Origin of the sequence: Kribbella italica (assembly GCF_014205135.1) — a bacterium.
Lineage (GTDB): Bacteria > Actinomycetota > Actinomycetes > Propionibacteriales > Kribbellaceae > Kribbella > Kribbella italica.
This window is the reverse complement of record NZ_JACHMY010000001.1, coordinates 7,381,436-7,437,408: the sequence shown is the minus strand read 5'-3', so window position 1 is coordinate 7,437,408 and position 55,973 is coordinate 7,381,436. Positions and strand designations below refer to the sequence as shown.

General features: G+C 69.1%; 54 protein-coding genes, 1 tRNA gene and 1 riboswitch (2 of these 56 running past the window's edge). Of the genes, 22 read left to right on the top strand and 33 right to left on the bottom strand.

The genetic code is table 11. The annotated features are described in order from the left end of the window. From HDA39_RS34650 to HDA39_RS34640, 3 genes are all read right to left on the bottom strand, one after another. Window positions 1-158 carry the 5' end (the start) of a pilus assembly protein CpaE gene (locus HDA39_RS34650; protein WP_184802455.1) on the bottom strand. 226 nt of this gene lie to the left of the window's left edge, so the window shows 158 of its 384 coding nt (coding positions 1-158); it begins with the start codon at window positions 156-158; its stop codon lies beyond the left edge, outside the window. A gap of 72 nt (window positions 159-230) precedes the next feature. Then, a complete protein-coding gene (locus HDA39_RS34645; protein WP_184802453.1) occupies window positions 231-620 on the bottom strand; it encodes a hypothetical protein in 390 nt (129 codons plus the stop codon). A gap of 15 nt (window positions 621-635) precedes the next feature. Next, window positions 636-1,343, bottom strand: a complete 708-nt coding sequence (locus HDA39_RS34640; RefSeq protein ID WP_184802451.1) for a M15 family metallopeptidase — start codon at window positions 1,341-1,343, stop codon at window positions 636-638. Between the two features lie 175 nt (window positions 1,344-1,518). Between HDA39_RS34640 and HDA39_RS34635 the strand changes: the two genes are divergently transcribed. Both HDA39_RS34635 and HDA39_RS34630 read left to right on the top strand, forming a co-directional pair. Beyond that, complete coding sequence (locus tag HDA39_RS34635; RefSeq protein WP_337926023.1) at window positions 1,519-2,853, top strand: sensor histidine kinase; 1,335 nt, start codon at window positions 1,519-1,521, stop codon at window positions 2,851-2,853. Next, the gene (locus HDA39_RS34630; RefSeq protein ID WP_337926140.1) at window positions 2,850-3,590 is read left to right on the top strand and encodes a response regulator transcription factor; all 741 of its coding nucleotides are present in this window, start codon (window positions 2,850-2,852) and stop codon (window positions 3,588-3,590) included. Before HDA39_RS34635 ends, HDA39_RS34630 begins: the two co-directional genes overlap by 4 nt. Window positions 3,591-3,825: 235 nt before the next feature. Here the strand turns inward: HDA39_RS34630 and HDA39_RS34625 are convergent, their stop codons facing one another. Next, on the bottom strand, window positions 3,826-4,164 hold the full coding sequence (locus tag HDA39_RS34625) for an MmcQ/YjbR family DNA-binding protein (protein WP_184802447.1): 339 nt from the start codon (window positions 4,162-4,164) through the stop codon (window positions 3,826-3,828). Between the two features lie 88 nt (window positions 4,165-4,252). Between HDA39_RS34625 and HDA39_RS34620 the strand changes: the two genes are divergently transcribed. Genes HDA39_RS34620 through HDA39_RS34605 form a run of 4 tightly spaced genes read left to right on the top strand, consistent with a single transcriptional unit; the run spans window position 4,253 to window position 8,472 of the window. Next, window positions 4,253-5,293: an alpha/beta hydrolase gene (locus HDA39_RS34620; protein WP_184802444.1), complete on the top strand. Its 1,041-nt coding sequence runs from the start codon at window positions 4,253-4,255 to the stop codon at window positions 5,291-5,293. A 10-nt stretch (window positions 5,294-5,303) separates the two neighbouring features. Then, entirely contained in the window at window positions 5,304-6,434 is a 1,131-nt protein-coding gene (locus HDA39_RS34615) for an MFS transporter (RefSeq protein ID WP_184802442.1), read from the top strand. A 45-nt stretch (window positions 6,435-6,479) separates the two neighbouring features. After that, a complete protein-coding gene (locus HDA39_RS34610) occupies window positions 6,480-7,226 on the top strand; it encodes an alpha/beta hydrolase-fold protein (protein ID WP_184802440.1) in 747 nt (248 codons plus the stop codon). A 10-nt stretch (window positions 7,227-7,236) separates the two neighbouring features. Next, entirely contained in the window at window positions 7,237-8,472 is a 1,236-nt protein-coding gene (locus tag HDA39_RS34605; protein WP_184802438.1) for an ATP-grasp domain-containing protein, read from the top strand. On the opposite strand, the gene HDA39_RS34600 is transcribed toward HDA39_RS34605, so the two are convergent. The 4 genes from HDA39_RS34600 to HDA39_RS34585 are packed head-to-tail and all read right to left on the bottom strand — an operon-like array spanning window position 8,453 to window position 11,128. Next, complete coding sequence (locus HDA39_RS34600; protein ID WP_337926022.1) at window positions 8,453-9,241, bottom strand: class I SAM-dependent methyltransferase; 789 nt, start codon at window positions 9,239-9,241, stop codon at window positions 8,453-8,455. The two genes, HDA39_RS34605 and HDA39_RS34600, sit on opposite strands and share 20 nt — an antisense overlap. Then, window positions 9,238-9,570: a hypothetical protein gene (locus HDA39_RS34595; protein WP_184802436.1), complete on the bottom strand. Its 333-nt coding sequence runs from the start codon at window positions 9,568-9,570 to the stop codon at window positions 9,238-9,240. The genes HDA39_RS34600 and HDA39_RS34595 overlap by 4 nt, the downstream gene beginning before the upstream one ends. After that, window positions 9,567-10,598, bottom strand: coding sequence for a serine hydrolase domain-containing protein (locus HDA39_RS34590; protein ID WP_184802434.1), 1,032 nt, complete (start codon window positions 10,596-10,598; stop codon window positions 9,567-9,569). Before HDA39_RS34590 ends, HDA39_RS34595 begins: the two co-directional genes overlap by 4 nt. 5 nt (window positions 10,599-10,603) lie before the next feature. Then, window positions 10,604-11,128 (bottom strand): ArsR family transcriptional regulator, encoded by a 525-nt coding sequence (locus HDA39_RS34585; protein ID WP_337926021.1) that lies wholly within the window; start codon window positions 11,126-11,128, stop codon window positions 10,604-10,606. A 61-nt stretch (window positions 11,129-11,189) separates the two neighbouring features. Here HDA39_RS34585 and HDA39_RS34580 point away from each other — a divergent pair, with 61 nt between their 5' ends. Next, entirely contained in the window at window positions 11,190-12,059 is an 870-nt protein-coding gene (locus tag HDA39_RS34580) for an amidohydrolase family protein (protein WP_184802432.1), read from the top strand. Here the strand turns inward: HDA39_RS34580 and HDA39_RS34575 are convergent. Next, the gene (locus HDA39_RS34575) at window positions 12,039-12,830 is read right to left on the bottom strand and encodes an epoxide hydrolase N-terminal domain-containing protein (protein ID WP_184802430.1); all 792 of its coding nucleotides are present in this window, start codon (window positions 12,828-12,830) and stop codon (window positions 12,039-12,041) included. The genes HDA39_RS34580 and HDA39_RS34575 overlap by 21 nt on opposite strands. Before the next feature lie 302 nt (window positions 12,831-13,132). Here HDA39_RS34575 and HDA39_RS34570 point away from each other — a divergent pair, with 302 nt between their 5' ends. Then, window positions 13,133-14,941 (top strand): glycoside hydrolase family 2 protein, encoded by a 1,809-nt coding sequence (locus HDA39_RS34570; protein ID WP_184802428.1) that lies wholly within the window; start codon window positions 13,133-13,135, stop codon window positions 14,939-14,941. On the opposite strand, the gene HDA39_RS34565 is transcribed toward HDA39_RS34570, so the two are convergent. Next, entirely contained in the window at window positions 14,938-16,119 is a 1,182-nt protein-coding gene (locus tag HDA39_RS34565) for a YeiH family protein (protein ID WP_337926020.1), read from the bottom strand. The two genes, HDA39_RS34570 and HDA39_RS34565, sit on opposite strands and share 4 nt — an antisense overlap. 100 nt (window positions 16,120-16,219) lie before the next feature. Between HDA39_RS34565 and HDA39_RS34560 the strand changes: the two genes are divergently transcribed. After that, entirely contained in the window at window positions 16,220-16,993 is a 774-nt protein-coding gene (locus tag HDA39_RS34560) for a GntR family transcriptional regulator (RefSeq protein ID WP_184802424.1), read from the top strand. 52 nt (window positions 16,994-17,045) lie between these two features. On the opposite strand, the gene HDA39_RS34555 is transcribed toward HDA39_RS34560, so the two are convergent. Then, window positions 17,046-17,975, bottom strand: a complete 930-nt coding sequence (locus tag HDA39_RS34555) for an MBL fold metallo-hydrolase (protein ID WP_184802422.1) — start codon at window positions 17,973-17,975, stop codon at window positions 17,046-17,048. Window positions 17,976-18,093: 118 nt separating this feature from the next. Between HDA39_RS34555 and HDA39_RS34550 the strand changes: the two genes are divergently transcribed. After that, entirely contained in the window at window positions 18,094-18,957 is an 864-nt protein-coding gene (locus tag HDA39_RS34550) for a LysR family transcriptional regulator (protein WP_184802419.1), read from the top strand. Further along, window positions 18,954-19,862, top strand: coding sequence for a serine hydrolase (locus HDA39_RS34545; protein WP_184802417.1), 909 nt, complete (start codon window positions 18,954-18,956; stop codon window positions 19,860-19,862). The genes HDA39_RS34550 and HDA39_RS34545 overlap by 4 nt, the downstream gene beginning before the upstream one ends. Here HDA39_RS34545 and HDA39_RS34540 read toward each other — a convergent pair. Beyond that, complete coding sequence (locus HDA39_RS34540) at window positions 19,859-20,254, bottom strand: Rid family hydrolase (RefSeq protein WP_184802415.1); 396 nt, start codon at window positions 20,252-20,254, stop codon at window positions 19,859-19,861. The genes HDA39_RS34545 and HDA39_RS34540 overlap by 4 nt on opposite strands. Window positions 20,255-20,361: 107 nt before the next feature. Between HDA39_RS34540 and HDA39_RS34535 the strand changes: the two genes are divergently transcribed. Beyond that, complete coding sequence (locus HDA39_RS34535; protein ID WP_184802413.1) at window positions 20,362-21,237, top strand: LysR family transcriptional regulator; 876 nt, start codon at window positions 20,362-20,364, stop codon at window positions 21,235-21,237. A gap of 34 nt (window positions 21,238-21,271) precedes the next feature. After that, complete coding sequence (locus HDA39_RS34530; protein ID WP_184802411.1) at window positions 21,272-22,078, top strand: arylamine N-acetyltransferase family protein; 807 nt, start codon at window positions 21,272-21,274, stop codon at window positions 22,076-22,078. Here the strand turns inward: HDA39_RS34530 and HDA39_RS34525 are convergent. Next, a complete protein-coding gene (locus tag HDA39_RS34525; protein ID WP_184802409.1) occupies window positions 22,029-22,658 on the bottom strand; it encodes a flavin reductase family protein in 630 nt (209 codons plus the stop codon). The two genes, HDA39_RS34530 and HDA39_RS34525, sit on opposite strands and share 50 nt — an antisense overlap. Window positions 22,659-22,723: 65 nt before the next feature. On the opposite strand from HDA39_RS34525, the gene HDA39_RS34520 reads away from it, so the two are divergent. Together HDA39_RS34520 and HDA39_RS34515 are read left to right on the top strand one after the other, a co-directional pair. Further along, window positions 22,724-23,428, top strand: a complete 705-nt coding sequence (locus HDA39_RS34520; RefSeq protein WP_184802407.1) for an ArsR/SmtB family transcription factor — start codon at window positions 22,724-22,726, stop codon at window positions 23,426-23,428. Between the two features lie 63 nt (window positions 23,429-23,491). Further along, window positions 23,492-23,731 (top strand): hypothetical protein, encoded by a 240-nt coding sequence (locus tag HDA39_RS34515; RefSeq protein WP_184802405.1) that lies wholly within the window; start codon window positions 23,492-23,494, stop codon window positions 23,729-23,731. A 196-nt stretch (window positions 23,732-23,927) separates the two neighbouring features. Here the strand turns inward: HDA39_RS34515 and HDA39_RS34510 are convergent, their stop codons facing one another. The 4 genes from HDA39_RS34510 to HDA39_RS34495 form a co-directional block, all read right to left on the bottom strand. Beyond that, entirely contained in the window at window positions 23,928-24,602 is a 675-nt protein-coding gene (locus HDA39_RS34510) for a GAF and ANTAR domain-containing protein (RefSeq protein ID WP_337926019.1), read from the bottom strand. 350 nt (window positions 24,603-24,952) lie between these two features. Then, window positions 24,953-25,615, bottom strand: coding sequence for an anti-sigma factor family protein (locus HDA39_RS34505; RefSeq protein ID WP_184802403.1), 663 nt, complete (start codon window positions 25,613-25,615; stop codon window positions 24,953-24,955). Further along, window positions 25,612-26,154, bottom strand: a complete 543-nt coding sequence (locus tag HDA39_RS34500; protein WP_273482674.1) for a sigma-70 family RNA polymerase sigma factor — start codon at window positions 26,152-26,154, stop codon at window positions 25,612-25,614. Before HDA39_RS34500 ends, HDA39_RS34505 begins: the two co-directional genes overlap by 4 nt. A gap of 14 nt (window positions 26,155-26,168) precedes the next feature. Beyond that, entirely contained in the window at window positions 26,169-26,579 is a 411-nt protein-coding gene (locus tag HDA39_RS34495; protein WP_184802401.1) for a DoxX family protein, read from the bottom strand. Between the two features lie 212 nt (window positions 26,580-26,791). Between HDA39_RS34495 and HDA39_RS34490 the strand changes: the two genes are divergently transcribed. The 4 genes from HDA39_RS34490 (at window position 26,792) to HDA39_RS34475 (ending at window position 31,957) form a co-directional block, all read left to right on the top strand. Further along, window positions 26,792-26,867, top strand: a tRNA-Lys gene (locus tag HDA39_RS34490). Window positions 26,868-26,980: 113 nt separating this feature from the next. Continuing rightward, the gene (locus tag HDA39_RS34485) at window positions 26,981-28,462 is read left to right on the top strand and encodes a tyrosine-type recombinase/integrase (RefSeq protein ID WP_184802400.1); all 1,482 of its coding nucleotides are present in this window, start codon (window positions 26,981-26,983) and stop codon (window positions 28,460-28,462) included. Between the two features lie 355 nt (window positions 28,463-28,817). Continuing rightward, window positions 28,818-30,185, top strand: coding sequence for a pentapeptide repeat-containing protein (locus HDA39_RS34480; RefSeq protein WP_184802398.1), 1,368 nt, complete (start codon window positions 28,818-28,820; stop codon window positions 30,183-30,185). Window positions 30,186-30,730: 545 nt separating this feature from the next. Beyond that, window positions 30,731-31,957, top strand: a complete 1,227-nt coding sequence (locus tag HDA39_RS34475) for a 2'-deoxycytidine 5'-triphosphate deaminase (protein WP_184802396.1) — start codon at window positions 30,731-30,733, stop codon at window positions 31,955-31,957. A 530-nt stretch (window positions 31,958-32,487) separates the two neighbouring features. Here the strand turns inward: HDA39_RS34475 and HDA39_RS34470 are convergent. Further along, a complete protein-coding gene (locus HDA39_RS34470; protein WP_184802394.1) occupies window positions 32,488-33,507 on the bottom strand; it encodes a hypothetical protein in 1,020 nt (339 codons plus the stop codon). Next, window positions 33,507-33,699, bottom strand: a riboswitch (cyclic di-AMP (ydaO/yuaA leader). It overlaps the preceding gene by 1 nt. 387 nt (window positions 33,700-34,086) lie before the next feature. Continuing rightward, window positions 34,087-35,070: an ATP-dependent DNA ligase gene (locus tag HDA39_RS34465; RefSeq protein ID WP_238356218.1), complete on the bottom strand. Its 984-nt coding sequence runs from the start codon at window positions 35,068-35,070 to the stop codon at window positions 34,087-34,089. A gap of 441 nt (window positions 35,071-35,511) precedes the next feature. Here HDA39_RS34465 and HDA39_RS34460 point away from each other — a divergent pair, with 441 nt between their 5' ends. Next, window positions 35,512-36,030 carry a hypothetical protein gene (locus HDA39_RS34460; RefSeq protein ID WP_184802392.1) on the top strand — a complete coding sequence of 173 codons (519 nt, stop codon included), beginning with the start codon at window positions 35,512-35,514 and terminating at the stop codon, window positions 36,028-36,030. Window positions 36,031-36,342: 312 nt separating this feature from the next. Here the strand turns inward: HDA39_RS34460 and HDA39_RS34455 are convergent, their stop codons facing one another. After that, on the bottom strand, window positions 36,343-36,717 hold the full coding sequence (locus tag HDA39_RS34455; RefSeq protein ID WP_238356217.1) for a hypothetical protein: 375 nt from the start codon (window positions 36,715-36,717) through the stop codon (window positions 36,343-36,345). Window positions 36,718-36,985: 268 nt separating this feature from the next. Between HDA39_RS34455 and HDA39_RS34450 the strand changes: the two genes are divergently transcribed. Together HDA39_RS34450 and HDA39_RS34445 are read left to right on the top strand one after the other, a co-directional pair. Next, window positions 36,986-38,179 carry an integrase core domain-containing protein gene (locus tag HDA39_RS34450; RefSeq protein ID WP_420488705.1) on the top strand — a complete coding sequence of 398 codons (1,194 nt, stop codon included), beginning with the start codon at window positions 36,986-36,988 and terminating at the stop codon, window positions 38,177-38,179. A 121-nt stretch (window positions 38,180-38,300) separates the two neighbouring features. Continuing rightward, window positions 38,301-38,786, top strand: a complete 486-nt coding sequence (locus HDA39_RS34445) for a hypothetical protein (RefSeq protein WP_184802388.1) — start codon at window positions 38,301-38,303, stop codon at window positions 38,784-38,786. Window positions 38,787-38,916: 130 nt separating this feature from the next. Here the strand turns inward: HDA39_RS34445 and HDA39_RS34440 are convergent, their stop codons facing one another. The 13 genes from HDA39_RS34440 to HDA39_RS34385 all read right to left on the bottom strand — a co-directional run. Beyond that, window positions 38,917-39,822 carry a bifunctional DNA primase/polymerase gene (locus HDA39_RS34440; protein ID WP_202893208.1) on the bottom strand — a complete coding sequence of 302 codons (906 nt, stop codon included), beginning with the start codon at window positions 39,820-39,822 and terminating at the stop codon, window positions 38,917-38,919. After that, on the bottom strand, window positions 39,819-40,244 hold the full coding sequence (locus HDA39_RS41970; protein WP_202893207.1) for a hypothetical protein: 426 nt from the start codon (window positions 40,242-40,244) through the stop codon (window positions 39,819-39,821). Before HDA39_RS41970 ends, HDA39_RS34440 begins: the two co-directional genes overlap by 4 nt. 3 nt (window positions 40,245-40,247) lie before the next feature. Beyond that, window positions 40,248-40,601 carry a hypothetical protein gene (locus tag HDA39_RS34435; protein WP_184802385.1) on the bottom strand — a complete coding sequence of 118 codons (354 nt, stop codon included), beginning with the start codon at window positions 40,599-40,601 and terminating at the stop codon, window positions 40,248-40,250. A gap of 34 nt (window positions 40,602-40,635) precedes the next feature. Then, window positions 40,636-42,141 (bottom strand): DNA cytosine methyltransferase, encoded by a 1,506-nt coding sequence (locus tag HDA39_RS34430; RefSeq protein ID WP_337926018.1) that lies wholly within the window; start codon window positions 42,139-42,141, stop codon window positions 40,636-40,638. Continuing rightward, window positions 42,138-42,461, bottom strand: a complete 324-nt coding sequence (locus tag HDA39_RS34425) for a hypothetical protein (protein WP_184802383.1) — start codon at window positions 42,459-42,461, stop codon at window positions 42,138-42,140. The genes HDA39_RS34430 and HDA39_RS34425 overlap by 4 nt, the downstream gene beginning before the upstream one ends. Before the next feature lie 504 nt (window positions 42,462-42,965). Beyond that, window positions 42,966-44,990 (bottom strand): hypothetical protein, encoded by a 2,025-nt coding sequence (locus HDA39_RS34420; RefSeq protein ID WP_184802381.1) that lies wholly within the window; start codon window positions 44,988-44,990, stop codon window positions 42,966-42,968. A gap of 34 nt (window positions 44,991-45,024) precedes the next feature. Beyond that, entirely contained in the window at window positions 45,025-49,752 is a 4,728-nt protein-coding gene (gene mobF / locus HDA39_RS34415; protein ID WP_184802379.1) for a MobF family relaxase, read from the bottom strand. A 5-nt stretch (window positions 49,753-49,757) separates the two neighbouring features. Beyond that, window positions 49,758-50,021, bottom strand: a complete 264-nt coding sequence (locus HDA39_RS34410; protein ID WP_184802371.1) for a hypothetical protein — start codon at window positions 50,019-50,021, stop codon at window positions 49,758-49,760. Beyond that, entirely contained in the window at window positions 50,018-51,538 is a 1,521-nt protein-coding gene (locus HDA39_RS34405; protein ID WP_184802369.1) for a DUF2637 domain-containing protein, read from the bottom strand. Before HDA39_RS34405 ends, HDA39_RS34410 begins: the two co-directional genes overlap by 4 nt. Beyond that, entirely contained in the window at window positions 51,535-52,287 is a 753-nt protein-coding gene (locus HDA39_RS34400) for a hypothetical protein (protein ID WP_184802367.1), read from the bottom strand. Before HDA39_RS34400 ends, HDA39_RS34405 begins: the two co-directional genes overlap by 4 nt. Continuing rightward, complete coding sequence (locus HDA39_RS34395; RefSeq protein WP_184802365.1) at window positions 52,287-53,135, bottom strand: DNA adenine methylase; 849 nt, start codon at window positions 53,133-53,135, stop codon at window positions 52,287-52,289. Before HDA39_RS34395 ends, HDA39_RS34400 begins: the two co-directional genes overlap by 1 nt. After that, entirely contained in the window at window positions 53,132-53,851 is a 720-nt protein-coding gene (locus HDA39_RS34390; RefSeq protein ID WP_184802363.1) for an RRQRL motif-containing zinc-binding protein, read from the bottom strand. Before HDA39_RS34390 ends, HDA39_RS34395 begins: the two co-directional genes overlap by 4 nt. Then, window positions 53,848-55,973, bottom strand: the 3' portion of a protein-coding gene (locus tag HDA39_RS34385; RefSeq protein WP_184802361.1) for a type IV secretory system conjugative DNA transfer family protein. It continues 157 nt past the right edge of the window; the window shows 2,126 of its 2,283 coding nt (coding positions 158-2,283); its start codon lies beyond the right edge, outside the window; its stop codon occupies window positions 53,848-53,850. Before HDA39_RS34385 ends, HDA39_RS34390 begins: the two co-directional genes overlap by 4 nt.

The following is a 55,973-nucleotide window of genomic DNA, read 5'->3' as shown; positions in this document are numbered from 1 at the left end:
TTGCCGCCGGGGTAGTCGTGCACCTCGACGGTCATGTCGCTGACCACGAACACGTCGTCGTCCATCTCCCGGTCCGGGACGACGAAGCGGTCGCCCGCGCCCGGCACCCAGAGCGCGCCGGCCTTCTTCAACCGCTTCGCCTGCTCGAGAGTGATCACGTCACCATCTTCCTCGCCCGATCAAATCCGCACACCTTCGCGCGCGCCCGGACAAGAAGAGCAAGGGAACGCTCAGCGGATCAGCGCCTTGCGCAGCTCGGTCGCGCGCAGCCGCATCCGGTCGCGGGTGCCGGTCGTGAAGCGGTGCAGCGGCAGGTCCACGACCGCGGCCGCCTGTCCCTGACTCACGGCGAGCAGCGCGCGCACCCGCCGTACGGCGGTGTGGCGGTCCGGAGCCGCGGCGATCACGTCGAGCACCTCGTCGCGGCGGTCGAAGGCGGCCAGCACCGCGTCGTAGATCTCCAGCTGCGTGTACGCCGACCGGTCGGGCTCGAGCTGCACGGCACGATCCTCCTCCCGGGCGCCACCACGGACGACCTGGCGCCACAGCGCGGGAACGACCGGACGGGTACGGCGGCGGGTGGACAGCCGGGTGCTGGTCACGGGCAGGGTCATCGTCATATCGGGCGCTCCTGACTATTCGGCGAGTGCGTAGGGTTCGCGCGGCGGGCACTTGCGGCCCGGCGTGGTGAGGGCTTCGAAGTGCCACGGCTCGTTGTCGTAGCGGCGGCAGATCCCGTACCGGTAGCCGTTCAGCTCGAGCCACTTCGCGCCGGCCGCGGGCGTGATGTCGACCGCGCGGCCCTTCACGTGCTCGGAGAACTCCGGCGGCAGCACCCAGCGGACGGCCGCCTTGTACGAGCCGTACTTGACGATCGCCTCGTCCAGCAGGCGCCGCTGCTTCGCGGCGCTGCGGCGGCCGGAGTTGATCCGGAGGGTGGCCCCGTCGGCCTTCGCGGCTGCCATGGCTTTCAGCAACCGGGACCGCAGCTTGGGCGACATCCCCTCGGTCGACTCCTCGTCGTACGCGCCGTTGTCGCTCGTGCTCGGGCTCTTGGTCGGCTTCGGCTTCTTCTTCGGCGGCTTGGTCGGCTTCGGCTTGGGGGTGACGGCCGGCGTGCTGACCGGCGTACTCGGTACGTCGCCGTCGGCCCGCGGCAGTCTCGTGTCGGGCGCTCCGGCGCCCCCGATCACCGGCGCTTTGTCCCCCGGCGAGTCGAAGCCGAGGAAGTCCGCCACCTGCCCGTGCCAGACCAGCAGTGACGCGACGACCGCGAGCCCGGTCACGGACAGCAACCGGGCCCGGACCGACAGGCTCCGGCGCGGTGGCTCCTCGTTGTTCATGGGGTACAGCCTCTCGGTTCACAGCGCTGGTGACATCCCTCCCAGGGACCGTCCTGCGCGGCCGGAAGTCGGACCTGGGTAGCAGGTCCGACGCGTGGCCTCGTCCTAAAGTTGGAGCTTTTGCCCGTTCGGGCGAAGGAACCGGTAAATAACTCTCACGACTACGCTGAGCAAGGTGTGGAGCCTTTGGCGGGGGATGTCGCAGCTGCAGCGGGACGTGCTGCTCGCCGCGCTGATCGGCGTCGGCTGGTTCCTCGCGCTCGCGGTGGTCAGCGACAGCTCGTTGCGCCCGGCCAACCCGAGCGTCTCGGTGGTGACCGGGCTCTTCCTGGTGATCACCGTCGCCGTCGGGCGCAGCCTGCCCCGGACGACGCTGGTCTTCGTCGCGCTGCTCTACCCCTTCGTGTACGCCGCGGCCGGCACCGGCCTGGCCTCGCAGGCGGGCATCGACGTCTTCGGGCAGCCGGTGATCGCCAACGCCGCGCTGCAGTCCGAGATCCACCTGGTCCCGCTGCTCGTCGTCGGGTACGTCGCGGCCGCCAGCGGCGTCCGGCGGTTCACCTGTCTGTTCTTCACGATGGGCAGCCTGGCCGGGCTGATGATCGGGCTGCCGACCGTGGTCGCCCTGGTCCTGGCCAACTCCGACGTCGTGATCAGCCGGCGCTACCGCAACCTGCCGACCGATCTCTACAGCCTGTACGGCTACATCGACGTGTCGCTGTTCGTGTTCGCCGAGGCGCTGATCGGCGGCATGGTGCTGCTCGGCGCGAACGCCCTGCGCCGGCGCAAGTCGATGCTGGTGCTGGAGAACCGGAACGCCGAGCTGGTCCGGCTGCGCAAGATCGAGGCCGAGCGGGTCGCGGCCGCCGAGCGGACCCGGATCGCCCGGGACCTGCACGACGTGGTCTCGCACCACATGAGCGCGGTGGTGATCCGGGCCCAGGCCGCCGACCGGGTGGCCGACCAGAACCCGGCCGCCCTGCGCGAGGCGGTGCGCTGGATCATCACCAGCGGCAAGGAAGCGCTGACCGCGATGCGGGAGACCGTCCGGGTGCTCAACACCGCCTCGCCGGGCGGTGGCGCCGAGACCGCTCCGGTGCCGGACCTGTCCGACGTGGCCCGGATGGGCGACCGGCTCAAGGCCGTCGGGGTGGACGTCACGATGAACCTGCCGACCCGGAGCCGGGAGCTGACGAGTGCCACCGACCTGACCGCCGTACGGATCATTCAGGAGGCGCTGACCAACGTGATGGTGCACGCGAAGGCCTCGGCGGCTCAGGTGAGCTGGCAGAGTGGGCCGCAGGGCGAGCTGCTGACCATCGACGACAACGGCAGCGGTGGGCCGCCACCGGTGAACGTGCTGGAAACCGCCCGGCGCAGCGAGAGCGGCCGCGGCAACGGACTGATCGGAATGCGCGAACGCGCGCTGGCTGTCGGCGGCACACTGGCCGTGGCCGCTGGACCCCTGGGTGGATGGAGAGTGCAGGCATGGTTGCCCCCGCAGAGGTGACGGACCAGATCCGGGTACTGGTCGCCGACGACCAGGGCGTGATCCGGACCGGGCTCGCGATGATCCTCGACCACGAGCACGACCTGACCACGGTCGCGCAGGCCGGGGACGGCGAGGAGGCGCTGCGGCTGATCGACCAGTTCGACCCGGACGTCGTGCTGATGGACATCCGGATGCCGGTGATGGACGGGCTGGTCGCGACCGAGCGGATCACGCGCGCCAACCAGGCCGCCGGGAAGAGCAAGCCCGCCGTCCTGGTGCTGACCACGTTCGACGACGAGGCGTACGTGCTGAGCGCCGTACGGGCCGGTGCTTCGGGGTTCCTGCTGAAGGACACGGATCCGGATCTGCTGGTGTCCGCCGTACGGGCTGTGCATCGCGGGGACTCGCTGGTGGACCCGGCGTCGACGCGGGTGCTGCTCGAGCGGTGTGTCGAGCTGGAGCGCAAGGTCGGGAACGGCGGGGAGCCCGCGCCGGCGCCTCAGGACGCGGGCCGGTGGACCGGGGCGCTGTCGCAGCTGAGCGAGCGTGAGCGTGACGTCCTGGTCTGGATGGCGCGCGGGCTGTCGAACCGTGATCTCGCGGCGAAGCTGTTCGTCAGCGAGACGACGGTGAAGACCCATGTCAGCAGCGTGCTGTCGAAGCTGGGGCTGTCGAGCCGGGTGCAGGCGGTGGTCGTCGCGTACGAGGCGGGCGTCGTACGGCCGGGTGAGGCTGAAGTCCGGTGGGAGTCCTAGAGGACCCACCAGACGCCGGCGGCGACGGCGAGCACGAGCAGGACGGTCAGGATCTGGCTGAGCACCGACGCCTGGCGGCGGCGGGGTAGGAAGTCTCCGGTCATACCCCCAAGCCTGCAAGGAATCCGACGGTCTTCCATCGGCCGCCAGGACGATCCCGCTGTGACGGAGGTCGCCCCCAGGTCGCACCGGCCTCATCCTCCAGGAGGAGATAGTTGCCCAGGGCCACTGACGGTTACCGGAGGACTTCGGCCCGTACCTTCTTCGGGACGACCATCCCCCAGGCGTCCAGCACCAGCTCGCGCAGCTCGTCGGCGTCGAGCGCGTCCAGGTGGACCTGGATCCAGCGGAACCGCTCGTCCGACGGCTTCGGCGCGAAGAACTTGTCCGGCTCGGCCGCGATCGCCGCGTCGCGCTCCTCCTTGGGGAACGCGATGCCCATCGTCTGCTCGTCCGGTGAGACCGCGAGGTAGACGATCTGCCCGACCCGCCACTTGATGCTGTCGCGGACCAGCACCTCGTAGCTGCGTGGCAGATCGGCGGTCGCGGCGCGGATGTCCTCGAGATCGACCATGGTTTCGACGGTACGCCGAATCACTGACAGGGTGTGTCAGTGATCACGCGATGAGGGGGTTCCACGGGGTGGGACGTACCGTGGTCGGATGCCGGACGAGGTGAAGAGCGCGGTCGAGGGGGCCGAGGTGGTGTTCCGCCTCGCCGACCCCGAGCATGCCCTGCCCGGCGTCCGGCTCTGGGAGGAGCTCGGGCTCGCGGCCGAGCAGCTGGAGTTCAAACCGGTCGGGTACGGCTGGGAACTGCGGCTCCCGCGGCCGAGCGTGCACCGGATGGAGTACCTGTTCGACGTCGCCGACGCCGGGATGCGGACCGACCCGACCAACCCGCGGGTGGTCGGCGGCGCGTTCGGCGAGCACTCGTGGCTGCCACTGCCCGGGTACGTCGAGCCCGCCTGGATCTCGGTCGAGCCGATCGCGGCCGGGCTGACCCCGCTGCCGGTCGAGACCTCGCCGGTCGGGCCGGTCGACGTCCAGGTCTGGGCGCCGGACGGGATCGCGCCGTCGTTCGAGCTGCCGCTGCTGCTGTCGCACGACGGCCCCGAGTTCGCCATGTACGCCGGACTCACGCACTTCGCCGGCGCGATGGTGGCCGAGGGCACCCTTCCGCCGTTCCGGCTGGCGCTCGTCCGCCCGGGGTCGCGCAATCTCTGGTACGCCGCCAACCCGTCGTACGCGGAAACGCTGGTCGGCCACGTGCTGCCCGTGATCACCACGCAGTACAAGAGCAAGCAGCCCGTGCTGATGGGCGCGAGCCTCGGCGCACTCGCCGCCCTGTACGCCGAGTGGAACCACCCCGGGACCTTCGCCGGGCTGTTCCTCCAGTCGGGCTCGTTCTTCACGCTCACCACGGACCCGCAGGAGTCCGGCTTCGAGTACTACGCCGAGGTCACCGGCTTCGTGAACCAGGTGCTCGCGGCAACGTCCGCGCCGAGCAGGCCGGAGCTCGCGATGACCGCCGGGACGCCGGAGGAGAACGTGCACAACAACCGCGTGATGGCCGCCCACCTGGCCACGCTCGGTCTCGAGGTCGACTTCAACGAGACGCCGGACATGCACAACTTCACCGCCTGGCGCGACACCTTCGACCCCTGTCTAATCGAGCTGCTTCAGCGCATCTGGGCCGCCTAGGGTAGAGCGGGTGCTCAGAACACTCGCTGGCTTCGGTGCGTTCGGACTCTTCTGGGGAGCGTGGGGGGCGATCCTGCCCGCGGTCCGCTCGGAGGCCGGCGTCAGCGACGCCCAGCTCGGCGGCGCGCTGCTCATGGTCGGCCTCGGCGCCCTGGTCTCGATGCGCTTCACCGGCTACCTGATCGACCGGTACGGCGGCGTGGTGCTCCCGGTGGTCGTCGTACTGTTCGGCGCCTGTGGGGTCCTCCCGGCCTTCGCCGGCTCGGCCGTCACACTCGGTGCGGCCCTGTTCCTGCTCGGCGTGACCTCCGGCGCTACCGACGTGGCAATCAACGCGACCGGTACGGCGGCCGAGGCCGAGACCAGCAAGCCGTTGATGAACCTGGCGCACGGGCTGTTCTCGATCGCCGTGGTGGTGTCCAGCCTGAGCACCGCCGGTCTGCGCTCAGCCGGCGCCGGGGCTCTACCTGTGCTGGGCGGTGTCTGCGTGGTGATCGCACTGGTCGCAGCGGCGCTGCTCTTCCCCGGCTCAACCAGGTTGGTCCCAGTGCTGGCAGACAAGCCCAAGCGGAGGCGGCTTGAGCCGGCCCTGCTGGTCTTCGGCGGGCTCTGCGCCCTCGCGTACGTCGTCGAGAACGCCTGGCAGAGCTGGAGCGCCGTACACCTCGACACGTCGCTGGGTGCAGCACCTGGTCTCGCGTCGACTGCACCTGCCGTCTTCGCCGCAGCTGCAGCGACCGGACGCATCAGCGGCAACGCCCTGCTCGCCCGACTCCGCCCAGCCCAGCTACTCGTTGCCGGAGGCGCCGTTGCCGCCGTCGGCTCACTGCTGGCCGCTACAGCGGGCAACGCCTGGGTGGCACTCGTGGGCATCGGCATCGCGGGGCTCGGTACGTCGGTCTGCGCGCCGACCATCATCAGCATGGCCGGTGCCTGGGCCGGACCCGACCGGCGGGCCGGAGCGATCTCCACCGTCACCACGATCGCGTACCTGGGCTTCCTGCTCGGCCCGGCCGCGGTCGGCGCCGCGTCGAGCGTCTGGTCGTTGCCTGCCGCCCTGGCCGGGGTCGCGGTACTCGCTGTGGTCGTCGCCCTGCTCGGACCGGTCGCGGGACGCGCGGGGACCAGACAGCCGGCCTGAAGTCGTGCGAGGGTTACCGGCAGGACAGCGAAGGGGTGAGGCCGCGTGGAACGTGAGCAGGTCGAACTGGACGCGCCGGGACTGGACCGTCCGGGCACGGTGATCCGCTACGGCCACTACGGCCGGCCGGTCCTGGTCTTCCCCAGTGAGCAGGGCCGGGCCTGGGACTACGAGAACAACGGCATGGTCGGTGCCGTGGCGGACCTGATCGAGGCCGGCCGGGTGAAGCTGTACTGCGTCGACTCCTACGACCACGTGAGCTGGTCCGACCGCGGCATCCCGCTGGAGGAGCGCGCTCGCCGGCACGGGCTGTACGAGTCGTGGATCCTCGACCAGGTGGTGCCGACGATCGGCCGGGACACTCCGGGCGCCGCCGACATCATCACCACCGGCTGCAGCCTGGGCGCCTTCCACGCGCTGAACTTCGCGCTGAAACGGGCCGACCTGTTCCCGATCGCGATCTGCCAGTCGGGCAACTACGACGCGTCCAGCTGGCACGCCTGGGGCGAGCGCGGCGACGCGACGTACTTCAACAACCCGGTGGACTACCTGCCCAACCTGGACGGCGACCACCTGGAGTGGCTGCGCAACAGGATCTTCCTGGTCCTCACGGTCGGGCAGGGCGACTGGGAGACGCATCCGACCGGTTCGCTGCCGTCGGCCCGCGCCACCTCCGCCCTCCTTGCGGCGAAGGGCATCCCCCACGAGCTGGACCTGTGGGGACACGACGTAGCTCACGACTGGCCGTGGTGGCGCAAGCAGCTGGCCCATCACCTGCCCCGATTCTGTTAGGAGACCTACTGTGCCTGACCGCTCTCAGCACCTGATCGGGTTGTTGCTCGGCGCCGAGGAGGACTGGCCGCAGGCCTTCGAGGCCCTGCTGCGCCGCGTCGGTCCGGTCGAGTCCGCCGGCACCACGCACGAGTTCGGCACCGAGCGGCTCACCATCGAGCCGTTCGACCTGAACGACCCGGTCCGGGTCGGGCTGGTGATCGACCGGCTGGCGTACTGGTACTACCACCCGCGCGAGTGGCTGAAGAAGGCCGCGCTGATGAACGGCACGTACCTGCTGAACTCGCCGTTCACGTTCCAGGCGATGGAGAAGCACTCGGCGTACTGCGCGATGCTGCGGCTCGGGCTGAAGATCCCGCGGACCGTGCTGGTGCCGTACAAGAACCCGGTCGACAACGTCCGCTGGGCCTACACGTCGGCCAAGTACAACAAGACCTTCGACCTGGACGCGATCGCCGACGACCTCGGCTACCCGATGTACATGAAGCCGTTCGACGGCGGCGGCTGGCGCGGCGTCTCGCGGATCGACAACCGCGAGGACCTGCACACGGCGTACGACGAGTCGGGCGAGATGCTGATGCACCTGCAGGCGACGGTCGAGTACGAGAAGTTCGCCCGGGCGCTGTCGATCGGCGCCGAGACGATGGTGATGGACTTCCGCCCCGACGAGCCGATGCACAACCGGTACGCCGTCTCGCACGACTTCCTCAGCCCCTCGGCCGGCCACCAGGCGGTCGCGATCAGCCGGATCGTGAACGCCTTCTTCGGCTGGGAGTTCAACTCCTGCGAGATGCTGGTCGCGGGCGACTCGGTGCACCCGATCGACTACGCCAACGCCTGCCCCGACGTCGCGATCACCTCGCTGCACTACTACTTCCCGTGGGCGATCGGCGCGCTGGTCAAGTGGTCGGTCTTCTCGCTGGCCACCGGTCGCCGCACCAAGGTCGACCTGCACACCGAGCGCTACTTCGCGATCGCCGACGACGAGTCACTCGACTACGACGCCAAGATCGAGGCGTACCTGAAGCTGGCCGACGAGCACTTCGAGACCGCCAGGTACCACGAGTGGGTCGCGCAGAACCTGCCGAACTTCGACGAGCAGCTGGTCGAGTGGGTCAAGAGCGCCGACTTCGACCGCATCCTCACCGAGACGGTGAAGGCGACCTACCCCGCCCACGAGCAGGACAAGTTCCAGGCCCACTTCCGCGGCCTCACCGGCCTGTGGGTCATCGACCAGTCGCGGTGATCAGGCGGGCTGCCGGGTGGTGGGTCCACTCGCCCTCCGGCGCCCGCTCCAGGAATCTCTTGCGGAGCTCCTCGACGAAGGCCTCGCCGCGGGCGATCGCGGTCGCCCGCATCGGGCCGGAGTGGGCGTAGGCCTCGAAGAACTCGGCGGCGCCGGTGTAGGTGATCGGGAATCTCAGCAGCTCGTCGCGATCGACCGCTCCCCCGAGGGCAGCAGCCGGGTCCCCGGCCGCTGCAGCGGCGTCGGCGTCGACGTCTGCGTCTGCGTCTGCGGGAGCTTCGGGGTGCAGCAGGTCCTTGATCAGGCTGAACGGGCCGGTCTCCTCGGTGACGGACGGCCAGTAGACGACCGAGAGCCGGCCTTCGGAGTGCAGTGCGTCGTACCAGGAACCGATCGCGTGTTCCGGCTCGGGCAGCTGCTGCAGGCCGAAGACGGAGACGACCGCGCCGCACGTCCTGAGCCAGCGGGGATCGAGCGTCGAGGCGTCGCCCTCGACCACGCTGACGAGGTCGCGGCCTCCGGCGCGCTCGCGCGCGAGGCGGACCATGCCGGCCGACAGGTCGATGCCGACGATCTCCCGGTGGGGGAACTGGTCGAGCAGCAGGTCGAGCTCCGGGAACGTGCCGCAGCACGGCACCAGGATCGGACCGGGCGGCAGGTCGCCGAGCTGGGCGACGGCCGCCTCGACCCACGGCCGGAAGCGCGGGACGAAGTACTGCTCGTAGCCGGCGGCCGCCTCGTCCCAGCCGCGGGCGAGGTGCTCGTTCACAGAAGCACCGCGCAGACGGCGCCCGCGAGGAGCAACTGGAGTACGGCGGACAGAGCGCGCCGCGGCCGTTCCGCCGTGAACCAGGCCAGGCCGGCCCAGATCCGGCCCGACAGGGCGGTCGCGACGGCCATCAGGGCCACGCCGACGAGCCACAGCCAGGGCGGCAGCGAGTTCCAGTTGGCGCTGGCCCGGGCGAAGAGCAGGAAGACGATCCCGGTCACCAGCACGATCACGACATCGGCGCGGTCGCGGAGCTTGTGGGCGAGGATCTGCCAGATCGCGAGGACCGGGAAGCCGACGGCCAGGGTGATCAGGAAGATGTCTCTCACGATGCCTCCAGGAGCTTGGTGGCGAAGTCGTCGGCGTCGGCGGCCACGTCCGACAGGACCACCACGGCCCGGCGACGCTCGAGATCCACACCGATGAACGAGCGGTAGCCGCCGGTCCCGCCGTTGTGCCAGATCATGCTGCGGTCGTTCGGCAGTGGGGTGGTGATCCAGAACAGGCCGATCCGATCCTCGTCGAAGTCGCGGCGGGGAGCCAGGGCCTCGACGTACTTGCCACTGATCAGCGCCTTGGCGAGCACAGCGAGGTCAGCGGCGGTGGAGACCACCCCGCCGGCAGGGGCGTAGCCGGTCTGGACCCAGGTGCCTTGCCGACGACCACCCGAGCCGTAGCCCTCCGGTGCTGCGCCGTCGTCGCTGGTCGGCGTACGGGACTCTCGCATGCCCAGTGGCTGGAAGACTCGTTCCTGCAGGAGGTCCGGGTAGCTCTTGCCGGCTTGCTTGGCCAGAGCCTGGCCCAGCAGGGCTCCGCCAAGGTTCGAGTACGTCGACTTGCCGCGGCCGTCCGTCCCCGCGGACCTCGCCTGGTCGAGCAGCTGGTCGACGCTGAACGGGTAGGGGTTGCCCGCGGACAGGTTGGCCAGCATCGCGCGTGCCGCGGGCAGCGGCTTGCCCGTGGTGTTCGGCAGACCGGACTGGTGGGTCGCCAGCTCCTCCAGCGTGACAGTGGCGACGTCCGAGCCGTCCAGCGGCAGCAGCGACCCGACCTGCTGGTCGAGCTTCACCTCGCCGCGCCGGACCGCCTCGCCGAGCAGGATCCCGGTGAGCGCCTTGCTGATCGAGCCGATCTCGAAGCTGCCGTGCTCGTCGGTCCCACGACCCGCGTAGCGAGTCGTGGTGTCCTCGACGACCGCAACGGACAGCCGGTGGCCCGGCCCCTCGTAGTTGTCGTCGATGAAGCGCTGCAGCTCGGCGTCACCCGTGCTGGACTCGGCCAGGTGCAGCGCGCCGGGCCGGATCAGCCAGCCGCCGGCAGCCAAGGCGACGGCGAGCAGGACAGCGATCAGTTTCAAGGGACTCACCTCTCGAGAGCGACCAGAATCGCGAGCAGCGCGACCACCCGGGTCGGGGGAACGGCGAAGACGCCGCGGCTGGGCGTGTGCAACCAGCCCTCGGCCGTCAGCTGCCGCAGATGGTGGTAGATCTGCCCGCTCGTGCCGAGGCCCTCGACCTCGCTGAGCGCGCTGACCGTCGTACGTCCGTGCAGGATCTCGCGGAGCAGCGTCAGCCGGACCGGATGTCCCAGTGCGGCGAGCGCGGACGCTCTCGAGGCCCAGTCGGCCTCCAGCACCTCGGGCGTCGGGCGCCCGAACTGCCAGTCGATCGTCCGCTCGTCCGGCAGCGTCACGCTGCCCGTGTAGAGCACCGCGCCGGGCGCGGGGATGCGCTCCTTCAGCCCGCGCAGCGCGAAGAACACCTCGGGGTCCGCGCCCTGCGGGAGCACCTGCCGCTCCTGTGGACGAAGCCCCGCGGACTCGGCCGACTCCAGGGCGGCGACGCGCCGCTCCAGGTCCGCCAGCCGGTTGTCCACAGGTTCTTCCACACTGTGGATACTACGTATCTACGTAGATCTTGCAAAATCAACGACTGTCTAGAGTGTTCGGGTGCGTGACGACGAGGTGCCCGCGTGGTGGCGGCGGCTGGGGCTCGACGGACTCGTGGACGTGCACGTCCACTTCCTCCCGGACCAGGTGATGAACGCGGTCTGGGCCTACTTCGACCAGGCCGAGCAGCACTACGGCGTTGCCTGGCCGGTCCAGTACCGGACGCCGGCCCTTGAACGGGTCGAGACCTTGCAGCGGCTCGGCGTACGCCGGTTCTCCGCGCTGGTCTACCCGCACAAGCCCGACATGGCCGCCTGGCTGAACAGCTGGGCCCGGGACTTCGCTGCCCGGACCCCTGGCTGCGTGGCGAGCGGGACGTTCTACCCCGAGCCCGGCGCCGCGTCGTACGTGAAGGAAGCGCTCGAGCTGGGCACCCGGATCTTCAAGGTGCACGTCCAGGTGGGCGACTACGACCCGCGCGACGAGGAGCTGGACGCGGTCTGGGGACAGCTGGCCGAGGCCGGCGTCCCGGTGGTCGTGCACTGCGGGTCAGGACCGATCCCCGGACGCCACACCGGGCCGGGCCCGATGGGCGACGTACTGGCCAAGCACCCACGGCTGACGGCCGTCATCGCTCACCTGGGCATGCCGGAGTACGCCGAGCACCTGACGCTCGCCGAGACCTACCCGAACGTGCACCTGGACACGACGATGGCGCTGACGCCGTTCACCGAGTCACTGGCGCCGTACCCGCGGGAACTCCGGCCGCGGATGGCGGCGCTGCAGGACAAGGTCGTGCTCGGCTCGGACTTCCCGAACATCCCGTACGAGTACGCCGTACAGCTGGAAGCCCTGGAGCGTCTCGACCTCGGCGACGACTGGCTGCGCGCGGTCTGCTGGGAGAACGGCCTACGGCTCCTCGACGGGTAGCTGCGAGGCGAACCAGGCCAGTGTGAGCCCGGTGAGCAGTGCGTCCCGGTCGATCTCCAGGCTGACCAGCTGTGCGTTCCAAGCGAGCAGTGCCGTGCTCAGCACCAGCGCGGAGATCTGCTGACCCTCGTTGAACGCCGTGAGGTTCTCGTTGAACCAGCGGACCTCCGCCAGCTCCGCGGCGTCCAGCCCGCGCTGCTGCGCGACCGCCTCCGACACCGCCGTGTACGCCGGGGTGGCGCCGAGTCCCTCACGGTCGTCGCCGACCTGGTACTCGTCGTAGCCCAGGCGGCGCATCAACTCGTCCCAGCCCGCCGCGGCGCGGCTGCTCGGCGAACCGCCCTCCGGACCGTTCAGCGCCGTCCACGCGATCGACGGGATGACCAGGTGGTGAGTACCGGCCACCTCCAGCCGCAGGGCCGCGTCCAGCACGTCCATCACGCCACTGGGCCAGGCGTGCGTGAGCAGCGCCGGCCGGGCGTCCGGATGCGCGGACCGCACGTGCAGGAAGTGGACGAACTGGCCACCGATCTCGGTGCCGTAGTGGTGGTAGGCACTCAGCCGGGCCTCGTGCACGCGCCAGTCGTACCCGCCGAGCCAGTAGTCGAGCAGCTCGTCGGCGTACGCGGCCGGCACCACGCGGTCCAGACCCGCGGCGATGTACCCGCCCCCGTCGCGGAACGCGCGGAGCCGGTCGTACAGCGCGTCGAGATCGCCCTGCGGCACCCGCAACCGGAGCTCGCGGACCTCGGCGGTGCGCTCAGTTCCCACCCATCGACCTCTCCCTCTCCCCGCATCGCACAGCCCTGCACTCCAGCATGACGCCCCGGGCCGACGGTTTGTTGTCCCGGTCCGCGACTTGCCTCTTCTGACAAAGAACGAACCGACGCCGAAAGGGTTGCACGAACGGGCTGTCATCTTGCTGACAGTTCCATCCGGCGACAAACCATTGACAACGTTGCCCGGCCCGTGCGGCGGGTCTCCGTCCACTCTCCGTCCACCCGTTGCCGAGCGTATTTCAACGTTGTAAAGTCGACGCCGACCTGCTCAGCACACCTCACGGGAGCCTCTCGATGCCCAGCACCCAGCCCCGACCCGAGCACCCCCGGCCGCAGTTCGTCCGCCCGCACTGGCTGAACCTCAACGGCGAGTGGCAGTTCGAGGCCGACAAGTCCGACTCCGGCCTGGAACGCGGTCTGGCCGAGCGCGAGCTCGAGCGCCGGATCACCGTTCCGTTCGCGCCCGAGTCCGAGCTGTCCGGGATCGAGGACGTCGACTACTCCGAAGCGGTCTGGTACCGGACGACCGTCACGATCCCCTCCGACTGGACCGGCAACGACGCCGTCCTGCACTTCCAGGCCGTCGACCACGACGCCACCGTCTGGGTGAACGGCGTCGAGGTCGTCCGGCACCGCGGCGGCTTCACCCCGTTCAGCGCCAACCTGGCGGGCGTCGCCGCGCCGGGCGAGGAGGCGCTGATCGTCGTCCGCGCCCGCGACACCAAGAACGGGTCGCAGGCGCGCGGCAAGCAGAGCACGATCTACTTCAACCGGGACTGCCACTACACCCGGACCACCGGCATCTGGCAGACCGTCTGGCTGGAGGCCGTCCCGTCGGTCCACCTCGGGCGGCCGCGGATCACCCCCGACGTGGCGGGCTCGGTGTTCCACCTGTCCGTCCCGGTCTCGGCGAACAAGCCGGGCTGGACGGTCCGCGCCGTACTGTCCGACAGCAACGGCGAGATCGTCACCGCGGAGGTTCGCGCGGACCTGGACCTGGCGCCGCGCCTGCAGCTCGCCGTACCGGCTGACCGGGTGCGGCTGTGGGACACGACCGACCCGCACCTGTACGACGTACGGCTGGAGCTGGTGAACGCCGACGGCGCTGTGGTCGACCAGGCCGCCAGCTACGCCGGTCTGCGGTCGGTGTCGATCAACGGCCAGGCCGTACTGATCAACGGCAAGCACGTCTTCCAGCGGCTGGTGCTGGACCAGGGCTACTGGCCGGAGAGCCTGATGACGGCGCCGTCCGAGGAGGCGCTGGTCGCGGACATCGAGCTGAGCCTGGCGGCCGGCTTCAACGGGGCCCGGCTGCACCAGAAGGTGTTCGAGGAGCGGTTCCTCTACCACGCGGACCGGATGGGTTACCTGGTCTGGGGAGAGTTCGGCGACTGGGGTGCGGGCGTCGGTGACACCGGCGACAACAACCAGCTGCCGACCGCGACGTTCGTGACGCAGTGGCTGGAGGCGGTCGAGCGGGACTACAACCACCCGTCGATCGTCGGCTGGTGCCCGCTGAACGAGACCCACCAGCTGCTGCACGACCGGATCACCCAGCTGGACGACGTGACCCGGGCGATGTTCCTGGCCACCAAGGCGGCCGACACCAGCCGTCCGGTGCTGGACGCCTCCGGCTACTCGCACCGGGTGCCGGAGACCGACATCTGGGACTCGCACAACTACGAGCAGGACCCGGTCGAGTTCGGCAAGCAGATGGCCGGCCTGGCCGACGGAGCGCCGTACGGCAACACCGGTGGCCGCGAGGACCGGCCGATCTCGCAACCGTACAACGGGCAGCCGTACTTCTGCAGCGAGTTCGGCGGGATCTGGTGGAACCCGGAGGCGGTCCAGCTGGCCGGCACCGACCGGGCCGAGTCGTGGGGCTACGGCCAGCGGGTGAAGGACGAGGCGGAGTTCTACGACCGCTTCACCGGGCTGGTCGACGTACTGCTCGACGACCCGCGGATGTTCGGCTACTGCTACACGCAGCTGACCGACGTCTTCCAGGAGGAGAACGGCATCTACCGCTTCGACCGCTCCAGCAAGCTGGACGTCGACCGGATCCGCAAGGTCCAGATCCGCGCGGCGGCGTTCGAGGGCTAGAGCGTGCCGGTGGCCAGTTGCAGCCCGAGGCTGCAACTGGCCACGCACACCCACAAGATCGCGCCGAGCAGCAACGGCCGCAGTCCGGCCTTCCGCAACTCACCGACCCGCAACGACAGCCCGATCGCCACCAGCGCACTCGTGATGAGGAAGGTCCCGACCAGCGCCAGATCCGCCTGCCGCTCGTCCGGCACCAGCCCGACGGTCCGCAGCCCGGCGGCAACGAGGAACCCGACCAGGAAGAGCGGCAACATCCGCCGCCAGGGAAGCTTCGCCCGAGGCACGCCCGCAGCGGCGAAGCCGCCAGCGGTTTCGGCGGCGCCCGCAGCGGCGAAGCCGCCAGGGGTTGCGGCGGCGCCCGCAGCGGCGAAGCCGCTAGCGGTTTCGGGGGCGCCGGCTCCCTCTCCCCCCACCCCCCTGCGCGCGTCCCGGCGGGACTTCAGGATCACCAGGCCGATCACGATCGGCACCAGCATCAGGGATCTGGTCAGCTTCACCACCAGTGCGTGGTCGCCGGCCTGCTGGCTGAAGGCATAGCCGGCCGCGACCACCGACGACGTGTCGTTGACCGCCGTACCGGCCCACAGGCCGAAGGCCTCCGGGCCGAGGCCCATCAAGTGGCCGAGCGGCGGGAAGGCCAGCACCGCGACCACGTTGAACGTGAAGATCGTCGCCAGCGCGTACGCCACCGACGACTTCTTCGCCTCGATCGCCGCCGTCGTCGCCGCGATCGCGGAGGCGCCGCAGATCGCCGTACCGACGCCGATCAGGATCTGCGTGTCGCCGCGCACCCCGAGCAACCGCCCGAACAACCAGGCTCCACCGAGCGCGATCGCCAGCGTCCCGAGCATCACCGGCAGCGATCCGGCGCCGACGCGCGCGACCTGCTGCAGCGACAGCCCGGTGCCCAGCACCACGATCGACACCTGCAGCAGGAACTTCGACGCGAACTCGTACCCCGGCCGCGACCACTCACCCCGCAGTACCGGCACGAGCGAGCCGACCACAACCCCCAGCACCAGCCCGAACACCGGCCCGCCGACGACCGGGACCAGCCGCCCGAGCGGCACCGCCGCCGTCGCGAGCACGAGCACCACCAGCAACCCCGGCAGCCGCTCGACGAAATGAGGTTTCGCGGCCGTCTCGGACGATGCCGGTGACCTAACCTCTAGCTGCACGCCGGGACCCCTCGCTCTTAAATGTACGCACATTTAAGCTAAGAGATGACCGGACATTTGGCAAGCCGTCGTGACGTACGGCGCAGACGGGAAGGCCTCGATGACCGAGCGCAAGCTCAACCGCGGCGGCGGCCGGCCGCTGTGGAAGCAGCTCCAGGAGGAGCTGGTCCGCCGGCTCCGCGCGGGCGAGTTCGACGACGTCTTCCCCGGTGAGCTCGCCCTCGTCGAGGACTACCAGGTCAGCCGCCACACCGTCCGCCAGGCGCTCAGCCAGCTCCGCGCCGACGGCCTGATCGTCGCCGAGCGCGGACGCCAGCCGCGGGTCGCGACCGCGCCGGAGATCCGCCAGCCGATGGGCGCGCTCTACAGCCTGTTCTCGTCGGTCGAGGCGTCCGGCCTGACTCAGCACAGCGTCGTACGGGCGCTCGATGTCCGCGCCGACGGCGTGATCGCGAGCCGCCTCGGCCTGGAGGCGTCGATCCCGCTCGTCTACCTCGAACGCGTCCGCTTCGCCGGCGACGAACCCCTCGCACTCGACCGCGTCTGGCTCCCGGCAGCTGTCGCGGAGAGCCTGCTCGAGGCGGACTTCAGCCACACCAGCCTGTACGCCGAACTCGCGGCCCGCACCGGCCTCCGCCTCGACCACGGCCGCGAGGACATCCGCGCGGTCAACCCGACGTCGGCCGAGCGAGCCCTCCTGCACTGCCCCGCCGGGGCCGCTGTGTTCTCCATCAACCGCCTCGCCCATGCCCAGGGCCGCCCGTTCGAGTGGCGCCACACCGTCGTCCGCGGCGACCGCTTCGCCTTGGCCGCGGAGTTCTCCGCCCACCAGGGCTACCGCCTGACCCCGGCGACCGGGAGCAGTTTGGCTTGAGGGGGTTCACGCCGGGCGCATTGGCCGCTGGAGTGCGCCCGGCGTGAAGCTTTCAGAGGGTGATCGACTCCAGGTGCTCGACCTTCCTGAACTCGGCACCCGTCGCGAGCACCGAGGCCTGGAGCTTCGCCAGACCACCCCAGTCCTCGGCCGGCTCGTCGAGCGGCTTGTCGAAGTCGTCCCAGTGCGTGGCGATCACCAGCGGAACGGGCTTGATGGTCTTCAGCAGCCGATCCGTCACGCCGGGCTCACCGCCGGGCGCGGCCAGGACCACGTCGACCTCGAGGTCCTTCAGCGCGACCGGGTCGAAGCCGGCGGTGCTCAGACTCAGGATGCGCAGCCCGCCGATGGTCAGCACGTAGGCGAGGGTCCCGCCCTCGACCAGGTCGGCGATTGTCCGCGGCTTAGGCGGTACGACGGCCGGACGCGTTCCCGGGAAGGCGAACTGGTGCCGCTCACCTCCGCACGAGTGCAGCGACCGGAACACCTCGACAGTGAAACCCTTGAACGGCAGGTACTCACCACCGACCACCTGCGTCAGCTGGTCGCCCGGTGCCCGCATGGCTCGCAGCAGGTTGAGGTGCGTCTCGTTGCCGAGCACCGTCGCCTTGGTCCGGCGTGCGACGTACGGGACGTCAGGGAGGTGGTCGTAGTGCCCGTGGTGCACCAGGATCGCGTCGGCCTTGGTGACGTACTTGTCGATCACGCTGGGCTTGCTGACGATCCGCGTCGTCTCGTCGGCGCCCTCCGGCGTGTAGGTCCCGGTGACGAACCTGGTCAGCCACGGGTCGGTCAGCACGACCGACTCCCCGGACCGGATCTGCCACGCGTGGTTGCCCCACCAGGTCAGCTCGACCGGCTCCCGCTGTGTTGCCGCTGCAGGCTCGTCGGCTGTCGCAGCCCGTACGCCGGCCGCAGTCCCCGCAGCACCCACCGCCGCGACCGCTGCCCCTCTGAGCACACCTCTCCGGCTCACCGTCATCCCCAGCTCTCCTCACCTCGACGTGCCGCCCAGTCAAGACTTCGCGGTGGAGAGATGTCGAATATGCTCTTACATATGATCCGATTGCCTGCACATATCACTCCAGGTCAGCCGGGTCATGCTCACTGAACGCCACCTGCAGATCTTCATCGCGCTCGCCGACGAGCAGCACTTCGGCGACGCCGCCCGCGTCGTCGGCATCACCCAGCCGCCGCTCTCCCAGGGCCTGCGCCGTCTGGAGGCCCTGGTCGGCGCCAAGCTCTTCGAACGCGGCCCTGGTCGAGTCGAGCTCACCGCCGCCGGCGCAGCCCTCCTCCCGTATGCCCGGCGCGCTCTGGGCTCGCTCGACGAGTTCCACCACGCCGCTGGTGCTCGGGACCCGGACGGGCCAGAGGTACGGCTCGGTCTGACTCCAGAGGTCCCGCCTGCCATCGGCGCGGCCGTAGCTGCCGCACTGCCCAGCGGCCGAGTCACCGTCGTCACGGCTCCGACCAGCCAGCTACTGACGTCCACCCGGCTGCACCTGGCCGTCGTACTCCACCCGGCCGTGCTCGACGGGCTGGAGGCCGGTCCAGTCACCCTCCTGCCGACCGACGCCCTCGTACCGACCTCACTGCACCCGGACGACGGCGTACCGCTCAAGCTGCGCGACCTGGACGCGCTGCCGATCGCCGTACGCCCGCGTGCTGAGGCACCGGCCGCCAGGGACCTCGTGCTGGACACGCTGGACCTGCACCGCCCAACAGGCGGCACGGTGGTGGTCACCGACGAGCGGGCCGCGCTGGCGATGGCCGCGGCCGGGCAGGCGATCGTGGTGACACCAGACCGCTCGCTGCACGCCGTCGGCCTCGGCCGCCACCCGATCGTCGACGACCCGCTCCCGGTACGGCTCCGCCTGGTCTGGCCGGCCGCCCGTACGCCGTCCGCGCTGCTGCCCGACGCGCTCGCCCGCATCGCCCAAGCCCTGGCGGTGACAACATGAGCAGCCCTGTCAGGCCACCATTGCGCGACTCGGCCACCAATCACCTGCGCGCGATCTTCGAGGACGCCGGCACCCGCGGCTGGTTCCACGCGATCTCGCTGGACCGCCCCGACGAGGCGATCTCCCTCGACGCCGACGCCGTCGTACCGATGGCCTCCGTCTACAAGCTGCCGCTGGTCATCGCCTTCGCGGAACTGGTCGAAGGCGGCTCCCTGGACCCCCAACAGCCGATCACCCTCCAGCCGGACGACCGCACGCCCGGCCCGACCGGCCTCTCGATCTTCAGCGACCCGGTCACACTGTCCCTGCGCGACCTCGCCACCTCGACCATGACCGTGTCCGACAACGCCGCCGCCGACGCCCTGCTCGAAGTCGTCGGCCTCGATCGCCTCGCCGACCTCCTCCAGCGCGCCGGCCTGACCGGCACACGAGTCCGCCGAGGCACCGCCGACAACCTGCGCGAACTGGTACGCCGTACGCGCACGACCGACGCCGACGCAGCGCTCGCCGTACTGGCCGACAACGACACCACCGACCCGTCCGGCGTCTACGAAGCCGCCAACGCCTCAGCCACCAGCGCCCGCGACATGACGACGCTGCTCGCCAAGCTGTGGTCCGGTGAACTCCTCTCCACGCCGCAGACCGCTTTCGTGCAACGGCTGATGGCGCAGCAGGTCTTCACCCAGCGGATCGCGTCCGCCTTCCCGCACGACGCCGTCCGCGTCTACGGCAAGACCGGGACCTTCGGCGCGCTGCGCCACGAGGTCGGGATCGTCGAGCTCCCTGGCGGACCGACCGTCGCCGTCGCGGCCCTCACCCGCGCCGCGCGCGCCGACAGACGCCTGCCCCGCGTCGACGCCGCCATCGGCCAAGCCACCCGGTACGCCGTCGACCGCCTCCGCTAGCCGGCGACCACGGCGTACGCCTCGACCTCGAGCACCAGCTCGGGCCGGAACAGCGCGACCACCTGCACCGCCGTACTGGCCGGCGGGTTCGCGGTGTCGACGTACTGGTCCCGCACCACCCGTACGGCGGGCAGCACCCCGATGTCCGTCACGTAGAAGTTGAGCTTCACCACGTCGGCAAAGCTCGCACCCGCCGCCGACAAGCACGCGTCCAGGTTCGCGAACACCTGGCGGGCCTGCGCCTCCGGATCACCCGCCCCGACGATCTCGCCCGCGGCGTCCAGCGCGACCTGCCCGGCGATCGCCACCCAGCGACCGGGCCCGGTGACGACATGGCTGTACCCGTTGCCCGCAGCAACGCCTTCGGGCTGCGGGTAGGAAAGCTGACTCACAAGAACTCCTCCTCCAAGGACCGAGCCTCCATCCTCACCCGGGCTCAGGCATCCGACCAGCGCATACTTCGCACCCGAGCCATGCGGTCGCGGTATACCTTGGCGGCATGGAACTGACCCCGCTCCGCGCGTTCCGCGAGGTCTGCCGGCTCGGCTCGATCAGCGCGGCCGCGGACAAACTCGGCTACACCCAGTCGGCCGTCTCGCGGCAGCTCGCCACGTTGGAGGCCCAACTCGGTCGCACCCTACTGACCCGGCACGCCCGCGGCGTCCGGCCGACCGCGGCCGGCGACGTACTGCTCACCCATGCGGCCGGCATCCTCGCGCAGGTCGACCGCGCGACCGCCGACGTCGCCGCGGCCGAGAGCCGGCCGGGGCCGCTCCGGGTCGGCGCCTTCCCCACCGCCAGCGCGCAATTGTTGCCCAAGGCACTGAAATGCCTGCACCGGAGCTGGCCCGACCTCCGGATCACGTTCACCGAGGGAGTCACGCCGACGCTCCTGCCAGGTCTGGTCGACAGCACCATCGATCTCGCGGTCGTCACGGACTATCCACCCGGCCTGCCCGCCGCCGACGGACTCGACCTGATCCACCTTCTCGACGACCGGCTGCACGTCGCGCTGCCGGTCGGCCACCGGCTGGCCGATCAGGACGAGATCGACCTCGCCGAGCTCGCCAAGGACAGCTGGGTCGAGGACTACCCGGGCGCGGCGGCCATCCTGACCAGCGTGTGCGCCCGCGCCGGATTCGCGCCGCGGCTGGAGATCGTCTGTGGGACGTGGCTCGGCAAGCAGGCGTTCGTCGCCGCCGGGTACGGCGTCATGCTCGCGCCCGGCCTCGTCGTACCGGCACTGCGGCCCGATCTCGTCGTCCGGCCGCTGACCGATCCGCCGACCCGCACGGTGTACGTCGCGACGCGCGCCGCCGACGAGCCATGCGGTGCCGTCGACGCCTTCGTCGAGGCGCTCCGCACGAGCATTTGACCTCAAGTCCACTGGAACTGTTGGGATGGGCGCCATGACCAACGAGTGGGGCATCGAGCGGCTCGACCTGGCCGCGTACCTTGACCGGATCGGCCAGCCCGCGGGCGACGTCTCGGTGGAAACGCTGCAGCGCATGCACGCCGCGCACGTCCGGGCCATCCCGTTCGAGAACGTCGACGTCGTACTCGGCACCCATCAGGGACTGGAGCTCGACGTCGTCCAGGCCAAGCTCGTCGGGCGGCAACGCGGCGGCTACTGCTACGAGCACGCGCTGCTGCTGGCCGCCGTACTGGAAACTCTCGGCTTCGAGGTCGAGCGTCGCGTCGCGCGGGTCCAGCCGCACAAGTCCGGACCCAAGACGCACATGAACCTGCTCGTCCGGGTGAACGGCGAGCAGTGGCTGGCCGATGTCGGCTTCGGCGCCGGCATCCTGCACCCGATGCCGCTCAAGGACGGCGCGGTCGTCGACCAGGGCGGCTGGGAGCACCGGCTGACCGACGACGGCGGCACGTGGACGCTGGCGAAGAAGACCGGCGACGACTGGGTCCCGCAGCACGCCTCGAACGACGAGCCGCAACGCCTGATCGACTACGAGGTCTACCACCACTACGTCGCGACCCACCCGCACTCGCCGTTCTCGGCCAAGCTCGTCGTGATGCGCCTCGCCGACGGCGTCAGCCGCCGCGTGGTCGGCACCGAGCTCACCACCGAGTACGCCGACGGCCGCACCGAGCACCGCACGCTCACCGCCGACGATCTCGGCCCGGCGCTGGCCGCGCTGGACGTCGTACTCAACGACGAGGAGCTGGACCGGCTGCTGCTGAAGGCGTCTCGGTTCTGAAACTCTCGCCCAACTGCTCGCCGAGGCCGAAGTAGTGGCGGAAGTTGTAGATCAACGGCGACCACGCGCGCGGATCGACGTACGACGTCCCCGGTACGACGATCTCGGCCACGGCGTGGACCCGGAGCACCTTCGCCTGCACGACCAGGAAGTTGCCGCCAGCATCTAAATCGACACTGACGGCCGTCGCCTCGAACTGCAGCGGGCACTCGCCGACCCGCGGCGGTGCGACCAGCTCGGACTTCTGCTCGGTCAGGCCGGCGGCCTCGAACTTGCGCGGCTCGTACCGGAACCGAGCGCGCTTGTGCTCCGGCACGGGATTGCTGCCGGTCAGACTCGCCAGCCGCTCGACGGCGTCCCACTGCGCCGGCGACGGGTAGCTGACGACCAGCTCGGGCCGGCTGCGCAGGTTCGTGCCGGTCCGGCCTTCGTCGCCGAGGCCGAGGACGACGACGTCGCCGAGCGCCCAGGCCGACGACATCGGCGCCAGGTTGAAGGTCTCGTCGCCGTTGTCCGTGGTGATCAGGGCCACCGGCGTACCGGCGTACAGGATGGAGGGGGCGATGGTGAGATGCGTCATGGCTCCGAACCTAGGTCCGGATCGATTCGGCCCCGACCGAACCGACCGCGAGGCACGATGGGTGAATGACGACGACCGAGGGGCAGGAACTGGCCGCGTGGGCGCGGATGCTCGCCGACGGCACCCGGGCGACGGTCTGCCTCGCGCTGCTCGACGGCCGCGCCTGGACCGCGACGGAACTGGCCGAGCTGGCCGGCGTCTCCCGCCCGACGATCAGCGAGCACCTGAACCTGCTGGTCGAGGGCGGCCTGCTCAGCGAAGTTCGGCAAGGACGGCACCGGTACGTCGAACTGGCCGGGCCCGAGACCGCGCAACTGCTGGAAGGCCTGTCGGCGCTGGCTCCTCGTCGTACGGAGATTGCTACCAGCCTGAAGAGCGCCAGCCGCCGGGACGCTTTCGCGCGGGCCCGCACGTGCTACGACCACCTGGCCGGCCGGCTCGGCATCGCCGTCATCGACACGATGACCGAACGCGGCCTGCTCGACTGGTCCGACGGTCTCGCACTGACCCCCGACGGCACGCGCTGGCTGGAGGAGCTCGGCATTGCGGTCAAGACCGGAAGAGGCCGTCCGCTCGTTCGTCCCTGCCTCGACGTGACCGAGCGCCGGCCTCATCTCGCCGGCGCGGTCGGCTCGGCGCTGTGCCGGCATGCGCTCGACCAGGGCTGGGTTCGCCGCATTCCGGGCGGACGCGCGCTGAAGGTGACCGGATCGCTGACCGAACTGGGACTTTCTGTTGGTCTGGTGCGAGAACTCGCTTCCAGGGTGTGAGATTCCCGGCAGGGAACACACCTTCGACAGGCGAGTGTCGGCGAAAGCGCCTAGCCTTCGGCCATGACTGGTTTCGAGCCCGACACCGAACTGGTGTCCCGCCTCCCTCTGCCCAGCCATGTCGTCGTCCAGGTGGACGGCGTCTGGTACCGCGGCTGGTTGATCGGCCGCGAGCACGAGGACGAGGGATGGACCGGGACAGTGCAGTACGAGGGCGACGACGGCGTCGAGCGGACCGAACGGCTACCGGCCGACCGGATCGCTCTGCCGGAGTCGGACCGACCGAAGGAGCAGGCGTCGTAGGAGGAACGACCGCGGAAAGGCCCCGAGGAGCAACTCCTTGGGGCCTTTGCGCGTCACGGGTACTTCGGGCGCCTCGTGCGAAAGCGGATCCCGCCCCAGGCCCTTCGGGCGGTTGACCTGGAGCGGGATCCAGCGTTACACCCTCTGTATCGGTGAGGACACGGCCGGTGTTACACCGGTCAGGAACTTTTCTGCGTCAGGACAGCCTGCGCGTCTCGATCAGCCGCTGCGCGACGTCCCGCAGCTTCACGTTGTTGTCCTGCGAGTACCTGCGCAGTACGGCGAACGCCTGCTCGTCGGTCAGGTCGAAGCGTTCCATCAGGATCCCCTGCGCCTGGCCGATCAGCTTGCGGGCGTCGATCGCCTGCCACAGCGTCGACTCGCTGCGCGCGTTGGAGACCGCCACCGCCGCGTGATCGGCGAACACCTGCGCGATCACGTCGTCGTTCGGGCCGAATCTTTCGGTCGCCGGATCGTAGAGATTCAGTACGCCGACTGTCGTGGTCGGAGTCCGGAGCCTGACGCTGAGCACGCTGCGCAGGCCGACGCCGGCGATGCCCTCGGACCAGCGTGGCCAGCGGAGATCCCCCGGGAGGTCCCCGCTGACCACGCTCTTCTCGTCCGCAACCACGCTGAACCCCGGGCCCTCGCCGGTTTCGATCTGGACCCGGTCGGCCTCCTCGACCAGCGCGTCGGTCGCGGTCGCCGACTCCAGCCGGCCGCCGCGGTGCGCGAGCAGCAGGCTGGCGTGCACGGTGCCGATCCGGGGCAGCACGAACTCGAGGAACCGTTCGGCGGTCTGTTCCACATCGGGCTGCTCGTGCAGGACCTGGGCCATCCGGGCCAGCTCCTGGGCGAACTCGTCGTTCACCGGGTCACTGCGCCCGACGGTTGGGAGGTTGCTCTCACCGGGGTGTGTCCTCAACGGTCGAAATCACTGCGGGCGGCATGCTGCGCCACCGGCTGACTTCCCAACCGCGATGAACCATAACACCGACCTGATGACCTGACGCCGGTCCCACCCGCTGCTGTGCCGGACGAGAGGCGACCCCGGTGCGTCGGGTCTGAACACCGGGGCCTGGAACGACTTGCCTCTCGAGCGACCGGCCCTTCCTTGCTCTCAGGTGCCCCTTCCGGCACCTGTCATGCGCGTTCGTGGAAGACACTGCCGGAAGTGGACGTCCAGCGGGCGTGCACTCCGATGCCGGGACCCGGCTCCGGTCAGAAGTGGACGGCGAGCAGGATGCGGCCGGTGTCGGAGCTGCGGATGTCCAGCGCGCGGATCTCGCCGCGGTGCAGCTTGGTCGTTGCGGCCGGGCGGACCGTCGTACCGGGAGAGGCTGTCCAGCTCGCGATCATCGTGGTCTTGCCGCTCTGGTCGGTGACGAACAGGTCGTAGCCGCGGGCGCGTTCGCTGGGGGTCGCCAGTTCGTCGTACCGGCAACTGATCTCGATCGTCGTCCCCCACCGCTCCTCCACCAGGCGGGCATCGGCGGTCAACTTGCTGGCGACGGTCTGCGCCAGGACGACGTAGTCCCCCTCGGGTTCCTCGCGAGCCAGCGGGACCGCCACCACCGCGCCGATCGCGGCAGCGGTGGCGGCGGTCGCGGCGACCAGTCCCGCGACCCGGAACCGCCGCTTGCGACGGTCCCGGGTGACGGCCCGGACCAGGCCGGGCAACAGGTTCGGCGGGGTGGGGTCGAGGGTGGCGAGCGCCCGCTCCCCCGGCAGCATCGCCAGGGTCCCGGGGACGCCCGCCAGCGACGCCACCTCCGCCGAACAGTCCGCGCACGTGCGCAGGTGCTCCTCGTACGCGCGCCGATCCTGCGCGGACAACGCGCCCAGCAGGTAGGCCGCGTCCCAGTCCCGGTACGGATCGCTCATTCCTGCGTCACCCCCCTCTCCTGCAGCGCGAGCTTCAGCGCCCGCATTCCGTAGTGCAACCGCGATTTCACCGTGCCCGGCGGGATGTCGAGCTCCTTGGCGATGTCGGTGACCGTCCGCCGGCCGTAGTACGCCCGGACGATCACCTGCCGATGGTCCTCCGACAACTGCGCCAGCGAGTCGGCCACCAGCCACGCGTCCAGCACGGCGTTCGCGTGGTCGGCGCTCGGCCGTTCCGGCAGGTCGTCGCTGGCGACCTCCCGGTTGACCCGCGCACTGCGCCGGTCGTCGATGACCAGGTTCCGCGCCACGGTGAACAGCCAGGCCCGCGCCCCCGCCTCGTCCTCGGTCAGGATCTGCGGCCGCCGCCACGCCCGCAGCAACGTCTCCTGCACGACGTCCTCGGCGAACCGGTCGTCCCCGGTGAGCCGGACCACGAACCGCCACAGCGCAGGCGCGTGCACGTCGTGCAGCTCACGCAGAAGCGCCGCCCGATCGTCGGCCATCGGCACTCCAGCTCTGTCGTCGTGGATCGTCATGGCCCGGCACTCCGCTACTCGCCGGCCGCCACAGGCTCCCGCTTCCTGCTGGAAAGGCTACTTTCCAGCGCCCAGCCCCCGTTCCCGAGCACCGCGATCAACAGGAACGCGAACGCGAACAACGCCGCCTTCTCCCCACCGTTCTCCACCGGCAGCAACCCGTCAACCTGATGCACCGTGAAGTACGCGTAAGCCATCGACCCCGAACACAGCAACGCGGCCCACCGCGTCCCGAACCCCACCATCACCAACGCCCCCGCGATCCCCTGGATCGCCGCCGCCCACCAGGACGGCCACGTCAGTGCTTCCACCTGCTTCACCCCCAGCACCCCGAACAGCGCCGCGGCGCCATGGGTGGCAAACAAAAACCCCACCACAATCCTGAACACAGCAACGACCTGCCCCTGCCAGCGCTCCAACATCATCCAACTCCTCAAGGTGAACGGACGGCTCCACACCCCCACCCGCCTCACGCCGGCGAGGGCGCTCCTCACCCCAGGAAACGACCAACCCACCCATCCGGTTCAACCCACAGTGATCCACCGATCACCGTCCGAGACCACCTCAACCACTGGTCCTATCCCTGCTTCCAGTTGGCCCCCCACCCCCAACACCTGTCACACTGTTCCCCACACCCGGGCCTCTAGCTCAATTGGCAGAGCAGCGGACTTTTAATCCGCGGGTTGTCGGTTCGAGTCCGACGGGGCCTACCAAGCGTGAAAACCCTTTAAAACAAGGGGCTTCCACCTTGCATCGCACGAGTGCAGAACTTCGCTCGATGCAGATCGTGGGATCAAACGTGGTGCGAATTGCTACCCTTGATCCCATGGCAACGAGCCCGAAGAGGCGCCAGCGAGCCCGCGGCAGCGTCGAGACATTGCCCAGCGGAGCCCTCCGCGTGTCGGTCTACGCGGGCATTGACCCGGTCACCAAACGCCGGCACTACCTCAAAGAGACCATCCCCGCCGGCACGCTCAAGGCGGATGATGAGGCCGAGCGGGCAATCCGCCGGCTTCAGACCCTGGTCGACGAGCGTCGGCAGCCGCGGACCAATGCCAGCGTCAGCGCTCTGGTGGAGCGCCACCTCGACCTGGCCCAACTGGACGAAACGACAGCACGCACCTATCGCGGGTACTTTCGAAATCACATTCAGCCGATCATCGGGCACATCAAGGTAGGTGCGGTCGACGCTGATCTCCTTGACCCCTACTACGCGGAGCTTCGCAGGTGTCGTCTGCACTGCGACCGGCAGCGATTCATCGAGCACCGCACAGCCCGACCGCATGAGTGCGACGACCGATGTCATCCCCACGTCTGCCGACCCCTGGGCGCAGCAACGATCCGTCAGATCCACTTCATCCTTAGCGGGGCATTTCAACAAGCGGTCCGCTGGAAGTGGGTAGGGGTAAACCCGATGCCGACCGGCAAGCCGCCAGCCGCTCCGAAGCCGAACCCACGACCGCCGACAGCGGCGGAAGCGGCCCGGATCCTGGCCGAGGCGTTCAGGGACCCTGCCTGGGGCACGTTCGTCTGGATAGCCATGGTCACCGGTGCCCGCCGCGGTGAACTCTGCGGCCTCCGCTGGTCCAAGGTAGACCTCGAGAACGCCATCATCATCGTGGACACTAGCGTCGCCCAGAACAGTAGTCAGAAGTGGCTCAAGGACACCAAGACCCACCAGCAGCGTCGTCTCGCCATTGACGGCGACACCGTCACCATTCTCCGAGAGCACCGCGCCGAATGCGAACGCCGAGCTGAGGCTCTCGACACGAAGCTTCGTGCAGATGCGTTCGTCTTCTCTCTTGAACCGGACAACAGCGAGCACCTGGTCCCGGATAGCGTCTCTCAGCGCTACGGCAAGCTGGCCGCCCGCCTGGGCATCAACACCACACTTCACAAGCTCCGCCACTATTCGGCCACCGAACTCATCGCGGCCGGCGTTGACATCCGTACGGTCGCCGGCCGACTTGGCCATGGGGGCGGCGGTACAACCACTCTCCGCGTCTACACAGCATTCGTGTCCGAGTCGGATCAACGTGCGGCGCAAGCTCTCTTCTCCCGGCTCCCTTCCCGGCCGGAGCAGCGCACCGCGTCCGAGCGGGCGCGCGTAGAACCGCGCTCGCCGTACGAGCACGTGGCGACGGCGATCAGCGGAGACATCACAGACGGACAGTTCCCGAGAGGTGCGGCTCTCCCGTCCACAGCTCAGCTCACCCAGATCTACGGAGTGTCGGCGGGAACGATCCGACGAGCCTTACAGCTGCTTTCCGAGTGGGGCCTGATTGATGGATCAGGACGGCCGATCTAACGATCGGCCTGTCGGAATCGAACCGACGACCATCTCATTACGAGGAAGAACGACACCGTCACATCCGCTCTCAACCAGCGCTTGAGTCCCATGTCGGCCTCCACGGGAGGCGAAATCTCCCATGAGTAGCCACCAGTTCGTGCCATGGATGATGCCACGCGGAGGAGCGCAACCCGCCGACGTCGACCGCGTTGGGCCGAGATGCGCCGCAATCGCTATGGGCCTACGGGCTCACATCCTGGAGACCAGCTCAGCTGACCGGTGGTATACCCGCAGGCGCATGCGGCCGGAAGGGGCACCACACAGTGCGGCATGGCGCTCACGCCGACGCCTTAGCCGCTGCGATCGTTGACGCATGGAGAAGGGGCACGCAAAGAGCGCAGATATAGATTCACCGAAGGCGGCACAGACACCGCAGGTCGACGGCGACAAGAGTGTTCTCAAGCCGAGGCATGTCATCTGGGCAGCGGTCGTGGTCGCTCTCGCGAGCGTTGCAGTAGGACTGCCGCTCGCTGGCTGGCTTGCCGTTGGAGATGGAGTTGTTTGGTGGGACCCACGCACCTTCAGCTTGCCATCGAGCCAACTATACGACGTCGTACGTAGCACAATCGCGATCATTGGGCTTGTCGGTATTGGTTCGGCTGCGTTGATCGCGTATCGCCGGCAGCAGACAACTGAGCGGCAACTCAATCTTGCGGCCCGGAAGCAAGATCTTGAGAAGAGCGCCGAAGAGCGGGCTGATCGCGCAGATTACCGATCTCGATTTAGTGCCGCGGTCGACCAGTTGGGCCACACCGAGCCGTCGATACGGATTGCAGGCGTCTACGCGATCGCGCAACTCGCCGATGACTGGGGCCAACGGGAGCCATCGCAGCGTCAGGTCTGCGTAAATGTGCTGTGCGCGACTCTCCGGTTGCTGTCGCTCCGGGTCAACGAGGACGATCCACAGGAACTGAAGGAGCAAGAACGCTCGGAGATCCGGAATGTGATCACCCAGGAGATTGCGCGCCGCTTGACCGGAGCATCGGGCGGATCATGGTCAGACTGTGATCTGCCGCTCGCCGGGGCACGCCTTACTGACGCCAAGTTCACTGGGTGCACATTCCGGGGCGACGTTTCCTTCGAGATGGCTGTCTTCGACGGTCAAAGATCTGCGGATTTTGAAGAGGCCGTCTTTAACGGCCAGGTTGACTTCACCGCCGCTGCATTCACGTCGTGGAAGACGTCTTTCAAGGGCGCCAGGTTCGCAGGGGGTACCGTCCGCTTTGATCATGCTAAATTCAACGGCTCCAATAGCGTTAATTTCCGCGGTGCGCGATTCGAGTCTGGGGAGGTGCGATTCTTTGAGACTGCATTCAACTCAGCGATCATCGACTTTCGCGAAGCGGAGTTCCTTACCGAGACCGTTGTCATGGAAGGGTCGCTTGGTGGACGCGTGTCTGCCGTAGGTGTCTCGGCGCCGAACATGCTGTGGGATCAGGAGAGTTGGTCGACGCCCAGCACTCACTCGCATGTGCAGTTCTCCGCTGTCGTGAAGGCCGGCGAGGGTCGTGGGCAATCCGATACGCGCGTGCTGTTAAGCAAGGCCAAGTTCACAGGAAGAGTGCTGTGGGACGAGCGAGAGGCTCCGTCGGCCTGGCCCGGCCATCCCGCACCGAAACAGGCACCAGACGCAGCCCAAACCGCGGACCCGCCCCCTGACTCGTCTCCAACGTCCGTATGACGCAGTGGACCTATCGCCGTGCCTGCAGACTGCGCGCATCGGTCAACTCCTGGCCCGCTCGATTCGATCAAGGTTGACGGGTCCTCCACTTTGGCCAGGGAGAGCACTCTTGACGGGAGGAGTACGGGGTCCGGATCATCGAGCGGCCGGCGGACGGGTTACTCAGTGGTCAGATGCCTGGGATGGGCGCTCGCCGCTCTAGTGTCTGGGTTCGCCGGTCTAGATCGAGTCGGTTACCAAGGGCTGGGTTGTGCCGGCAGCCGGCATGGGCAGGCGCTCCGGAGAGCGTGCCGGTCCTGGTGCACCTTCGATCGATAAGGAGGGCCGCACTGGCGGCCATTGGAATCCGTGGATCTGTTGAGTGAGGCAACGGATACTCTCCGATGACACCCGATTCCCAAGGATTCGAGCCGGCGTCGTGTGTCCGACGGACCTCCACTCCGGACCAGAACCGGCAGGACGGTCTGAACTCCGACCTGCGTCGTGCCCAGGCTCGCGTCGTGTCGCTAGACTCCGACGAACCACGAAGGAGGAGACTGGGCGTCATGGTGGACCTATCTGCGGGCAAGGATGGAGTGCTGCCAAATCAGCACCTAGAGAAGGCGATCGCGGACGGCATCATCAGTGCACCCGGCGGGGACATCCCGGCTGCCAACATCCAGCCCGCGAGCCTCGACCTACGCCTTGGCGACGTGGCGCACCGGATCCAGTGCAGCTTCCTTCCCGGAACCCACACAGTGGACGATCGACTACGCGAGCTCGGCAAATACGAACTGGATCTCACTGGTGAAGACGGAGCGGTGCTTGAGGTCGGGCTTCCGTACGTAATCCCGCTCATGGAGCGACTCCAACTGCCGCATGGAATGCGAGCACGAGCGAACCCGAAGAGTTCGACCGGGCGCGCCGACGTCTTTACTCGCGTGATCACGGATCGTGGCCCACGCTTTGATGATATTCAAGCGGGCTATGCCGGCCGTCTCTACCTCGAAGTTGTCCCTCTCTCTTTTCCGATCAGAGTTCGACGCGGGCTCACCCTCAATCAGCTGCGACTGTCTGTCGGAGACGCTGCACTCTCCGACGCGGACATCAAGCGGGAACATGCTGAGAGTCCGTTGTTGTCGGTCGCGGGGAAGCCTGTAAACCCGAAAAACCTACAGCTGTCCTCAGGTCTGTTTTTAGGCCTGAATCTGCGCGGCCCTAAAGGCAGAGGCGTCGGATGGCGGGCGCGGAGCAGCGCTCCGTTGCTTGACCTGAGCAAATCCGGAGCGTCCGACCCTCACCTGTTCTGGGACAAGGTGGCTCGAGAGGAGGGCGACCGCATCATTCTGCAACCGAACAGCTTCTACCTCCTGATGTCGCACGAGGCGGTCACCATCCCACCGCACTTGGCCTCAGAGATGGCCGCCTACGATCCAACGAGCGGCGAACTCCGGACGCACTATGCCGGGTTCTTCGATCCCGGCTTCGGATACAACGCCGAACAACGCGGGGCAGGATCGACTGCCGCGTTGGAAGTCCGCGCCCACGACGTCGCCTTCATGATCGAACATCGCCAACCTGTCTGCAAACTGACCTTCGAGCGCATGATCGAACCGCCGACCATGCTGTACGGCGAAGGTGGCTTGGGATCGAACTACCAGGGGCAAACGGAGACACTTGGCAAGCATTTCAAAATCGAAAGAGACGACATCCCGCCTACTCCCGCTGATAGCCGCCGTGGGATGGGCCGCCTTGAGTCCGAACAACTTGAGTTCACCGCCGCTGAGGAGTGAGAGTTCCGTGTCACAGACTCCCGACCCGGACGCCTGCCGAGGACAGGATGATCTGGGCAAACTTGAGCACGATGAGACAAACGACGTCTGGTACCAATGCGACTACGACCCGCGGCGAGATGTCTACACCTGGGTAATCCTTCCTCCGGTTGAGGATTGAGTCGAGGAGGTTGACGGGTGGTGACCGTCGATGCTGGCCGAGTTTCCGTGCGCCAGTAGATCGCGCACGACAGTGTCACAGATCGGCAACGATCAGCTACGGGGGTAGCACGCTGAACCGTGGATCGTTTCCTCTGTGGACATAGACACACCAAATAGCCTGTCGCTGAGCCGCCTCACATGTAAGGCTGTCTACACCCGACCGAGTAGGGACACATCGTGAAGGTCGTTAAGGACACCAGCAGCGTCGAGCGTGCCAAGCAAGTTGCCCGGAACCCCACTGATTACTTCGCGCGAGGACGGGCCGAGGTACGGGCCGAGGCCCGGAGACCTCGACCCGCACCCAACAAGGCGCCCCAGAAGGCCGACGACTAGGCCGTCGGGTAGTCAGCGAACCTTGCGTAGTTCGCACAGGTGGCTGCGAAAGCATCCGCGATCACCTGCGCGGTCCGCACATGGTCTTCGGTGATCGCCTCGCAGTCCGGGCTGTCGATGGTCACCATGCCGAAAACGTCACCCTCCTCGCCGGAAACATGCAACGCGGCGAATGCCTTCCACACCTTCCGCTTGTTCCATGCGTATGGCGCGCCGTCCTCGCCTAGATGCCAGATCCGGGGCTGCTTCGCATCCAACGCTCGGAATGCCTCGTCACCGCGGGCGTTGTCGCCCTCTCGCATGACCAAGCTCGGCTTCTTCCGCTCGCCTCGCTTGTCGATGGCTCGGAGTAACCGGTGGGGCGCGCGACCCTCGACCTGCCAATAGATGACTCGGACGTCGGAGACGCTCCCACCTAGGTACTCGACGATGCCCGATTGCATCGTCACCAGGGCTTGCCCGTATAGCTGAGCCGGCAAGGTTTTCTGGTCGTCCGGGAGCGTCATCGGGTCGAGGCTTCCGAGGCTGATCAAGGTACCGATTAGAGGCCGCAACACGACTTTGGAGAGCAATATCTGCTCCTCAAGCGCGCGCATCACGTCCGCCAGCTCCGTCTGCTGGCGATCGATCTCATCCTCGCGGTCCGCAAGCCTAGCTTCTCGATCTGCAAGCTCTCGCTCACGGCTAGAGATCTCGGCCGCCGACGTCCGATACTGGACCAACTGCGCAGCTACGTTCAACAGTGCGCCAGCCACTACGGCGGCGAGGCCGCAGTAGGTCAGGAAGGTCTCCAGGGTGGTGTGAATAAACAACGCATTCACATTGCCCGTGGCGCCCGGTGCTCTGACCTGCGTCCACCAGCCGACGCCGGTGAGCACCGCGCTTAATCCGTTCAGCGCAAACCACCAGGAGGGCAGCAGCGTCCTCCACGGTCGGCGCGCCAACTGTCCTGCCGGCTGGCTCCCGGCCGGCAGTAACGCGGGCGTCGTCTCCTGACGACGCTCGATCTTGGGCATGGTTGTCTCCAGACGCCTGCGGAGTTAGCTGTCGGGTTCGGGCTGAGAGTCAATAGCCCGGTCCGCTCCCGCGGACTTCACCCCAGGGACCCGGCCACTCACGGCCGGGACCCAACATCCTGGGTCCCCCACTCCTGCCATGGTTCTTCGAGGGGAGCGGGTGCGCCTGGCAGGACTCGGCGTTGACACACCTGCGGTTGGACACTCTGTGTCCAGGTAACAGCCGAGATTACACCCATTCTCGAGGTGCTTGTGCCTGGACGCCACGACGCGCCGGAATGCTGTCCGGCGCATGTGGGATGGACCTGCCCACCTTGTGTCGTGTTGTGCTGCGTTGTGCCAACGCGCAGCACTCAACGAGTGGACACCAGGCTCACTCCATCTCCTTACTGGCAAGGGGTTCTAGCACTCCTCAGGGGACTGTCCACTGAGGAGTAAGGGCGCAGGACGGGAGTCCTACGTGGCCGGCATCCGCCGGAGGAGACGCTCAAAGCTATGTAACTCGGCGATGTTTCTATTGCCGCTACGAATACTGTTTGTAATAGCGGGTTTGAATCGTATTGGACCGCCGCCGAAGCATCAGAGAGTGGGAACTTCCTCCGGCTTCAAGTCTGCTCGGTACCGCACGTATCGCAGCCCGTGGCGCCATTGGCCAGCCTGCATCGCGGCGTCGGCCAGGACCTCGACCACGACGTCAGGGCGGACCTTGGTCAGGGGCTTCTTTGAGTCCTTGCCACCCCAGCGCACCGACGCGATCTCGTCCGGCCACGGGTGCCCGCGCGACGCAGGACGCAGCACAGCGCCGAGCTGGCGAGAATCCGCAGCACCGAGTGGAACCGTCCGCCCCACCATCACGAATTCACCGGCCCGGTATCGGCCGGCGATCACCACCTCGGGACGATCAATCGGGCCGATCACGCCGCCAACGATCACTTCGACGGAGTCGCGGCGCTTGACCTTCAGCCACTCCCGCCGACCGGGGACGTAGCGGGAGTTCGCGGCCTTCACCACCAGGCCCTCGATCCCCATCGCTTCAGGCAGCACGTCGAACCACTCCTGCGCTTCAGCAAGATCGTCGGTTACCGGCGAGATCTGCAACGGTGGCCTCCATCGATCGGCGAGCTGCTCCAGCCGCCCGCGTCTCACCGTCCAGCGCTGGGTGCGCAGATCGACGCCACCAACCGCGAGGAGGTCGAACGCGACGAATGCCGCCGGCACAGACTTCACCAGCGCGTGGGCCTTCGACGGCGAGGTGACCATGCGACGTTGCAGCGCGTCGAAGCTGAGCCTGCCCTCGACCAGCATGGTCAGCTCACCGTCGAGCACGACGCCGGGCGCGAGTTGCCGTTCGGCTGCGGCAGCGATGTCAGGGAACCGGTCAGACAGGTCATGCCGCTGCCGCGACCAGATTCGGGCGCCGGCCTCGCTCCGGACGACGACCGCGCGGTAGCCGTCGAACTTGGGTTCGTAGCGCGCCCCGCCAGGCATCGACGCCGGCGCCGGGATGTGCTCGGTGAGCCTGGCTAGCTCGACCTCGACGGGGCCGGCCAGGTCCGGCGGCAACCGGGCCTGCGCCTCAGTTCTGCGAGCCTGGGGAGCCACGTCGTGCCCGGAGAATCGACAACCAGCCAAATCGAGGCCACACCACGACTCGGACTCGCCGGGCCACGACGAGAGGATCCCGCTGCGGGCACGTACGTGCGTGCTCCGGCAGATCGACCCCATCACACTTGGCGCATCGCCGAGCCATACCGCCAGAATGCGCCCACGGGCGCGCTTGTGTCTTGCAGAACTCAGATTGTCACCAGACCGCGTACGGGCAGTGATCAGCTGGAAACGTCGCCGTACGGCGGCCGGTTCGCCGGCGCGAGCGAAATCCCTTCGGCCTGAGCCTTGGAACGGATCGCGTCTCCGCCAGGTCAGCCAACTTTTCGCGCACCGAGACCCATCTCAGCAGGTAGGAGGTCAGTCCTCCTTGACTGATCTGACGAAAGGAACGATCAGATGAAGACTCGACGACGAGTTGCTGCCGGCCTGGTCTTGGCCCTGCTCGGGGCAGGGCTGGTGAGCGGTATACCGGCGGTGGCGGCCGGCGGACACGACATCGCGTCTGACAAGGCGACCAGCCTGAGCGCCGGCGGACCCGCGGTTATCTCGCGGGACGTCTACCTCACCAACGAGGCTGTGACAGGTACTGCGCTCCTACCGGCCGGAGCGAGCCCCCGCGTGATCTACCTTGCGGCTGGCAACTACAGGTTCACGACCTACCTGAGCGACTCGGCGCCGGCGGAGGAATGGGACACCTACTTCGTCCTCAAACAGGGCGGGACGTACAACTGGCGTTGTTACATCGACGGCACGGGGGATGCGTGGCCGAAGGTCAACTACCACGGGAAGTGTCTGCTCCGCCCTCACAATTCGGACAGGCCCGACCTCTGGCTGCCCGGCGGCGGCGGCGCGGTCCAGTGGACTCGGTACAAAGGCACGTTTTACTGGGAGAGCAAGCTCTGGAAGGAGGGCTGAAATTCGTCCAGTACTTACCTCAGTCGGCACCAGCAAGTAGCGCAGGAGGCGCAGGCCCGCCGTTCACGGGGAGTCAGGCTGCCCGGCGCTCGGCTCTCGCCTTGGGCCAGTCAGCACCCCCGGTCCATACCCACCGATTGCTGCCAGGGGCCTCAGGCCGGTAGGCCAAGGGCCAGCCGCAGAACTCGTCGGCGGTGCGCCCCATCCGCTCGGCGGCGCGCCGTTGGTCGTCCCAATCAGACACGTAGAACACCTGTCGATCGGCCACGCCGCCGACCAGAGTGATCACTGCCTCACGCAGCGCGCCGGGCATCAGCTGGCACCGCCGGAGGGGGAACGGCCGACCTGCCGTGATCCCTCGGCCGGGCGGAGTTCACGTTGGCTGATCCACTTGATCTGCCCGTCCGGCAGTTTCACGCGGCCGATCCACTCCCCGCCCTCGCTCACCCAGGCGTCGAGTTCACCGATACGCGGCTGCCAGGCGTCGACGGCTACCGGCTTGTCCGGCCGCCGAACGCTGCGGGGATCGCGGGGGCCGTGGGCGTCGTACTGCAACTCCAGATCGGCGGCCAGCGCTTGCGCCCGAGCCTCAGTCGGCTCTTCACCTCGCCGCCCGTTCATGGCGTTGTCCCACACCAGCCAGTGACGAGGCCCGTCGCCGGGGCGCACGTTGAACCGTCCAACCATGACGCCAGAATGACATAAATCGAACATACGTTCTACCCCGCCGGGCCCGTGCTGGCCTCAGACGTGTTATGTCGCAGGACATAGGTGACGGATCCACATCAGGACATCGGTGACACTTTCGGGGATCTTGGTGGTGACACTTCGGTGAGTCGTCGGGGTCGGTGGTGTCCTGGCTCGGTCGACTCCGCGGGTGTCGAAGAATGAGCTTGTTGATCCTCGTGTCCGTCTCGCGATCGCACAGTGGCCGTCTAACGCTCCACGTGGGGCGGTGACGACCTTCTGTGCCGAGCACGGCATCTCGCGCAAGACGTTCTATGAGATCCGGCGGCGCAGCCTCACCGACGGGCCCGCGGCGGCGCTGGAGCCGAGATCGCGGCGACCGAAGTCGAGCCCGTCGAAGCTGGCCGATGAGGTCAAGCAGCAGGCGATCGGGGTCCGGGCTGCACTCGAGCAGTCCGGGCTGGACTGCGGCCCGATCAGCGTGCACGACAAGATGCACGCGATGGGCCTAGAGGTGGTGCCTTCGGTCGCGTCGCTGGCCAGGATCTTCCGCGAGGCCGGCGTGGCACGGCTGGAACCAAGGAAGAAGCCAAGGGCTGCGTGGCGCCGGTTCGTCTATCCGGCCCCGAACGCCTGCTGGCAGCTCGACGCCACCGAGTACGTGCTCACTCGCGGCCGCAAATGCGTGATCTTCCAGCTCATCGACGACCACTCCCGCTACGCGGTCGCTTCCCACGTCGCGTGGGGCGAGACCTCCGAGGCGGCGATCGTCGTGTTCGACAAGGCCGTGACCGCCTATGGCGTGCCCCAGCGGCTGTTGTCCGACAACGGATCGGCGCTCAACCCCTCGCGGCGCGGACTCCTTGGCCAGCTCGTCGTCCACCTGATGGCCCTAGGCGTCGAGCCGATCACCGGCAAGCCCTACAAACCAACCACCCAGGGCAAGAACGAACGCTTCCACCAGACCCTGTTCCGCTACCTCGACAAGCAGCCACTGGCCGCCGATCTGGCCCAGCTGCAGACCCAGGTCGACGCCTTCGACCACATCTACAACACCCAGCGCCCCCACCAAGGACTGCCCGGCCGCATCACACCCCTGACCGCCTGGCAGGCCACCGAGAAGACCGAGGCACCCCGCCCCACCCGCGATCTGTTCCGCCGTCCCGTCACCCGGCCCCGACCCGCCCGGACACCGGTGCCTACCGACCTGCCCGACGGCACCGTCGTCAAGAAGCTGGCCAGCAACGGCGTCTTCATGCTGAACAAGGTCCAGTACATGGTCGACGGGCGACGAGGTTTCCAGCAGGTCCTCGTCATCACAGCCGGCGACAAGATCACCGTTGCCGACCTCGAAGGCGAGATCCTCATCGAGCACACCAGGCCCGCGCCCGGAGTGACCTACGTCGGCAACGGCCGCCCCAGCGGCCCACGCCAAACCTCTAAACCGTCACCGATGTCCTGACACATCCAGTGTCACCGATCTCCTGATCCAGAACTGTCACCCATGTCCTGAGACATCACATGCTGGCCTCAGACGTCGCCAGGTGTGGAAATGTCGGTGGGTGGTGGGATCGTGTTGTGGTATGGAGATCACCGAGGAGATGCTGTTGTCGATCCCGCCGGGCAACGTGCGGGTGCCGGTGGAGGAGTTCGCTGTCGTTTGGCGGCTCGCGGAGAGTGAGTGTCTGCGCCTGGTGCGGGCGACGTCGGTGGGTGAGAGCTCGCGGGAGTTGTCGTACGCGTCGGCGGTGATGGGCACGTTGCGGTGGCTGGCAGCTGCTCAGGCGCCGTTCGGGCCTCCGGGGTCCGGGATGTCGCGGGAGGCTTCGGCGCCGTTCACTCCGTACACGGGGCGGGCGTTGGGGCGGGCGGACCACGACAGCATCCGTGAGGCGCGGGACTCGGTGCGGGCAATGTTGTTGATGTTTCCTGACGGCTACAAGACGGCCGGGATGCCGCCGCGGCCTGGCTACCTGGAAGGTGTGGCCGACGCGATCGAGTGGGCTTGGGTGTTCGGGCCGGCGCCGCGGTTGGCGCAGCTGCCGGCGGACTCGCCCCGGACGGCGTAGTCACCGCTGTTTCAGGGCTTGCGGATGTCGAGAGGTGGGTTGGCTTAGCCTCGGAACCTCGGAGAGCCTCAGGAAGCCATGCGCGGCTTCCTGAGGCTCTTTCATGTGTTGCGCCTGGGCTGGTTTCGGGTCAGGGACGGATGCGCGGGTGGCGGGCTCCTGCGGTGAGGCCTGAGGCGATGGTGCGGTCGGCTTCGGCCTGGGGCAGTCCGATCCGGGTCGCGGCGGCGGCGAGTTCCTTGCGAGTGGTGCTTTCGTCGAGCAGGCCGGCGGCGACGAGTTGGCCGAGCGCGAACGCGGCGGCGTTGAGTGCGTGGTTGCGGCGTCCTTCGGTGGCGGCCAGAAGCTTGTCGAGTTCACCGGTCAGTGCAGCCAGGGCGTAGGCGTCGGTGTGGCGTTGCGCCGGTGCCGGCCTGGTCGCCGCGGTAGCGCGTTCGGGGGTGGTGAGGAGTTGAGTGATCCAGCCGGGTAGTGGTCGGGGAGGCAGGTTGCAGCTGGTGGTGTAGTGGCGCTGACCGATGACCGATCCGGCGCCGACGACGTAGCCGCCGTGACCCCTGGTGTCGATCTTCCATCCGATCCGCCCGGCACTGTTGGGCAGCTGCTGGTCGTGGGGCTGAGTGAAATACAGGTGCCGGCCGCCTGAGGCGGTCGCCACTTCGTGGGTGGCGGGGAGGGTGGTGTGGTGGTCAGTTGCGATCAGGGCGAGGACGTCGGCGCCGGTCGCGGCTCCTCGAGTAGCCCATGCGGCCGGAGCCTTGTCGTCAGCGGTTTTGGGCAGGTCGAGGTCGACGACGAGCAGCACGGACGGGCCGGTGGCGACGCCGATGTTCCACGGGGCCTGCTGCCAGGTCCGCGCGATCGTCAGGTGGTCGGTGGTGGCGGCTGCTTCCCAGTCCTCTACCGCGGGCACCTTGCGGCCCGGCACGAGCGGAAACACTTTGAATCCCTGGTCGGCGAGCTGGTGCGCGGCGCGGCTGAGCGCCTGATGGCCAGCGTCGGTGACCGGTCGGCGGCGCCGGGTATGCACGCTCACGGCTCGATCTCCTGTCGGCGCGGCTCTTCCGGCTTGGTGAGGGCGGCGCGGTCGCCGTTGAACAGCACGTACAGCGGACCGCGGTCGGCGGGGAGGTCTTCGATGTCGTAGCGGGCGGGGGTGCCGTTGTCGGGGCATTCGATGGTGCCGGCGTAGTAGTCGCCGTCGTCGGTCGAGAACAGGATCCAGGCGACGCCGGTGGTGTCGAGGACGACGGGGCAGGTGGCGCCGGGGGCCCAGGTGACGAGTCGGTCGAGGTCGTCGGTGGTGGTGACGGTCACGCCGTTCGGGAGCAGCGAGGGGAAGTGCCGGCCTTCGAAGCTGCTGGAGCCTTCACAGGGCCAGGGCAGGCCGCAGCGGCGGCAGGTGACGCCGTGGAGGGCGGCGTGGCTGTTCGGGTCGAGCTCGTTGGTGTCGTACATCGGTCAGCTCCTGTTCGGGTCTGCGGGCTGGTTCTTGGCTTCGGTGGCGCGTTGGGCGGCTTCAATGAGGTGGGGTCGTACGGCGTCGATCCAGGCGAGGAATTCGTCGGCCGGCCAGCGCCCGCCTGCCTCGTCCAGGTCGACGTCGATCGAGTCGGTCACCCACACCGACGGGAAGTACGGCGAGAACACCTGCGCGTCCTCGCTGTGGCGGCGGGCGTCGATGGCCAAGCCGCGGTTGCCGGGCCAGTCGCCCCCGTTCTGGTGGTCGAAGCGCCGTGTCGAGACCACGATGGGCGGCCGTTCGACCAGCTGCGGGCTTCGTGACTCCTCAGGGCTCCCAGGTACTACCGACATCGTCATTTCTCCTTGTGGGGTTGACGGTTACGTGTCAGGCGGCAAGCGCGAGCTGTTGCCCGGTGATGGCCTCGACGATGGCGGACATGATCACCTCGGCGGCCGGTGGCGTGACGGCGTTGCCGAAGCCCTGGACTTGGTCTGAGCGTTCGCCGGCGGTGAGGTATCCGAGCGGGAAGGCCATGCCGGTGGCGATCTCGGGCGGGGTGAGCATCCGGACCTTGCAGTCCTCGACCCGCAGCGATTCGGCAAGATGGACCAGGGCGTAGCGGTCCTTGGTGGTCAGCGTGTTCATCGGCTGCCCGAGTCCGTGCGCGACGCCGGTCCGGTAGTACGGGACGAGCAGGTGGCCCCAGTCGACACCTTCGGTCCCGGGCGGCATGACGAGCGCGTGGTGGGTGCCTTTGGCCGAGAACGTCGCCAGCGGCCGGTCGATCCCCCGGGTCGTCGAGCCTCCGCCGCGCAGCTCGGCAATGAACGGGCGCACCTCGCCGGCGGCCCGCAGTTTCGCCAGGCCCTTCTCGATCCGTGCCAGCGTGGCCGGGGCCAGCATCTTGTCCTTGCCGCCCTTGGCGGTCCGGTCGGCGATCCGCTTGCCCATCGGCAGCGAGAAATCGATCGCCGCCGCGGCCGGCGCCACGTAGGGCTCGACAACCTGGTAGCGACACGTCACGTTGGGGCAGCGGTACCAGTACTGCCCGGTCTTGCCGTACTTGCCCATGTCGAGGCGGTGGTCCTTGAAGACCTGCATCGCGTAGACCTCGGCGTCGCAGGTCGGGCAGTACGCCTTCGGCCGCAGCCACTTGTCCCAGTCCGGTGCCCGGCCCAGCGCCTTCAGCCAGTACGCCACGTAGAGCCGGTCACGCGACTGCGGCGCCCGGCGGCTGTTCGGCGCCTGCGCGTGCATCGAGTTCAACGCGATAACCCGGACCTCGTAGCCGGTGCCGGTCTCACGGATCTCGCGCAGCCACCGGTTCCACTCGTCCCACTTGCGGCACTCCACGACGTTCTCGACAACCCCCGCCAGCACGGGCTCACCCTTGTCGGCCATCGCACGCAGGTACCGCGGAACCTCTTCCATCAGCGCACGCGACCGGACCGCTTCCGGTTCGGCCAGAACCCCCAGCTGGTCGTCGAACATGACACCTTGCAGCGACTGATCGAAGGTGCGCCGAACGCCGCGAGCGTTCGACCAGGCCGGACAGGCCGGCGACGCCCAGAACAGATCCGCCCGTGGCCAACCAGCGATGTTGGCCCGCACGATGTCACCGCAGAAGTGGTCAGCCCACGGGAAGTTCTTCGCGTGGACCTCGACCGCGAGCCGGTTGTGGTTGGCCGCCATCTTCAGCTCCACGCCCGGCACCGACGATGCACCGGCCGAGCTGCCACCCCAGCCGGCGAAGTCGTCCAGCAACTCCAGACCGCCACCGTTGTCGGGCCGCGAGCTGACCAGCGGCATCACACCGGTGCCGCGCAGGAACTCGCCTTCCCACTGCTCGAAGTCGCTGGCCGGCGGGCGATCGACGCAGACGGCGCTCACCGGGGCTTCTTTTCCGTTGGCGCGGTCTTGCCCGTCTCGTTGCCCGGAAGCTGCCGCACCTGCCGTGCCACGGCCTTGTGGAAGCTTTCCAGCGAGCGGTTGAGCCGCTCCCAGCGCTGCCGCAGGTCGAGCGCCTTGCCGAGATCGGGGTCGTCGAGGTAGTTGTGTTCGCCGAGGGCGTGCTCGGCCAGTTCGCTGCGCCGGTCGCAGAGGTCCAGCATCACGTCGTCGATCCGGCCGGCCAGCTCACGCATCTCGACGCGCGCGGCCTCAGCTTTTTCGGCCACCCGCTGGTCCCAGTCTTCGCCGTACACGAGCATGGTTCGGCCTCCTTCACAGTGGTTGGTGCGGGGCGCGCCGTGGGTGTCTGGTGGTCCGTCACCACCGCGCGCCCCGAGTCAGTGGGGTCAGCGCTTGGGCTTCTGGGGGCTGGAGGGGCACTCGGGCCGGCCGCATCCGGTCTGGCGCTTCGGGCTGCACCATGCGGGGTGGCTGTTGGTCTCGGGCTTGGTGTTCGTTGCCTTCGGCATCGTGGGTCCCTCTCGCTGGTGGCCGTTGCCTGACGGCAGTCCCCGTTCTTTGGGGCCTGCCGGCTGCTGCCGTCTGCCGGGCCGCTAGAGGCTCCGAGAACAAGAGGGTTGTCAGCTGGTGGACAAGGAAATAAGGGAGCGCAGCGACCGCCGCCGTCCTCCAGGTGAGAACCCTCTTGTTCTTGGAGGGGGCGGTCTGGCATCAGGCCACCAACCCCAGCCAGGCACCTGTTCTTGCTCGGGCCGTAGGACCGAGAACGCCCCGCCCCGGAACGGGGCGGGGCGTACCGGGGCTCAAACCTCCTGCTGGTCGCCGAGGCTCGGCTCCGCGTGTTCGATGGCTTTGCCGTTGTCGTGTTCGGCGGCCTGGTCGTCGGCGTGCCAGCGGGCAAGCTCATCGTCGCGATCGCTGGCGGCTTGGCGTTGGTCAGCCTCGACCCGTTCCTGGACTCGTTGCGCGGCGAGCTGGGCGCGGGTCACCGCGACCGTGCAAGCGCTGGTCTCGACCGCGGCGCGCACATCGCCGAGGGCGTCTGGCTGCTCCCGTGTGTCGCCTGCGTGGGCGTCGTTGTGCTCTTGGTTCTGCTCTTCGTCGGCCTCGCCACGTACCGGCCGGGCTCGTTCATCCGGGCTCGGCTGGTCGGCCTCGACCTGGATAGCCGTCTCAACGGCTGCTTCGCTGGCCTCGATCTGCCAGGGCTCAGCGGCGATCGCCGACTCGCCGTCCCAGTCGTACGGGACGTGGCGGGTCTCGCTGGCGACGATCCTCAGCCGTCCCGCGCGCTCGACGTCGCCACTACTCTCGGCGCTCGCGGCCAGCTCGTCGACCTCGCGCGCGAGCGCCTCGTCGCGGCGCCGCGGGTCGTTGTACTCGGCGGCCTCCAGCTCGGCGTCGAGTTCTTGCCGCTGCTCGTCGTCGTCCTGGTCGGCGATGCCATCGGCTAGCCGGTCACAAGGTTCGATCATCGCGTCGGCGTCGGCGGCGTCGGCGTCGGCGTCGTCGGCGGCGGATTCGGTGAGCTGGTCGCTGCTGTCGGCGATCTCGGTGTTGTGGGTGTTGTCGGGTCCGGTCAGGTCGGCCGGTACGTCGATGCCGTGCCCGCGGCTGGTGGATTCGATCCAACGGCGGAACTCCTCGCGCGCGTCTTCGATCTGCGCTTCCGGCTGATCGCTGCCGGCGGCGAGCTGGGCCGCGATGTACTCGTCACTGGCCGCTTGGCGCTGCACGGTCTCGGCGAACAGCCGCAACCTGTCGGCCTCGCCTGCCTCGCCGGAAGCCTGTGCGGCGGCGGCCATCTCGCGCAGGTGCTCGGCGACACGGTCGTGGCCCAGGTCGGGCCCGGCCGCAACCGGTGCGGGCTGGTCCAGCGCCGCGGTGACCGGCGGAACCTCGGAAGCCGCGGCGAGCTCGTCGGCCTCGGCCAAGTGGTCCGCGGGGTCGTCGAACATCAGCTCGGTACGGCCCGTGGTGTCGTCGGTGACCAGGTGGAACCGGCTGCCGTCGTCAGCTCCGTCGCGGGCCAACCGCCGCATGGCGGCCTCGATCTCGTCGCGGCTGTACGGGGTGAGCCCGGATTGGCGGGCTTGGCCCTCCAGCTCGTTGTACAGAGAATCCAAACCGAGCCACGTCGACGTGGTCTCGCTGTTCTCCTCGGCCAGCGCCATTCGCATCTCGTAGGCGTGCTGCACGGCCCGCTCGGCTCCGCGTTCGCGCTGCATCCGCCGCCCGGCCTCGTAGTAGCTGTCGTGCTCGACTCCGGCGGGCTCCTCGGCAGCTTCGTCGGGCGGGAGCTGAAGCCCTCGGCGGGCCAAAAAACGCTCGACGCGGGCCTGCACCGCGCCGCGTTGCTGCTCGATGAACGCGGCGCGGTCGTCAGCGTGGATCGCGTCGACAACGGCGCTCCATTCGTCGTCGCGGGCCTGCTCGCCCAGCCGGTCGGCGGCGGTCCGCAGCTGGTAGGCCATGTCAAGATCACCAACCGCGACCAAGGCGTCAGCCTGTGCCGCGAGACGACGGATGAAGTCGCCGTGGCCGAGGTCCGGTGCACCGGCGTCGATCCAGTCGTAGGCGGTCGCGAACCGGTCATAACCGACGGCCTGCGCGGTGTCGGTGTCGGTGTCGGTGTCGGTGGCGATTTGAACGGATTCGTCGGCGTGGGCTTGGGCTTCGACGAGGCGGGCCTGGTAGTCGGCTTCCCAGTACTTGGCCAGCTCGATTCGCCGGTTCATCTCGGCGGTCCCGTCGGTGCGGGTCGGTGGTGGCGTGTAGCGCCCGCGGCGACCGGTGATGCGGTTGAGCCAGTTCGATGCGTTCGACATGTCGGGGGGTGTCCTTTCGCGTGACGGGTGGTGGCTAGTCGTCGTAGCGGCCCATGACCGGGCCGTCGTCGTGCTGGGCGTGCTCGCTGTGCTGTGCGGTCTGGCTCGCGCGGGCCTGGTCGCCGGCGTGCCAGCGGGCGAGTTCCTCGTCGCGGTCGACGTCGTCGTGTCCGGCGGCGTGGCCGGCCTCGTGGGCTTCCTCGAGTTGGCGGCGGTGCTGAATCTCGATCAGCGCCCGTTGCGCCCGTCGGGCCGCCTCAGCGGTCTCGTCCGCGCTTGGCACTCGCGGGGCGGCGGCCTCACCCAGCGGCTGCTCGGTTGACGCGATCTCGCGAATGTCGGCCGGGGCAAGGCTTTCGCGTGCGGCGTCACGCTTGGCGGCCTCGTCGCTGGCCGAGTCCTCCTCGGCTACGCCCGTTGCGGTAGCGCCGCGGTCGCGGTCGTTGACGTCGGCCACAGAGTCCGTATCGGCGCTGCTGTGCCCGTCGGCAGTCACGGCGTCGTCACCGGTTTCGATGGCGTCGCCTTGGCCGGCGGCACCGGTGTGGTGCTGCTGGTCGCTGCTGTCGTCGACCGGGTCGTGCACGGGCCGGGCTTCGGCTAGATCGCGGGCACGTTCTTGGGCGACGTCGGTCAGGTCGTGCTCGTCGACCACGGTGAGGTCGTCGTCGGCGGTGACGTCGTTGACGTCGGCGGTGTTGTTGTCGGTGTCACCTGCGAGCTGGTCGGCGAGTTCGGGGCCGGTGGGTCCGGTGTCGGTGTTGTCGATGCCGCGTTGTTTCAGTTCGTACTCGGCGCGTTCGGCCGCGGCTTTGGTTTCGGCGGTGTGGGCCAGCCACACCGCGCGGGCGTCGTCGGCGGTTTGCAGCTCGGCCGCGCGCAGGTCGAGCGCTGCGGCCAGCGCGTTGGACTGCTCGGCTTCTTGCCGCAACCGGTCACTGGTCGCTTGGTCGGTGCTGGCGGCGGCTTCGGCGGCCCGCAGTGTCGCGGTGCGGCGTTCCCGGTCGGCGGCCTGGCGGGTCCCGGCCAGTTCGGAGTTGACGAACGGCGGCGCCCACGCCTGCTCGCGTTCCCAGGCGCGGACCCGCACCCTCAGCTGCCCGGACGACATCTCGGCTTCGGCCCGGTCGGCTTCGGGCCGGCCGAGTGCCCGCCACGCCGTCCGCCACGACGCGTACGCCTCGACCTGGCCCGGTTTCGGCGCTGCACCGAGCGGATCAGCGGCGTCGTCGTGACCCATCACGTCACGGTGCGCCTCGACCTGCCCGGCACGCCGGACCCAATCGGCCCGCGCCTCGTCACCTTCGGCCGGTACGGCACCGAGCGCTTCGACCGCCCACTGCGGCCCTTCGGCCGCGACCTGTTCGCCGAGTTCAACGGTGCGCTGGTCGGCCTCGCGGGCCAAATCGGCCAGATAGGCGGCCCATTGCGGGTCCTCGACGTGCGGAAGCCGCTCGGTGTAGGTGTCGCCGATCGGGTCGAACGGCCCCGCGTGCTTGATCCGGTCCTGGATGACGAAGCTGAGGTTGCGGGCACCGTCCAGGCTGCGGCGACCGATGGCGTCGGTGAGGACCTGACGCGGGTCCTGCCCGGCCAGCTCAACGTGCCGCAGCAGCGACCCCAAGGTCCCGGCGCCGTCGTCGGCCGCCAACGCGCACCGTTCCGCGTCGGTGAGCACACCGGCCGTGGTGAGTTCGTCCAGCCAGCTCGCGGTCCGGCCCGCGGTCGCGAGCGCGATCCCGTCGGCCAGCAGCTCGGCCGGCGTCCGGAGCCGGTTCGCTTCGGCGGCCGACTCGGCGGCGGCCTGCAACGCCGACAGTTGCGGGTCGTCGAGGTCGAACGTTGCCCGCAGCACCGACAGCGGCGACCGCTTCGCCGCGTCGACGGTCTCACCGAACTCCGCCTGCGCGCCCAGCGACTGGGTGACCACGTGCGCGGTGTTCGCGACCCGGCCACGGGTCATCGCCACATACAGCGCGTACAGCGACGTGTTCTGCGTCGCGACCAAGTGAGACGAGTCGACCGTCATCCCTTGGGAGGCGTGCACGGTGGCGGCGTAGCCGAGCGCGACATGGTCGCGCACGTAGGCCGCCGGCAGGATCATCGATTCGCCCGGTGCGGGGGTGCGGGTGCCCTGGAACAGCGGCAGCACCCGCAGTGACCCGTCGTCCAGAACACCGTCGACGAGGAACTCGTCGCGGTTGAACGCCGCGCGGGTGTTGCCGCGGTACCCGTTCAGGTGCCAGGCGTTGAGGCGGGTCTGGATCAGGTCACCGGCACCGACCCGGTTACCGGTCGAAGCCAGCGCCACGGTGCGTTCGTCGTCGACCAGCTTGTACTCGACCAGCCGGGCGCGCAGCTGCGCGGACACTTCGGCGGCCTGCGCGTTGGAGTCCACGATCAGCAGCGAGTGCAGCCCGGCGAGCCGGTCGGCCAGCCATGCGTCGCTCGCGGACCGCTGCGCGGCCTCCAGGTGGCCGCCGTCGAGGATGCGGCCCTGCTTGTAGTAGTCGCTGAGCACGTCCGCGTCGCCGCCTCGTAGCCGCAGCGACGCCGGACCCTCCCAGTCCGCGCGGAAGCGGCGGGTTTCGACCAGCTCGTGGGTGAGGGCGTTCGCGGTGACCAGTTCCATGCCGCCGCCGGCACCGACCGCGGCGAGCTGGCGGTGGTCACCGACCAGCAGCAGTTTCGCGCCGGCCTCGGTGCACCGGTCCTGGATCTGCGCGAGGTCGGTGGTGTTGGCCATCGCCGACTCGTCGACCACGACCAGGTCACCGGCCCGCAGCCGCCACGCCTCGTGCTCGGCGCGCGTTGATCCGTCGGTGAGCTGCTGCTGGGTCATCAGCCAGCGGGTGATGTTCATCGCGGTCACGCCGTCGGCGGCCAGCACCTCGGTCGCGACCTGCGACGCGGCCAGCCCGACCATGCGGTGCTGGTGGCCGCCCCACAGGTCGGGGTTCTCCCATGCCTTGGCCAATGCGCCGACGACGCGGGACTTGCCGGTCCCGGCCGGGCCGACCAGGGTTTCCACCATCGCGCCCGACGAGAGGATCCCGCTCACCGCGGCGGCCTGGTCGGCGCCGAGCTCCAGCCCGGCCGCGGCCGACTGCTTCACGAACGCGGCGGTGTCTCCGGTCGTCATCGCGACCGCTCCGCGCGCGTAGCCGGCACCGGCCAGCTTGCGTTCGGCGCGCAGGTGATCCGGCGTCACGAACCGCGCCGCGCCGGGCGCTTCGTAGGCCGACAGGCCGTCGCTGCGCACCAGCTCGTCGGGCAGCGCCCCGGCCTGGCCGCGGTTCTTGGTGTCCACCTGGCGCGCTCTGGCCAGACCCTGCTCGGTCAGGCTGTCCAGCAGCCCGGCGATCTTGGCGGGTTTGAGGTTGCCGAGGTTGTCGGGCAGCGCGTCGTTGATCGCGCGGGTCAGGTCGGCCGCGCGCCAGGTGGCGTGCTTGGACTGCACATCGGCCAGCGCCGTCTCCAGCACCTTGGCCTTGTTGATCCGGCCCGGCAACCAGCGCCGCTGCCGCGCCGCGAGCACGTCGTTCGCAACCTTGGCCAGCCCGCCGCGCAGCTCAGTGCGCAGCTCGGCGTCCCAGCGCTGCAAGCGCGCTTCGTAGGTCTCGCCGTCATGGGTCTTGGCCTTGCGGGTGGCCTTGGTCGCGGTCTCCTGCAACCGGGCCAGCTCCAGGTTGTTCGGTTCGCGGCCCCACTTCTTCTCGAACGCGGCCACCAGCGGCGCGGTCTTCTTCGTGATCGCGCGACGCCGCTTCGAAAACAGGTCCATCACGGCCTGGTCGATCCCGGTGATCTCACGCGCCTTGCCGTCGGGTCGCATCTCGAACCGCACCCCGAGCGCCTGCGCGAGCTGCTGTTCCATCACCCGCTCCCCGACCGCAGCCGCGGCCGGCTTCACCCGGCGCAGCGCCTGCCCGTCCAGCGTGCGCCACTTCCCGTCGGGTCCCTGGACCCGGTTCAGGATCGCGTTGTGGATGTGCAGCTGCGGGTCGTGGTCGCGGCTGTCGTGCTGGAAGAACGACGCGACCGTCAGATCCGGTGCCTCCGCCCACCGGCCCGCCGCACCGCCGTGGTGCCCGACTCGGGTGTAGCCGGCGTTGTCTTGCAGATACGACAGCGCCGCGTTGTTCCCGGCCCAGATCGCGTCCTCGACCGCCTGGCGCCGCCCGCCCCACTGCACCGCTTCACGCTGTGCGGTGCGCACCGCGGTCCGGTACACGATGGCGGCGCTGCGGTTGCCGGTGCGCTCGGCCTGCTCCAGTGCACTACGGGCCGCCTCGACTGCACCGAGCGCCTGCACCTCCTGGGCCTCGAACGCGGTGTGCAGCACCGTCACCGACTTCTGCGGCGAGAACGTCGCGTCGTAGAACGACACGTTGTTGCGCACCGATGCACCCACCAGTGCACGCAGCTCCTCGCGCCGCTCCGGCGATGCACCGGGCTCTTTGGCCAACGCCATCGCCAGCGCTTCATCCTCGGTCTTGTAGGCCCGCCCGGTGTGACCGAGCGTCGCCGCCTCGTCCCAACGGATCGGGTCACGAAACGCCTCGTCGCGCGGGTCCAGGTACCGCTCGTACAGCGCGGTCATGTCCTGGGTGTCGACCTCACCGGCCAGGCCGAACGCCTCCGCGCCGCGGCCGAACCAGCGCCCCGGCGGCTCGCCGGCCGCGACCGCGCCGGTGTAGTAGTTCTCCCGGCCCGTCGCGACCGACCCGGTCAGGTAGCTCGCAGAGTGGCCACTTTCCATGCCCATCACCGCCATGCCGCACCCCCCGCCACGGCACGCCCAGCAACGGGGCCGAAGGCACCGACCGCCGCCGCCGGCGGCAGGCCGAACCGACGACGCGAAGCGGAGTCACGGCTCCACTTGATCGTGATGCATGGGTGTGATTGATGAACCTTCTCGGTCGGGTTTGGGCTGCTTGCTGCTGCCGAGTGGGTTTTCGGGTTGCTGATCGGTTCGTTGCTGGTGTCGTGCTGGGTGCTGGTTGATCGGTTGCTGATGGACTTGGTCATCGGCTGGTGCTCGTTTCGAGATCGCGGTCGGTGGTGTGGTCGCTGGTGTTGTCTGCGGTCTCGTTGCTGGGTGAGTCGTCGTCGTTGAGGGCTGGGTTGATCAGGTGCAGTTGCCCGCGGGTCTGTACGGGGCTGTCAGCGGCCTCGGGGGCCGCCCCCGCCGCCTCGGTGGGCTCGGCCCACCCGGCAAGCTCCTGGAGCCGCCTGGCGCGGCCGGTGCCGACGCCCTGCCCGAACGCCTCCCTGGTGACTCTGCGTATCGCCTGCTGGCCGAGTGGCCCGCCGCCGCGCTGCTGCGCGTAGGCCTGCACCGCCGCTAGCAGGTCGGCGTCGCTCGGTTCTTCGGTCACCGCCTCGACGGGTTCCGGTTCCGGTTGCGGTGCAGGGTCGGGGTCCATCGGTGCACCTTGCGGTGCAGGCGCACCGGCCACCCGGTCAGCGGTCCGCACCGGGCCCGCACCGGTGGAGTCGTCCGGGTGCACCGGTGCGGGATCGGGCTGCACCGGTGCAGAGCGGAGTGCACCGATCAGGAACGCGACCAGCCACAGCGGTGCAGCGTCGGCCTTCGCCGGGGCGTGCTCGGGGACCCCGGCGGCCTGGTCGTCGGCCTCGGTCCGGTCGGCCGGCTGACCAGGGTCGGACAGACCGAGCGCGGCCGAGTCGACCAGCGCCAGCAGCTCGCCCGGCGTGAGCCGACCGGCACCGGGCAGCAACGCGGCCAGCTCGGACGCGGTCAGCAGCCCGTCGCGGATCGTTTGCAGGCACGCGGTCCGGGCGGCCCGGGCGGCGTCGAACGGCCACAGCTTGCGGCTCGGGCACAGCGTCGCCAGCCGCGACGCCATCCGCACCACCTGCTGCACGAGTGCGCGCGCGGCGGCCGGGTCGTCGGCGCCGGTCCGCGACAGGTGCAGCCACACGCGCGTCGTGATCACCGGGGAGGTGAACCAGGTCAGCGCCGACAGCCGCGGCTTCGCCGGTTCGGCGAGCTTCATGTGCAGCCGCAGCAGGTGCGCGAGCATCTCGACCAGCACCGCGTAGGCCAGCGGCGCGAGCGCATGCGCGAGGGCGTCGGCGATCCCGGTGGCGGTGTCGATGTTCAACCACACGGTGCCGCCGATGAACACGTACGTCGTGACCAGCGCGCCCGGAATCCGCCACCCGCGCGTCAACGCAGCCAGCCGCAGCGCAGTGCAGGCGATGATCATGCCGTCGGCAACCAACGGCACCAACGGGCTGTCGAACTTCTCCGACACGGCGCCGAAGGAGCGGGCACCGCCGATTGCGGCGACGCCGAGCGCGGCCACGATCGCGACCACGATCAGCACCCGCCGGGTCGTGAGCCGCCCGGCCGCGACCGCGGCGACCATGCCGCGCACGGTCCGCCGAACCGCCCACACCAGTACGCCCACCGCCACGGCCACGAACAGCACACCGGCGGCGCCGGCCACGAGCATCGGGCCAGTCACCTCGGTCGGGACCCACTCTGGAAGGTTCAGCACGCGGGTGTCGGGGTTCATCGTTGGCCTCCAGCGGTCTCGGGGACGGCGGCCAGGCCGCCGCGGCGGCCGGCCTTGATCTGCGCCGCGCTCGGCGCCGGGCCGGTGCGGTCGCGACCCGCTGCCCACCAGGCGACGAAGGGGTCGGCGTCGGCCGCGAGCGGCACCGTGACGGCGCGCTGGTCGGCCTCGTCGCGGTGCTTGAGCACGTCACAGCTCGGCGCGTACTCGCCGATGCGGCGCGTCACTCCGGGACGCTGCCGGTCGTGCCAGTCACCGACGAGCTTGGTCGAGGCCTCCGGGCCTTCGTAGGCCAGCGTCCAGGCGTCCATCAGCCACAGCAGCTCCTCGACGATCTCGGGGTGCCACAACCAGCACGGCGGCAACTCCTCGCGCGCGGTCGCGTAGCGCAGGTAGGTGGCTTCCATCCACGGCAGCAACTCACTCAGTACCGCCTCGACGGCCGAGCGGTCCGCGGGCAGCCGCAGCCACGACCGCACCGGCTCGACCTCGCGCGCGGCCTCGGCGCTGCTGCCGGCACCGACGGGCTTGGCCGTCAGCCGGGTCAGCATGTCCTCGAACGAGGCGACGGTGTTGCCGAGCGATGTCACGGTCTCTTCCAGCCGCCGCACGCTGGTCGTGGACGCGCTGTGCCGAAGCCCCTGCTTCATCGCCGCCACGTCGCGAGTCACTGCCTCGACCTGGCGGGCCAGCCCGGCCGCCGCCGCCAGCGCGGCGGTGCCGGGGTCCTTGTCGTCGTCGTACTGCATCAGTGGTTCTCCTGCCAGAGCGTGGGTTGGGCGCCGAGCGGCCGGTTCGACCAGAGCACTTCCGTGCGGTGGCCGGCGGTGCCGGATTGGCCGGTGAAGGAGGCCAGTTCGAGGCGGTGCCAGTCGGCGTACAAGTCGTCGTAGAGATCGCTGGGGTAGCCCGACAGCACGACCGCAGATCGGCACGCTTTGAGCGCGTCGGCGAGTTCGCGGTGCTCGGCGTCGCCGCTCATCTCGACGGCGTACTGACGAGAAGAGCGGGTGCTGCCCAGATACGGCGGGTCGGCGTAGATGCACACATGCTCGTGACGGCCGTAGGCGGCGATCACGTCGAGCGCCGGGCGGGCTTCCAGGCTGACCTGGCGCAGCCTGCGCAGTGCCGGTGTCATCCGGGCGACGTAGGCGTGCAGGTAGTCCGGCATTGACACAGAGGTGCGCTCGCCTGGGTCTTGGAAGTGCCGCCAGCCGGTGCGGCGTCGGGTCCCGCCCATGCCTTGGCTGAGCTGCACCCACACGCGCCGCGCCACTTCGAGTTCGTCCAGGTCGTTGCTGTGGGCACCGGTCAGCGAGTACGCCTCGTGGTGCTCGGTGCGGCTGTGCGGGGTCAGCCAGCACACCCGTGCCAGGTCGTTGCCGCGGTCACGCAGCACACGCCAGAACGTCATCAACGCTCCGTCCAGATCGTTGACCGTCTCGAACGGCGCCGCGGGCTTGGCCAGCAGTACCGCCAGCGACCCGGCGAACGGCTCCACGTAGTGCCGGTGCGCCGGCAACAGGGCCGCGAGCTGAGCGGCCTTGGTCGTCTTGCCGCCGTAGTAGGCGAACGGCGGCGCAAGCTCGGCAGTCATGCCACTCCCCTCTCGTCGGCCCATTGCTCGGTGTCGGTGTCCGCCTGCTCGGCTGCCAGCCGGGCTGCCCTGTCGTCGGCGTGCCATCGGTTCAGTTGCTCGTCGCGCTCGACCTGCTCGGCCGCGCGGCGATCGGCGTGGTCGGCCGCGGCCAAGGCGGCCTCGGTCCGGGTCAGCGCGTCGGCGGCGCGGCGGGCTGCTGTTGCCGCCTCGTCCTGCCCGGCCCGGTCGTCCCGGGCGGCGTCCTCGTCGGCGTCGGACTCGACGTCGGTGTCGTCTTGCCAGCCCTGGACGGTGCGCCACCCGTCGGTGCCGCCCGCGGTCGGGGTGACGCCGGCGGCGTAGCAGTCACCGCACAGCTGGTCGGTGGTGCGGACGCAGTGCTCGACCGGGCCGCACTCGGCGCACACCTTCCGCGCCGCGAGTGCCTTGTTCACGGCGGCGAGCTGCTTGCCGGTCGGGATCCGCTTCGCCTTGGCCAAGGCGTCGACGTACAGCCACGCGAACCGCCGGTCACGCTTCCACGTCAGCCGCGCGAACGGCTCCTGACCACCGCGGGACAAGCCGCGCTGACGCAGTTGCCGCCGCGTGGACAGCCCGGCCGGGGCCTGCCCGAACCTGAACTCGGGCAGGCCGTCACGGACCCGGCCGGGCCAACGCCGCCCGTCCCACAGCTGGACCCACTCCACGCCCCGCTCACCGCCCGCGGCGGTCATGACTGGCCCTCGGCCGACTCGTCGGCATCACGGCCAGCCGCGACGAGCTCGCGGCGGGTGGTGTCGCGCTCGGCCAGGCCGGCGCGGGCCTTACGAGTCGCCGTGGCCAGCCGGAACCGGGCGACGAGCTCGCGGGCCGGGTCACGGGACTCCAACCACTCCACGCCCGGCGAGACCTTCTCGAGTACGCGGCCGGCGATTGTCGTGGCGGCCTGTCGTACTGCGAGATCGACCCGCTCCGCGGCTGCGAAGCTGCCGTCCCTGAACGCAGTCAGGCCCGCGATGAGGCGGCCACCGGCCGCCAGCTCCAGTGCCTGGCCGTGCCGGGTCGCCCACTGCACGACCGGCCGAGCCAGGAACCGGTCCCTGCGCAGGTCGCGGCGCTTCCACGCCATCTTGACCCGGCCGATCGCGGGCGGCATTCCGCGGGAGATGATCAGCGCCTGCCCGGTGCGCAGCTGCGCGACCTGCCCGGGGGTGAGCACTGGGACGTGCCGGTCGCTGATCGACTTGGCGCCGGTGTGGTCACGGGTCGCGGCCACTTCGAGGCGCTGGCCGCACAGGGTCGACCAGAACTGAAGGTCGTCGTCGTCGGCGCAGCCGGCCATGACGACCTTCGTGGTTACGTTGGTCATCAGCGACCCGGTTGCGGCCTTGCCGAACCGCTCGACCAGCTGGGCGCGCGACTGGGCCGAGATGTGCATGCAGATCCCGCGCGACCCGAAGTCACCCGACCACTTGTCCAGAGGAATCAGGCAGATCAGCGCGGCCTCGTCCAGGACCATCGTCAAGAAGGGGTCCAACCGGCCACCCGGCATCCGCACCGCGATCGCTCGGGCCTGGCGGGCGATGCTGGCGGTCAGCGCGGTCACGAGCGGCGCGGTCTTGCGGTCGTCGGCGCCCAGCAGGTACACGGTGCCGTTCTCGTCCAGCAGCCGCTGTACGTCGAACACGACGCCGCCCGGCGCCGCCGACACGGCTGCCGCGGGTACCGACAGCCACGACAGCGCGGGCATGATCGTGGTCGAGATCGACGACCGGGTGCGGTCGTTGTTCAAGAAGAACTGCTTGGCCTGGTGCTCAAGGTTGGTGGCCTTCGCGACCCGCAGCTCCCACAGCACGTCGTCCTTGCCCGAGTCGGGGTCGGCGACCCACTGCTGCACGTCGTTCATCGTGTAGCCGCCCAGCGCGGCGGCGTGCAGCAGCGCGCTCATCGCCTGGCGGGCCAGATCCAGCCAGTGCTCGGCGTCGTCGGACTTCGACCCGATCCCGTCCAGCAGGTCCGAGGCACGGTCCATCGCCGTGGCCGCCGACGTGCAGCCCGACAGCGGGTCGAACGTGATCGTCGAACCTTCCTCGGTGAGGCCGTCGGGGTCGAACACGTACACCGGTCCGCGCTGAGCGCGTCGTCCGCGGGTCACGGTGAGGATGTCGGTCTTGGTCGACGTCGCGATCACTGCGCCGGGCGCGTCCAGCAGGTGGTTCATCACGAGCCCGGTCTTGCCGACCCGCGGGCCGGCCAGCGTGAGCGTGTGGTCCTCGCAGCTGGACCGGACCTTGACGAAACCGACCGTCGAGATTGTCGTGCCCAGCTCGGTCAGCGGCACGAACCGCCGCTTCCACGCCGGCACCTCGGCCAGCGACGGCCTGATCTGCTTGGCCTTCGAGCGCAACATCCGCGCCGACGACGTCCGGTAGACATCGCGCCCCGACGCCAGCCCGTCGGTCACTCGTCCCGCGCGGCCCAGCTTGCGCAGCAGACCGCGCGAACTCGAGTGCGACCGCAACCCGTACACCACGGTCACGGCCAGCACCGCTACCGCCAGCAGCAGCGGCTGCCACCACCGCGCCGACACCTCGACCGAGTCCGGCAACGCCCGCAACACCAGGCCGCCGAACACCAGCCACATCGTCGCCGCAACTCCCGCACCCAGCCTGGCGTTGACCGCGACCAGACCCAGCGTGACCAGCAGCAGCACACCGCCCGCGATCACCCAGCCCGCCGCGCCACCCGGCGCGTCGAGGCGGAACGCGAGCGCGCCGGCCAGCAGCACCCACAACGGTGCCGCGACCATCGCGCCGTGCATGAGGCGCCAAAACAGCAGCCCCGCCGTCACCAGCC

Bases quoted from the DNA above. Each gene is read 5' to 3' on its own strand.
- HDA39_RS34645 (WP_184802453.1), bottom strand. From the start codon at position 620: ATGACGATGACCCTGCCCGTGACCAGCACCCGGCTGTCCACCCGCCGC.
- HDA39_RS34640 (WP_184802451.1), bottom strand. From the start codon at position 1,343: ATGAACAACGAGGAGCCACCGCGCCGGAGCCTGTCGGTCCGGGCCCGG.
- HDA39_RS34625 (WP_184802447.1), bottom strand. From the start codon at position 4,164: ATGGTCGATCTCGAGGACATCCGCGCCGCGACCGCCGATCTGCCACGC.
- HDA39_RS34620 (WP_184802444.1), top strand. From the start codon at position 4,253: ATGCCGGACGAGGTGAAGAGCGCGGTCGAGGGGGCCGAGGTGGTGTTC.
- HDA39_RS34570 (WP_184802428.1), top strand. From the start codon at position 13,133: ATGCCCAGCACCCAGCCCCGACCCGAGCACCCCCGGCCGCAGTTCGTC.
- HDA39_RS34560 (WP_184802424.1), top strand. From the start codon at position 16,220: ATGACCGAGCGCAAGCTCAACCGCGGCGGCGGCCGGCCGCTGTGGAAG.
- HDA39_RS34555 (WP_184802422.1), bottom strand. From the start codon at position 17,975: ATGACGGTGAGCCGGAGAGGTGTGCTCAGAGGGGCAGCGGTCGCGGCG.
- HDA39_RS34550 (WP_184802419.1), top strand. From the start codon at position 18,094: ATGCTCACTGAACGCCACCTGCAGATCTTCATCGCGCTCGCCGACGAG.
- HDA39_RS34545 (WP_184802417.1), top strand. From the start codon at position 18,954: ATGAGCAGCCCTGTCAGGCCACCATTGCGCGACTCGGCCACCAATCAC.
- HDA39_RS34535 (WP_184802413.1), top strand. From the start codon at position 20,362: ATGGAACTGACCCCGCTCCGCGCGTTCCGCGAGGTCTGCCGGCTCGGC.
- HDA39_RS34530 (WP_184802411.1), top strand. From the start codon at position 21,272: ATGACCAACGAGTGGGGCATCGAGCGGCTCGACCTGGCCGCGTACCTT.
- HDA39_RS34525 (WP_184802409.1), bottom strand. From the start codon at position 22,658: ATGACGCATCTCACCATCGCCCCCTCCATCCTGTACGCCGGTACGCCG.
- HDA39_RS34520 (WP_184802407.1), top strand. From the start codon at position 22,724: ATGACGACGACCGAGGGGCAGGAACTGGCCGCGTGGGCGCGGATGCTC.
- HDA39_RS34515 (WP_184802405.1), top strand. From the start codon at position 23,492: ATGACTGGTTTCGAGCCCGACACCGAACTGGTGTCCCGCCTCCCTCTG.
- HDA39_RS34505 (WP_184802403.1), bottom strand. From the start codon at position 25,615: ATGAGCGATCCGTACCGGGACTGGGACGCGGCCTACCTGCTGGGCGCG.
- HDA39_RS34500 (WP_273482674.1), bottom strand. From the start codon at position 26,154: ATGACGATCCACGACGACAGAGCTGGAGTGCCGATGGCCGACGATCGG.
- HDA39_RS34495 (WP_184802401.1), bottom strand. From the start codon at position 26,579: ATGATGTTGGAGCGCTGGCAGGGGCAGGTCGTTGCTGTGTTCAGGATT.
- HDA39_RS34485 (WP_184802400.1), top strand. From the start codon at position 26,981: ATGGCAACGAGCCCGAAGAGGCGCCAGCGAGCCCGCGGCAGCGTCGAG.
- HDA39_RS34480 (WP_184802398.1), top strand. From the start codon at position 28,818: ATGGAGAAGGGGCACGCAAAGAGCGCAGATATAGATTCACCGAAGGCG.
- HDA39_RS34475 (WP_184802396.1), top strand. From the start codon at position 30,731: ATGGTGGACCTATCTGCGGGCAAGGATGGAGTGCTGCCAAATCAGCAC.
- HDA39_RS34470 (WP_184802394.1), bottom strand. From the start codon at position 33,507: ATGCCCAAGATCGAGCGTCGTCAGGAGACGACGCCCGCGTTACTGCCG.
- HDA39_RS34460 (WP_184802392.1), top strand. From the start codon at position 35,512: ATGAAGACTCGACGACGAGTTGCTGCCGGCCTGGTCTTGGCCCTGCTC.
- HDA39_RS34455 (WP_238356217.1), bottom strand. From the start codon at position 36,717: ATGGTTGGACGGTTCAACGTGCGCCCCGGCGACGGGCCTCGTCACTGG.
- HDA39_RS34445 (WP_184802388.1), top strand. From the start codon at position 38,301: ATGGAGATCACCGAGGAGATGCTGTTGTCGATCCCGCCGGGCAACGTG.
- HDA39_RS41970 (WP_202893207.1), bottom strand. From the start codon at position 40,244: ATGTACGACACCAACGAGCTCGACCCGAACAGCCACGCCGCCCTCCAC.
- HDA39_RS34435 (WP_184802385.1), bottom strand. From the start codon at position 40,601: ATGTCGGTAGTACCTGGGAGCCCTGAGGAGTCACGAAGCCCGCAGCTG.
- HDA39_RS34425 (WP_184802383.1), bottom strand. From the start codon at position 42,461: ATGCTCGTGTACGGCGAAGACTGGGACCAGCGGGTGGCCGAAAAAGCT.
- HDA39_RS34420 (WP_184802381.1), bottom strand. From the start codon at position 44,990: ATGTCGAACGCATCGAACTGGCTCAACCGCATCACCGGTCGCCGCGGG.
- mobF (WP_184802379.1), bottom strand. From the start codon at position 49,752: ATGGAAAGTGGCCACTCTGCGAGCTACCTGACCGGGTCGGTCGCGACG.
- HDA39_RS34410 (WP_184802371.1), bottom strand. From the start codon at position 50,021: ATGACCAAGTCCATCAGCAACCGATCAACCAGCACCCAGCACGACACC.
- HDA39_RS34405 (WP_184802369.1), bottom strand. From the start codon at position 51,538: ATGAACCCCGACACCCGCGTGCTGAACCTTCCAGAGTGGGTCCCGACC.
- HDA39_RS34400 (WP_184802367.1), bottom strand. From the start codon at position 52,287: ATGCAGTACGACGACGACAAGGACCCCGGCACCGCCGCGCTGGCGGCG.
- HDA39_RS34395 (WP_184802365.1), bottom strand. From the start codon at position 53,135: ATGACTGCCGAGCTTGCGCCGCCGTTCGCCTACTACGGCGGCAAGACG.
- HDA39_RS34390 (WP_184802363.1), bottom strand. From the start codon at position 53,851: ATGACCGCCGCGGGCGGTGAGCGGGGCGTGGAGTGGGTCCAGCTGTGG.